The organism is Rheinheimera marina (genome assembly GCF_042654345.1).
Lineage (GTDB): Bacteria > Pseudomonadota > Gammaproteobacteria > Enterobacterales > Alteromonadaceae > Pararheinheimera > Pararheinheimera marina.
Genome location: NZ_JBHSGB010000002.1, coordinates 170437 through 226614, shown reverse-complemented (window position 1 = coordinate 226614; position 56178 = coordinate 170437). Strand labels below are relative to the sequence as shown.

General features: G+C 53.8%; 53 protein-coding genes (2 of these 53 cut by a window edge). 34 read left to right on the top strand and 19 right to left on the bottom strand.

Annotation, left to right across the window (positions count from 1 at the left end; genetic code table 11):
• From ACFO3I_RS03045 to ACFO3I_RS03020, 6 genes are all read left to right on the top strand, one after another.
• A protein-coding gene (locus ACFO3I_RS03045) for a hypothetical protein (protein WP_377331641.1) crosses the window boundary here: on the top strand, positions 1-236 show its 3' portion. Its footprint begins 55 nt before the window's first position; only the last 236 of its 291 coding nucleotides appear in the window; its start codon lies off the left edge, out of view; it ends in the stop codon at positions 234-236.
• Between the two features lie 149 nt (positions 237-385).
• Complete coding sequence (locus ACFO3I_RS03040) at positions 386-1633, top strand: HlyD family secretion protein (RefSeq protein WP_377331640.1); 1248 nt, start codon at positions 386-388, stop codon at positions 1631-1633.
• Between the two features lie 19 nt (positions 1634-1652).
• The gene (locus ACFO3I_RS03035; RefSeq protein WP_377331639.1) at positions 1653-1868 is read left to right on the top strand and encodes a hypothetical protein; all 216 of its coding nucleotides are present in this window, start codon (positions 1653-1655) and stop codon (positions 1866-1868) included.
• A gap of 20 nt (positions 1869-1888) precedes the next feature.
• Positions 1889-2104: a hypothetical protein gene (locus tag ACFO3I_RS03030; RefSeq protein WP_377331637.1), complete on the top strand. Its 216-nt coding sequence runs from the start codon at positions 1889-1891 to the stop codon at positions 2102-2104.
• 55 nt (positions 2105-2159) lie between these two features.
• Positions 2160-2432 (top strand): hypothetical protein, encoded by a 273-nt coding sequence (locus ACFO3I_RS03025; RefSeq protein ID WP_377331636.1) that lies wholly within the window; start codon positions 2160-2162, stop codon positions 2430-2432.
• Between the two features lie 22 nt (positions 2433-2454).
• Entirely contained in the window at positions 2455-4545 is a 2091-nt protein-coding gene (locus ACFO3I_RS03020; RefSeq protein ID WP_377331635.1) for a peptidase domain-containing ABC transporter, read from the top strand.
• Position 4546: 1 nt separating this feature from the next.
• On the opposite strand, the gene ACFO3I_RS03015 is transcribed toward ACFO3I_RS03020, so the two are convergent.
• Complete coding sequence (locus ACFO3I_RS03015; protein WP_377331633.1) at positions 4547-4915, bottom strand: hypothetical protein; 369 nt, start codon at positions 4913-4915, stop codon at positions 4547-4549.
• Between the two features lie 289 nt (positions 4916-5204).
• Between ACFO3I_RS03015 and ccoG the strand changes: the two genes are divergently transcribed.
• The 5 genes from ccoG (at position 5205) to ACFO3I_RS02990 (ending at position 9632) form a co-directional block, all read left to right on the top strand.
• Positions 5205-6626, top strand: a complete 1422-nt coding sequence (gene ccoG, locus ACFO3I_RS03010; protein WP_377331632.1) for a cytochrome c oxidase accessory protein CcoG — start codon at positions 5205-5207, stop codon at positions 6624-6626.
• A gap of 116 nt (positions 6627-6742) precedes the next feature.
• A complete protein-coding gene (locus ACFO3I_RS03005) occupies positions 6743-7723 on the top strand; it encodes a serine/threonine protein kinase (protein ID WP_377331631.1) in 981 nt (326 codons plus the stop codon).
• Positions 7724-7768: 45 nt separating this feature from the next.
• Positions 7769-8404, top strand: coding sequence for a thiol:disulfide interchange protein DsbA/DsbL (locus ACFO3I_RS03000; RefSeq protein ID WP_377331630.1), 636 nt, complete (start codon positions 7769-7771; stop codon positions 8402-8404).
• Between the two features lie 11 nt (positions 8405-8415).
• Positions 8416-9048, top strand: coding sequence for a thiol:disulfide interchange protein DsbA/DsbL (locus tag ACFO3I_RS02995; protein WP_377331628.1), 633 nt, complete (start codon positions 8416-8418; stop codon positions 9046-9048).
• A gap of 140 nt (positions 9049-9188) precedes the next feature.
• Positions 9189-9632, top strand: a complete 444-nt coding sequence (locus ACFO3I_RS02990; protein ID WP_377331627.1) for a hypothetical protein — start codon at positions 9189-9191, stop codon at positions 9630-9632.
• Here the strand turns inward: ACFO3I_RS02990 and ACFO3I_RS02985 are convergent.
• Both ACFO3I_RS02985 and ACFO3I_RS02980 read right to left on the bottom strand, forming a co-directional pair.
• Positions 9621-10304 (bottom strand): hypothetical protein, encoded by a 684-nt coding sequence (locus tag ACFO3I_RS02985; protein WP_377331626.1) that lies wholly within the window; start codon positions 10302-10304, stop codon positions 9621-9623. The two genes, ACFO3I_RS02990 and ACFO3I_RS02985, sit on opposite strands and share 12 nt — an antisense overlap.
• A gap of 143 nt (positions 10305-10447) precedes the next feature.
• Positions 10448-11188, bottom strand: a complete 741-nt coding sequence (locus tag ACFO3I_RS02980; protein WP_377331624.1) for an SDR family oxidoreductase — start codon at positions 11186-11188, stop codon at positions 10448-10450.
• 100 nt (positions 11189-11288) lie between these two features.
• Between ACFO3I_RS02980 and ACFO3I_RS02975 the strand changes: the two genes are divergently transcribed.
• The 8 genes from ACFO3I_RS02975 to ACFO3I_RS02940 all read left to right on the top strand — a co-directional run bounded on the left by ACFO3I_RS02975 (position 11289) and on the right by ACFO3I_RS02940 (position 18684).
• A complete protein-coding gene (locus tag ACFO3I_RS02975; protein ID WP_377331622.1) occupies positions 11289-12194 on the top strand; it encodes a LysR family transcriptional regulator in 906 nt (301 codons plus the stop codon).
• Between the two features lie 93 nt (positions 12195-12287).
• The gene (locus tag ACFO3I_RS02970) at positions 12288-14351 is read left to right on the top strand and encodes a protein-disulfide reductase DsbD family protein (protein ID WP_377331620.1); all 2064 of its coding nucleotides are present in this window, start codon (positions 12288-12290) and stop codon (positions 14349-14351) included.
• On the top strand, positions 14348-14953 hold the full coding sequence (locus tag ACFO3I_RS02965) for a redoxin domain-containing protein (RefSeq protein WP_377331619.1): 606 nt from the start codon (positions 14348-14350) through the stop codon (positions 14951-14953). Before ACFO3I_RS02970 ends, ACFO3I_RS02965 begins: the two co-directional genes overlap by 4 nt.
• 15 nt (positions 14954-14968) lie before the next feature.
• Positions 14969-15541 carry a hydrolase gene (locus ACFO3I_RS02960; protein ID WP_377331618.1) on the top strand — a complete coding sequence of 191 codons (573 nt, stop codon included), beginning with the start codon at positions 14969-14971 and terminating at the stop codon, positions 15539-15541.
• 101 nt (positions 15542-15642) lie between these two features.
• Positions 15643-16596 (top strand): glycosyltransferase family 2 protein, encoded by a 954-nt coding sequence (locus tag ACFO3I_RS02955; protein ID WP_377331617.1) that lies wholly within the window; start codon positions 15643-15645, stop codon positions 16594-16596.
• Positions 16597-16626: 30 nt separating this feature from the next.
• On the top strand, positions 16627-17463 hold the full coding sequence (locus tag ACFO3I_RS02950; protein WP_377331615.1) for an SMP-30/gluconolactonase/LRE family protein: 837 nt from the start codon (positions 16627-16629) through the stop codon (positions 17461-17463).
• 64 nt (positions 17464-17527) lie between these two features.
• On the top strand, positions 17528-17911 hold the full coding sequence (locus ACFO3I_RS02945) for a YbaN family protein (protein WP_377331614.1): 384 nt from the start codon (positions 17528-17530) through the stop codon (positions 17909-17911).
• Positions 17912-18003: 92 nt separating this feature from the next.
• On the top strand, positions 18004-18684 hold the full coding sequence (locus ACFO3I_RS02940; protein ID WP_377331613.1) for an alpha/beta fold hydrolase: 681 nt from the start codon (positions 18004-18006) through the stop codon (positions 18682-18684).
• 95 nt (positions 18685-18779) lie between these two features.
• Here the strand turns inward: ACFO3I_RS02940 and ACFO3I_RS02935 are convergent, their stop codons facing one another.
• From ACFO3I_RS02935 to ACFO3I_RS02920, 4 genes are read right to left on the bottom strand one after another with little or no spacing between them, the layout of a single operon-like run.
• The gene (locus ACFO3I_RS02935) at positions 18780-19688 is read right to left on the bottom strand and encodes an alpha/beta hydrolase (protein WP_377331611.1); all 909 of its coding nucleotides are present in this window, start codon (positions 19686-19688) and stop codon (positions 18780-18782) included.
• Positions 19685-20812, bottom strand: coding sequence for a serine hydrolase domain-containing protein (locus tag ACFO3I_RS02930; protein WP_377331609.1), 1128 nt, complete (start codon positions 20810-20812; stop codon positions 19685-19687). The genes ACFO3I_RS02935 and ACFO3I_RS02930 overlap by 4 nt, the downstream gene beginning before the upstream one ends.
• Positions 20813-20830: 18 nt before the next feature.
• Positions 20831-22186: a peptidoglycan DD-metalloendopeptidase family protein gene (locus tag ACFO3I_RS02925; RefSeq protein WP_377331607.1), complete on the bottom strand. Its 1356-nt coding sequence runs from the start codon at positions 22184-22186 to the stop codon at positions 20831-20833.
• Complete coding sequence (locus ACFO3I_RS02920; RefSeq protein ID WP_377331605.1) at positions 22183-22566, bottom strand: BlaI/MecI/CopY family transcriptional regulator; 384 nt, start codon at positions 22564-22566, stop codon at positions 22183-22185. The genes ACFO3I_RS02925 and ACFO3I_RS02920 overlap by 4 nt, the downstream gene beginning before the upstream one ends.
• A 196-nt stretch (positions 22567-22762) precedes the next feature.
• Between ACFO3I_RS02920 and ACFO3I_RS02915 the strand changes: the two genes are divergently transcribed.
• From ACFO3I_RS02915 to ACFO3I_RS02895, 5 genes are all read left to right on the top strand, one after another.
• Positions 22763-24616: a PhoX family protein gene (locus ACFO3I_RS02915; protein WP_377331603.1), complete on the top strand. Its 1854-nt coding sequence runs from the start codon at positions 22763-22765 to the stop codon at positions 24614-24616.
• Between the two features lie 61 nt (positions 24617-24677).
• Complete coding sequence (locus tag ACFO3I_RS02910; RefSeq protein WP_377331601.1) at positions 24678-25694, top strand: CobW family GTP-binding protein; 1017 nt, start codon at positions 24678-24680, stop codon at positions 25692-25694.
• Positions 25695-25772: 78 nt separating this feature from the next.
• Positions 25773-29873, top strand: a complete 4101-nt coding sequence (locus ACFO3I_RS02905; protein WP_377331599.1) for a DEAD/DEAH box helicase — start codon at positions 25773-25775, stop codon at positions 29871-29873.
• Positions 29863-30375 (top strand): DUF1993 family protein, encoded by a 513-nt coding sequence (locus ACFO3I_RS02900; RefSeq protein ID WP_377331597.1) that lies wholly within the window; start codon positions 29863-29865, stop codon positions 30373-30375. The genes ACFO3I_RS02905 and ACFO3I_RS02900 overlap by 11 nt, the downstream gene beginning before the upstream one ends.
• A 93-nt stretch (positions 30376-30468) precedes the next feature.
• Positions 30469-31914 carry an amidohydrolase family protein gene (locus ACFO3I_RS02895; RefSeq protein WP_377331595.1) on the top strand — a complete coding sequence of 482 codons (1446 nt, stop codon included), beginning with the start codon at positions 30469-30471 and terminating at the stop codon, positions 31912-31914.
• Here the strand turns inward: ACFO3I_RS02895 and ACFO3I_RS02890 are convergent.
• The 3 genes from ACFO3I_RS02890 to ACFO3I_RS02880 are packed head-to-tail and all read right to left on the bottom strand — an operon-like array spanning position 31911 to position 34769.
• Entirely contained in the window at positions 31911-33293 is a 1383-nt protein-coding gene (locus ACFO3I_RS02890; protein ID WP_377331593.1) for a sensor histidine kinase, read from the bottom strand. The two genes, ACFO3I_RS02895 and ACFO3I_RS02890, sit on opposite strands and share 4 nt — an antisense overlap.
• Positions 33253-33948: a response regulator transcription factor gene (locus ACFO3I_RS02885; RefSeq protein WP_377331591.1), complete on the bottom strand. Its 696-nt coding sequence runs from the start codon at positions 33946-33948 to the stop codon at positions 33253-33255. Before ACFO3I_RS02885 ends, ACFO3I_RS02890 begins: the two co-directional genes overlap by 41 nt.
• Entirely contained in the window at positions 33948-34769 is an 822-nt protein-coding gene (locus ACFO3I_RS02880; protein WP_377331590.1) for a MipA/OmpV family protein, read from the bottom strand. The genes ACFO3I_RS02885 and ACFO3I_RS02880 overlap by 1 nt, the downstream gene beginning before the upstream one ends.
• Before the next feature lie 164 nt (positions 34770-34933).
• Between ACFO3I_RS02880 and ACFO3I_RS02875 the strand changes: the two genes are divergently transcribed.
• Genes ACFO3I_RS02875 through ACFO3I_RS02865 form a run of 3 tightly spaced genes read left to right on the top strand, consistent with a single transcriptional unit; the run spans position 34934 to position 40130 of the window.
• Complete coding sequence (locus ACFO3I_RS02875) at positions 34934-36064, top strand: efflux RND transporter periplasmic adaptor subunit (protein ID WP_377331588.1); 1131 nt, start codon at positions 34934-34936, stop codon at positions 36062-36064.
• Positions 36061-39129, top strand: coding sequence for an efflux RND transporter permease subunit (locus ACFO3I_RS02870; RefSeq protein WP_377331586.1), 3069 nt, complete (start codon positions 36061-36063; stop codon positions 39127-39129). Before ACFO3I_RS02875 ends, ACFO3I_RS02870 begins: the two co-directional genes overlap by 4 nt.
• Entirely contained in the window at positions 39126-40130 is a 1005-nt protein-coding gene (locus ACFO3I_RS02865) for an aspartyl/asparaginyl beta-hydroxylase domain-containing protein (protein WP_377331585.1), read from the top strand. The genes ACFO3I_RS02870 and ACFO3I_RS02865 overlap by 4 nt, the downstream gene beginning before the upstream one ends.
• 39 nt (positions 40131-40169) lie before the next feature.
• Here the strand turns inward: ACFO3I_RS02865 and ACFO3I_RS02860 are convergent, their stop codons facing one another.
• Both ACFO3I_RS02860 and ACFO3I_RS02855 read right to left on the bottom strand, forming a co-directional pair.
• Complete coding sequence (locus tag ACFO3I_RS02860; protein ID WP_377331583.1) at positions 40170-40418, bottom strand: YdcH family protein; 249 nt, start codon at positions 40416-40418, stop codon at positions 40170-40172.
• Positions 40419-40430: 12 nt separating this feature from the next.
• A complete protein-coding gene (locus ACFO3I_RS02855) occupies positions 40431-40736 on the bottom strand; it encodes a TraR/DksA C4-type zinc finger protein (RefSeq protein WP_337881174.1) in 306 nt (101 codons plus the stop codon).
• Between the two features lie 109 nt (positions 40737-40845).
• Here ACFO3I_RS02855 and ACFO3I_RS02850 point away from each other — a divergent pair, with 109 nt between their 5' ends.
• The 3 genes from ACFO3I_RS02850 (at position 40846) to ACFO3I_RS02840 (ending at position 43269) form a co-directional block, all read left to right on the top strand.
• Complete coding sequence (locus ACFO3I_RS02850; protein ID WP_377331582.1) at positions 40846-41373, top strand: DUF6942 family protein; 528 nt, start codon at positions 40846-40848, stop codon at positions 41371-41373.
• A gap of 43 nt (positions 41374-41416) precedes the next feature.
• Positions 41417-41935 (top strand): DUF1569 domain-containing protein, encoded by a 519-nt coding sequence (locus ACFO3I_RS02845; protein ID WP_377331580.1) that lies wholly within the window; start codon positions 41417-41419, stop codon positions 41933-41935.
• A 101-nt stretch (positions 41936-42036) separates the two neighbouring features.
• Positions 42037-43269: a Fic family protein gene (locus ACFO3I_RS02840; protein WP_377331578.1), complete on the top strand. Its 1233-nt coding sequence runs from the start codon at positions 42037-42039 to the stop codon at positions 43267-43269.
• Positions 43270-43314: 45 nt separating this feature from the next.
• Here the strand turns inward: ACFO3I_RS02840 and ACFO3I_RS02835 are convergent, their stop codons facing one another.
• The gene (locus tag ACFO3I_RS02835; protein ID WP_377331576.1) at positions 43315-43497 is read right to left on the bottom strand and encodes a hypothetical protein; all 183 of its coding nucleotides are present in this window, start codon (positions 43495-43497) and stop codon (positions 43315-43317) included.
• Positions 43498-43626: 129 nt separating this feature from the next.
• On the opposite strand from ACFO3I_RS02835, the gene ACFO3I_RS02830 reads away from it, so the two are divergent.
• The gene (locus tag ACFO3I_RS02830) at positions 43627-43860 is read left to right on the top strand and encodes a helix-turn-helix domain-containing protein (RefSeq protein ID WP_377331574.1); all 234 of its coding nucleotides are present in this window, start codon (positions 43627-43629) and stop codon (positions 43858-43860) included.
• Complete coding sequence (locus ACFO3I_RS02825) at positions 43857-45815, top strand: DUF2075 domain-containing protein (RefSeq protein ID WP_377331573.1); 1959 nt, start codon at positions 43857-43859, stop codon at positions 45813-45815. The genes ACFO3I_RS02830 and ACFO3I_RS02825 overlap by 4 nt, the downstream gene beginning before the upstream one ends.
• Before the next feature lie 17 nt (positions 45816-45832).
• On the opposite strand, the gene ACFO3I_RS02820 is transcribed toward ACFO3I_RS02825, so the two are convergent.
• From ACFO3I_RS02820 to ACFO3I_RS02800, 5 genes are all read right to left on the bottom strand, one after another.
• Positions 45833-46015, bottom strand: coding sequence for a ribosome alternative rescue factor ArfA (locus ACFO3I_RS02820; protein ID WP_377331571.1), 183 nt, complete (start codon positions 46013-46015; stop codon positions 45833-45835).
• 177 nt (positions 46016-46192) lie between these two features.
• Positions 46193-46492 carry a type II toxin-antitoxin system RelE/ParE family toxin gene (locus ACFO3I_RS02815; RefSeq protein ID WP_377331569.1) on the bottom strand — a complete coding sequence of 100 codons (300 nt, stop codon included), beginning with the start codon at positions 46490-46492 and terminating at the stop codon, positions 46193-46195.
• A gap of 5 nt (positions 46493-46497) precedes the next feature.
• A complete protein-coding gene (locus tag ACFO3I_RS02810; RefSeq protein WP_337842482.1) occupies positions 46498-46755 on the bottom strand; it encodes a type II toxin-antitoxin system ParD family antitoxin in 258 nt (85 codons plus the stop codon).
• A gap of 134 nt (positions 46756-46889) precedes the next feature.
• On the bottom strand, positions 46890-49718 hold the full coding sequence (gene uvrA / locus ACFO3I_RS02805; protein WP_377331568.1) for an excinuclease ABC subunit UvrA: 2829 nt from the start codon (positions 49716-49718) through the stop codon (positions 46890-46892).
• Between the two features lie 222 nt (positions 49719-49940).
• Positions 49941-53159, bottom strand: a complete 3219-nt coding sequence (locus ACFO3I_RS02800) for a TonB-dependent receptor (protein WP_377331567.1) — start codon at positions 53157-53159, stop codon at positions 49941-49943.
• Between the two features lie 372 nt (positions 53160-53531).
• Between ACFO3I_RS02800 and ACFO3I_RS02795 the strand changes: the two genes are divergently transcribed.
• Together ACFO3I_RS02795 and ssb are read left to right on the top strand one after the other, a co-directional pair.
• The gene (locus ACFO3I_RS02795) at positions 53532-54902 is read left to right on the top strand and encodes an MFS transporter (protein ID WP_377331565.1); all 1371 of its coding nucleotides are present in this window, start codon (positions 53532-53534) and stop codon (positions 54900-54902) included.
• Between the two features lie 12 nt (positions 54903-54914).
• Positions 54915-55562: a single-stranded DNA-binding protein gene (ssb, locus tag ACFO3I_RS02790; protein ID WP_377331564.1), complete on the top strand. Its 648-nt coding sequence runs from the start codon at positions 54915-54917 to the stop codon at positions 55560-55562.
• Positions 55563-55935: 373 nt separating this feature from the next.
• On the opposite strand, the gene ACFO3I_RS02785 is transcribed toward ssb, so the two are convergent.
• On the bottom strand, positions 55936-56178 hold the 3' end of the coding sequence (locus ACFO3I_RS02785; protein ID WP_377331562.1) for an MFS transporter. It continues 957 nt past the right edge of the window; the window shows 243 of its 1200 coding nt (coding positions 958-1200); the start codon falls outside the window, past its right edge — the gene reads right to left on this strand; it ends in the stop codon at positions 55936-55938.

Below are 56178 nucleotides of genomic sequence, written 5' to 3'. Positions count from 1 at the left end.
TGGTGTTGCTGATCCTTCATTCTGCTTACCGTCTGACGAACTATTCAGCTGAACAATCGGGATTTTATTCTTCTTTAGCCTTGTTGCTGGCCTTACTGTCGACGTTGTTCAGGCCGGAGGAACTTAATCTGAACCTGACGGTTTTTCTCAGGCAGCCTTGGTATTGGCACTCTTTTTCAGCTGTGCTGATTGGTGCTGCGCTTGGTTGCCTGGGGTTAGCGCTATATTTATCTTGAAGTATTAAATTCCTCACTAAATAAGCGCCTTAGGTTTTTTGCCTGCAAAATAGCCTCAGTTTTTTTGCAGAATGACGCTTTGTTGAGTAAATTTATTGTTAACTGAATGGGTGGTTGTTGGTCGTCGCCGTAAACTGAAGGCACGGACTATGACACAAGGATTGTTTCGCCCTCATGCAGTACAACACCAAAGTTCGCGGCTGGAAGGCTCGGTCGTGGTTTTACAGCCGGTCTCGGCCAGTCTTCTTACTCTATTACTTGTCGCAGCTGTCAGTCTGGCTTTGTTGTTTTTAAGTCAGGCATCTTTCGACCGGCGTGAAACTGTGGCGGGTTATCTGAAGCCCATCTCTGGCCAGTCGCACATCAGTGCTCCACGCTCTGGCGTGATCAGTCAGCTCTTGGTGCAGGACGGAACTGTAGTCATGCAAGGGCAGCCTCTACTGGCTCTGAGAGTGCAAGGGCAGTTGGAGGGCGGCCGCAGTCTGGCAGAAACTTTGTTGCAGGGCATTGTCCAGCAGCGCCAGTTGCTGCAACTCAGATATCAACAGCTAGTCCAGCAATACCAGCAACAACAGCAAGAACTTGAGGCCAGACTGGCAAGTGGACTGTTGTTGCTGGAACAGATCAGAAATCAGCAGCGTTTAACCGAGCAACGTATTCAGCTTCAGAGCGAGCGTCTGAATGACCTTAAAAAATTGCGGAATCAGGGAGCTGTCAGTCAGGACAGTATCAAAAACCAACAAGAACAGATTTTTAGCCTTCAACAACTGCTCAGCGAACACATCAGCAATGAGCAAAATCAACTGAATTACCAGCAGCAATTAACTGGCCAGTTAGCCCGGCTACCATCTGAACAAGCGCAGCAACAGGCCAGTTTGCAACAAGAGCTGGCACAGCTGCAGCAACAGAGTATTCAGCTCAAAGCGGATGAGGAACTGGTGTTAACTGCACCTGTGGCTGGCCGGGTCACCAGTTTATGGGCTGAGCTAGGCAGTCAGGTCCAGAACGGAGGTTCTCTGCTGACGTTGGTTCCGCTACATTCAGAGTTGACTGCTGTACTGTTGGTCCCAACCCGTGCTTATGGTTTTGTCCGGCCTGGGCAGGCGGCGCGTTTGCGCTTTGATGCTTTCCCCTACCAACGTTTCGGGACTTTTCAAGGCAAAGTGATAAAAACCGCCCAGGCCATAGTGTTACCTGGGGACATAGCCATGCCACTTTCTATTCAGGAACCAGTGTACAGAGTGGAGGTACAACTGGGATCCCAATCAATCCGCGCATACAACAATGAGGTGCCGTTGCAGTCTGGCATGTTGCTTAGCGCTGATGTGGTGCTCGAAAACCGTAGCCTGTTGGCTTGGGTATTTGAGCCATTGGTGAGCTTGCGAGGCAGGCTCTGAACTTTCAAGGAGAGAAGATATGAAAGAGTTACAACTGAATGAAGTACAAGAGGTGAGTGGTGGTGGTTTCTTACAAGGAGCAGGAGCTGCAGGGCTAGCCCTCGGTATCGGTAGTGCATCATTTGGCTCAGGCTGGGGTATGGTTGGTGCAGGATTGGCATTTGCTTCATCACCTCTGACTGTAACAGTCATGTTGGGGTTGGCCCTTTATGCCGGCTACCAGATGGCTAGTTAAAGAAGCAGGGAGGTTAGGCCATGATAGAGTTAACTCAACGGCAGGTTGCTGAAGTGCAAGGTGCAGGGTTTGGTGAAGGTAGTGCCGCGATAGGGGTAGCTTTGGGTATAGGCTCATCCACGTTTGGCGGCTCACTGGGATCAATTGGTGTATTTGCTGCGTTTGGTGCAGCGCCATTTGCAGCTGGAGCTATGGTAATACTGGCATTTTATGCCGGCTATCAGATGATGCAGTGAGAAAAACGGAGTGGGGATCTTCAATCATCCCCGCTCCTTGTCAGGAGCAAAAAATATGAGTGATTACTATTGGGTGTTTCTGATTTTGGCTTTTGCGTTTTTTATACACTGGATGGCATTGGAGTCAGAAAAAAAGGATTTGGCACATTTGTCAGACAGAAAGAAGCGCAAAGCGGATGACCCAGAAAATGTTCGTATTGAAGATATGCAACTGATGGATTTATATAAAGTTAGTAAATCCGAAGCTGTAAGGTATTACCGGAAGAAACATGGCACTGGGCTGAAGTTTACTGCACAACTGTTAGAAGATATCTCTCAGGAGTGTTGAGCTAGTTAGCAAGGAATGCTAAATGATTTATCAATCTGAAGCTGCGGAATGTGGGTTGGCTTGTCTTGCGATGATGGCAGGGCACTATGGGCTAAAGTTAGATTTGCCTGCGCTGCGCAGCCGCTATCCGGTATCGTTGAAAGGTGCCAACTTACAGCAATTGATGCAGCTGGCTGATCAACTACAGTTAGCTCCCCGGGCATTAAAGCTGGAGCTGGATGAGATTAAGCAGCTGCGAATGCCCTGCATATTGCATTGGAACATGAATCATTTTGTCGTGCTGCTCAGAGTGCGACGCCAGGGCGCTCTGATTTGTGATCCGGCCCAAGGTCAGCGACTGGTGCCGCTAAAGGAATTGGACCAGAGCTTCACCGGCATTGCGCTTGAACTGACGCCGACGGCCGAGTTTCAACCGAAAGATGAGCGTCAGTCTTTAGGATTAAATTCGTTCTGGCAGCAGAGCGCAGGGCTCGGGCCTGCACTGGCCAAATTACTGCTTTTATCACTGATTTTGCAGCTGTTTTTATTGGCTGCGCCTTATTACAGCCAGCTGGTGGTGGATGAAGTGCTGGTCAGTCATGATACCCCACTGCTGTTGGTATTGGCTCTTGGCTTTGGTTTATTGCTCCTATTACAAAACCTGACTTTTGCGCTGCGAAGTTGGGTGGTGTTGCATCTGTCGTCCAGCCTGAATCTTCAGATGGCTACCAATTTGTTCCGGCATCTGTTGCATTTACCAGTCAGCTTTTTTGAAAAACGCCATATGGGCGATATCGTTTCGCGTTTTGGCTCTTTGGACAGTATCCGTGAGCAGTTAAGTAGCAGCTTAGTGGAGGCTGTTGTCGACGGGGTGATGGCGTTATCGGTGTTGCTGATGATGTATTTGTATAGCCCAAAACTGGCGATGGTGGTGTGCGGTGCTGTGCTGCTTTATGCCTTGTTGCGGCTGGCTTTGTACAAACCTTTAAAGTACCGCACAGAAGCCAGTATTGTCAGTAAAGCCAAAGAGCAAAGCCACTTTATGGAAACCGTTCGGGGTATCCAAACCTTGCAGTTGTTTGGTCAGCAAAGTAACAGATTAAGCCAGTGGCAAAACTGCTATGCCGATGCGGTCAATCAACAGTACCGGCTCGGTTGCTGGCAGATCGGGTACAGCACCGCGCAACAACTACTGTTTGGTCTTGAGAATATTTTGGTGGTCTATCTGGCGGCTTGGGCTGTGCTCCAAACCCAAATGACGGTAGGGATGTTGTTGGCTTTTCTGGCTTACAAAAACCAGTTTAGTAGCCGCACAGCTGCTCTGATTGACCGCTTAATTGAGCTGCGCATGGTCAGTCTGCATTTGCAGCGGCTGGCGGATATTTCTTTGACCGCTAAGGAGCAAGACGGCGGCGACGCCAGCTTTCGTGCTATTTCCGGCCAATTGCAGCTACACAACCTGAGTTTCCGCTATGCAGCAACCGAACCTCTGTTGTTTCAAAATCTGCAGCTGCAGGTTGCCGCCGGTGAGCACATTGCTATTGTCGGACCATCCGGTTGCGGCAAAACCAGTTTGCTGAAACTGATGTTAGGTTTGGCAGTGGCCGACTCTGGTTCAGTGACTGCAGATTCCATTGATATCCGGCACCTGGGATTAAAACATTACCGGGCTCAGGTGGCGGCTGTTATGCAGGATGATCAGCTGCTGAATGGCAGTTTGGCCGACAACATTTGCGCCTTTGATTCCAGACCTGATTGGGACTTGTTGGTGCATTGCGCCGTGTTGGCAGGGATCCATCAGGACATTGTACAAATGCCGATGGGCTACAATGCGCTGGTTGGAGATATGGGTAGTAGCCTGTCTGGTGGACAAAAGCAGCGGGTGTTATTGGCCCGCGCTTTGTACAGAAAACCAAAAATTTTGTTTTTGGACGAAGCCAGCAGTCAGCTGGACAGTGCAATAGAGCAGCAGATTAACAAGGCCATCGGTGAGCTTCAGCTGACCCGTATCGTCATCGCTCACAGGCCACAAACTATTCTGAATGCAGACCGGGTATACCTGTTGGAGCGGGGCAAACTCAGCGACGTCACTGCCTGTGTCAGGCAGCAGCTGCAACACAATCGTAGTCACTGACTTAGAGTTTCAGCTTGGCTAAGCCAGGGTATTGCTTCAGGACTTTACAGGCCCGCTCCATGGCTTCACCAAACAGAGCCGGGTGGAAGTCGCCATTCTGGCAATAGTTGTGTTGGAACTGCAGTAAAGTATCCAGATCGGAGCTGGCTCTGGCCAACGCCTCTTGCTGGCCCGCCCCATAATCCTGACCTATGGCATAAAACGCCTTTTGCACTTTGCGGGTGATGACCGAACCGTTGTTTTGTGCCGGCAATGAAATATGTTCAGCCAGCCAGTCGAGCACAGGTTCTGAATAAGGTAGTACCCTGGGGTGATCATAAAAGGTCAGCAGCAGGGCCAGTAACAAACAGCACAGCAGAAATTTACGCATACCAGATTCTATCCGAAGCCTTGTATTGGTTATAACACAGTACACCGCCGCTGCCACTGTGAACCTCTGCGTCAATACTTAGGGGGCTTGTCAATGTTGTTGACAGCGACACCTCCACTTAACGTATTAAAACCCAATACAGATCATCGTGTTATATAATGGAGCCTTCTGGTTCAGTTTTTGCAGAGCTGATTGGGGTCAAAAAAACAATCAAGCTTTGTTTTGAGTCAACAAGGCGCAATGAATCGCCTGCTAGACTGATGCTTAGCTGGTGGTAAGAGGTATGGGCGTGGATAACAAAATAGATATCAAGAATATTCCGGTGGATGTCAAAGTGCATAAAACTGACACCGGAGTGAACAAATACAACCCGCGGGATCGCATATACGTGCGGGCAGTAAAAGGCCTTCATCAACGTCTGCGCCGTAACATGGGCTTTATCTTTATGGGGCTGTTCATGTTACTGCCCTGGCTGCAATTTCATGGTCAACAAGCCATTTTGCTCGACATTGTTGAACAGAAATTCAATATCTTTGGTATGACTCTCTGGCCACAGGATTTCACTATTTTGGCTTGGATCTTCGTGATCGGCGCCTTTGCGCTGTTTTTTGTGACCACCTTTTATGGTCGGGTCTGGTGCGGTTATCTGTGTCCGCAAACCGTCTGGACTTTTATTTTTATCTGGTTTGAAGAAAAAATTCAGGGCAGCCGCAATAACAGGATGAAACTGGACAAAGACCCCTGGACTGCAGGCAAGGTCTGGAAAAAAGCGCTCACACATTTCTGCTGGCTGGCGTTTTCCTTGTTAACAGCACTGATTTTTGTCGGCTACTTCACGCCTGTCACTCAGTTGTTTGTCGATTTCTTTAGCTTCGACGCCAGCTTCTGGGCTGTGGTGTCTGTGCTGTTTTTTATGTTTTGTACTTACGGTAATGCGGGTTGGATGCGCGAAATTATGTGCACCCATATTTGCCCTTATGCCCGCTTCCAGTCCGCTATGTTTGATAAAGATACCTTTACCGTCACCTACGACGCTAAACGCGGTGAGAACCGCGGGCCGCGTTCCCGCAAAGACGCGGACTACAAAACCAAGGGGCTGGGCGACTGTATTGACTGCAACCTCTGTGTGCATGTTTGCCCGACCGGCATTGATATCCGTAACGGCCTGCAGTACGAATGCATTAACTGTGGCGCCTGTATTGATGCCTGTGACGACACTATGGACAAAATGGGGTACGCCAAAGGGCTGATCAGTTACACCACTGAACACAGTCTGGAAGGCCGGACCACCAAAGTGGTGCGTGGCAAACTGGTTGGTTATTTCCTGGTGCTGTTGGCCGTTTGCGCCGCCTTTGGCTGGACCCTCGTGGTACGCAAGCCGGTGATGATGGATATTGTGCGGGACCGCGGTGCTTTGTACCGTGAAACCAACGAAGGCCTGATAGAAAACACCTACACACTGAAAATTATTAACAAATCTCAGGTTGAACAAACCTACCTGTTGTCCGTCAGTGGTATTGATGAATTGAACTGGATTGGTGATCAGGAGCTGACAGTGCAGGGCGGCGAAACGGCCAACTTGCCAATCAGTCTGGCGCTTGACCCTGTTCATGCCAATAAACCAGTGCTGGATATCGAGTTTGTGCTGCAAGACAAAGACGAGCCAGAGGTTACCTTAAGTCAGGGCAGTAAATTCTTCTCTGCACGTTAAGACAAAACAGAGCTGCAGGCCTTAAGGTTTGCAGCTCTGGATGCGGCCTTACAGGGCTTGGTCCTTGCGGTTAAACCCAGTATGATGCGACCACCTTTGCTCTGATGCCAACCTCTATGAGTCAGTTTCATTTCGATCACCTCACACCAGATTTTATGCTGGATGCACTTTGGCATTATGGCTTTGACGTGGCTTCAGGTCTGTTACCGCTGAACAGTTATGAAAACCGTGTTTATCAGTTTAAAGACCAGGATCGGAAAAACTGGGTGGTGAAGTTTTACCGGCCAGAGCGCTGGTCGTTGCCCCAGCTGCAGGAAGAGCATCAGTTTGTCGCCGAGTTGGTGGCTGCCGAAATTCCAGTAGCGCAAGCCGTGCAACGGGATGGTGAGTACGTGTTAGCTTATCAGAGCAGTTATCTGGCCATTTACCCCAGTTTAGGCGGGCGTCAGTTCGAGGCAGATCAGGACGAACAATTACTGCAAACCGGTGCTTTGCTTGGACGATTGCATCAGGTGGCTGGCAGTCGCAGTTTTGCCCACAGGCCAGCGTTCAGTGCCGAACAGATGCTAAAGCAAAGTGCGGATCTGCTGCTGTCGAGCGGTTTTGTGCCCAAGGCACTGGAACAGCATTTTGCCGCCGTGCTGCAACAATTGCAGCAAAAGGCCGGTCAGCTGTATCGGCCTGAATGCTCTATCCGCTTGCATGGCGACTGCCATCCGGGCAATTTGTTGTGGGTGAATGAGCAGGTCATGCTGCTTGATTTTGATGATTGCAGAATGGGTCCGGCGGTGCAGGATCTCTGGCTGTTGTTACATGGTGACAGGGTCGAACAACAAATGCAGTTGGGCTTATTGCTTGACGAATATGAACAATTTTGTGATTTTGCGGCCAAAGAGTTGGCATTGATTGAGCCGCTGCGGGCTATGCGTCAGGTGTCCTATATGGCCTGGTTGGCGCAGCGCTGGGGAGATCCGGCCTTTATCCGTCATTTCCCCTGGTTTAACAGCCCGGAATACTGGCAGCAACAACTGAAGGTGCTGGACGAACAGCTCAAACGCTGTGATGAGCCGCCGCTGAGCCTGATGCCGCAATGGTAAAGTTTTGATACAGTAGATTTTATTAAGAATACCAAGGAACTACGAATGATGAAGTTAGCAACATGGGTTTTAGGCGCCTTACTTCTGCCACTGTCGGCGTTGGCCGCACAGTTTGAAGAAGGCACACATTATGAAGTGATTGCGGAGCAAGCCACTGCCAAGCCAGAAGTGAAAGAGTTTTTCTCGTTTTATTGCCCGGCCTGTTTTGGCTTTGAAACCAAAGTGCAGGCGCTGGAGAAAAAATTACCTGAAGGGGTTGAGCTGAAAAAAGTGCATGTCGACTTCCTGCGCCACGCCAGCCCGGAAATTCAGAATACTGTTGTGCGTGCCTATCTGGTGGCGAAAAACCTGGGTAAAGGCGATGAAGCGGCCAACGCGCTGTTTAACCATATTCATGTCGACCGCAAAGCTTTTGCCTCGGACGATGACATTAAAGCGGTGATTGTGGGTCTGGGTATCGACGCTGCAACCTACGACAAAGCCATTAAAAGCTTCACTGTGGTGGGTGCGACTAAGCAGATGAAAAAAGACCAGGACAACATGACTAACCGCCGTGTGCTGACTGGCGTGCCGACCTTTGTAGTGAATGGCAAATACAAAATCCTGAACCAGGGTCTGAGCCGTGACAATCAGGAGAAAGAATTCAACGAGTTGGTCGCCTACCTGCTGACCCTGAAATAAGAGGCTGAATAATGTTAAGAACTTTAGTTGCTTCGCTGGTGCTGTTGCCATCGCTGGTCTTTGCAGCCCAGTTTGAAGCCGGCAAGCACTATGAGGTGCTGAGCACGCCGAAAACTGCCACGCCGGAAGTGGTGGAGTTTTTCTCCTTTTACTGCCCGCACTGCCGCGCTTTTGAGCCTTTTGCGCAAGAGCTGAATAAGAGTTTGCCGAAAGGGCAGAAACTGATCCGTAACCATGTGGATTTTCTGCGGGCGGCGCCACCTGAAGTGCAGGCTGAGCTGGGTAAAGCCTTTCTGGTCGCTGAAAGTGTGGGCCAGGGCGACCATATTGCCGACGCTATTTTTAATTACATTCATCAGCAACGGGCCAGCTTTAGCAATGCACACGACATTCGTAGCCTGATGCTGGTCAATGACGTACCGGCAATGGTGTATGACGCCGGACTGGTCAGCCCGAAAATTCAGGCGGAAGCGCAAGCTGTAAAAGACCGCCAGGACTTTTACACCAAAGCCGAAGTGCTGAAAGGCGTCCCAACGCTGATCGTGAATGGCAAATACCAGGTGAAGTTTGGTGAGCTGGACTCCGCGCACTTTCAGCAGCAGCTGAATGAACTGGTCGCCTATTTGCTGGCGAAAAAAGACTAACCTCTGTTTGGGTGGACGAAAGCCGGCTGAATGCCGGCTTTCTTTTTTGCACAAAACAGGACGAATCCCCACTGCAGGGCTGGTGAACTTTTGTCAGTTCAGGCAGACTAAATGCGAGTAATTCTCAAATGAGGTCTAAAATGGATTACTGGCAACAACAAATGCAGGCAGGAAATCAGGCGTTGGCGGCCCATCAACCGGCACAGGCAGAGCAGTGTTATAAACAAGCACTGAAAGATGTGTGGCCTATCTGGTTTCACAGCTGCTTTATCGAATGCCCGGCTGAGTTGGCGCAGGAGCAGGCCTGTTTACCAACCTTTTGTCTGGCGGCGACCGTTCGGAATCTGGCGGAATCTTACGCCAGACAAAAACGCTGGCGCCGCGGGCAGCGTATCTTGCGTCAGGCCTTGCATTGGTTTGAGCGGGGTGCTGAACAGATGGCGGCAGAGCATCCGGCGGCCCTGGCTGTGCTGACGCAAACTGCAGCACTGCGACAGGATTACCAGCAACTGAAGTGGCGCCAGCACTGCAGTGGCAAGCCAGTGGTATGGATAAACCCTGAGCCTACTGCGTTATTGCACTAAGCGCCATTGGCGGTTAGAGAACTCCAGCAAATGCTTTTGCTGCATTGGTTGCCCGGCCGAATCGTATAAACGGATGAACTGGACCTGGGTCGGGCTTTGCCAGTGCACGTCAATTGGGTTCCAGGGTTGCAGTCGGTTGTCATCTCCGCTTAGCGCTAATTCAGGCGTCAGTTTGCCGGTTTTTGTCAGTCGGTATATGGCCAGCAGTTTGGCATTGTCTTTTTCTGTGGTGGCTTCGGAATACACCAGCAGCCGTCGTTGGTCGGGTGAGACCAGCGGAAAGCCATTCACCTGAGTTTGTTCGCCGCTTTGCATCTGTACCAGATACACGCTGCGGCCTTTGTTTTCATAGACCCAGACCACGGCCAGCCGGACTGCTTTTAAATAAGCCACCACATAAGGTTCGGTGTATTCATCGGTACTGCGGGAAGGGACCACAGGAAAAGCCAGCGCCTGTTGTTGAGTTGGCAGGTGCAGCAGATTATTGCTGCGTTGCAGTTTTAACGGCCCGGTTAGCCGGGCTTCCAGTTTTTGCGCGCAATCTTGCTCCAGACTGGCAGAAAATTCACAAGCCATCAGGGGCTGAAATCCGAACCACAGCAATACCAGAGTTGTCAGGCTGAGCAACCGCATCCAGAAGCCAAAGTTAAAGCTGTTCGTGGCTGCAAGCATAGCTGGTGTTGGCAGCGATGTAAGTATTATCACATTGGAAATCCGACTGGCAGGGTTAAAAGCACCAGACATCAGAGCGACAGGAATAGCTGAAAACTCAAATAAAAAAGGCCACTTTGGGTGGCCTCTTTGCTGGTGCAGGCTTAGAAATCCTGCACGGTCGGGCGCAGCACCACTTCGCTGATATCAACATCGGCCGGTTGTTCAATGGCATAGGCGATAGCCCGGGCCACTGAACTGGCAGGGATGGCGTTATTTTTGTAGAAGTCTTCGACAAATTCTGCACTGGCGGCGTGTGCGCTGCCATGCTTCAGCTCAGAATCTACCGCGCCCGGAGAAATAATGGTGGTGCGGATAGCGCCGCCAACTTCATGGCGTAAGCCCTCACTGATGGCCCGTACGGCGAATTTGGTGCCGCTGTAGACTGTGCCGCCCGGGCTGAATACCTTGATGCCGGCCACAGAGGAAATATTAATTACATGGCCACTTTGTTGTTGCTGGAACACCGGCAAGGCCGCCGCAATACCATAGAGCACCCCTTTGATATTGATATCGATCATCCGGTCCCACTCGTCAGTACGGACTTCACTCATTGGCGCTATGGCCATCAGGCCCGCGTTGTTAATGATCACGTCCAAACGGCCGTAAGTGGCGACCGCCAGTTGCACTGCCCTCTGCAGCTCTTCGGCTTTGGTCACATCCACCAGCTGGTACACAGCGTCGCCACCGGCAGCGCGGATCCGGCTGACCAGTTGCTGCAGGCGGTCTTCGCGACGGGCGATCAGCACCAGTTTTGCGCCTTTGGCCGCCAAGTGTTCAGCGGTGCTTTCACCCAGGCCCGAACTGGCGCCAGTAATCAATACAACTTTGTTTACAATCGTCATGCTAAGTCTCCTCTGTTGAATTGCTAAGCAGTATAAAAAGCTCGACTACAACAAAAAATGGAAATATCTTGATTTCATAATTCCAAAACAAGGAATAAACGTGGCAAACAATCTGGAGCTGTTGCGGCTGTTTGCTGCGGCCGCCGAAGCCGACAGTTTCAAAGCCGCCGCGCACCGGCTGGCGGTGTCGCCACAGGCGGTTACCCGTGCTGTGCAGCAACTGGAACAGCAGTTAGGCGAGCTGCTGTTTCATCGCAGTACCCGCCATGTGCGGTTAACCCGTTTTGGCGAAGAGTTTGCGCTGCAGGCCCGGCAGCAGTTGCAACAGCTGGATGCCTTGTTAAACCGGCGTCAGCAGCAGCCGAAAGAGGCGGAAGGCCTGGTCAGGCTGACGGCACCGCGTTCGATGCGCCAGGTGCTGATGCCGGTGCTCAACAATTTTATGCTGGACCATCCGGCTATTCAGCTGGATATCCGGCTGACCGATCAGCTCAGTGACGTGGTGGATGATCAGATTGATATCGGAGTCCGGGCCGGCGTGATCCGCGACAACAGGTTTATTGCCCGCACTGTGGGAGCTGTCAGTATGTGGGTGGTGGCCAGCCCGACTTTGCTGCAACAGCGCGCTGAGCCGCAGCACCCTGCCGAGCTGGCCGACTGGCCGCTGACCGGCATGATGGACGTCAACACAGGCCGGCCCTGGCTTTGGTATTTCCGGCAGGGGCAACACTGGCAACCCCGACAGTTCCGTTTACTGGTGACGGAAGCCGAAGCTGAGCTGGATGCGGTGCTCTGCGGCGTCGGCATTGGGCAGCTGGCCAACTTTACCGCTCACCAGGCGGTGCGTGACGGCCGCCTGATCCGGCTGCTGGCCGACTACCAGCCAGACCCCTGGCCATTGTCGGTGTACCGCCCGCAGCGGGGGCCTGTGCCGGAGCGGATCCGCTTGCTTTATGACCACTTGGTGCGGCAGCTTAGCTTGTTAGACTGGTCAGATCCAGGCTGAGGCAAACGGCTGCTCTGCTGCGGTTGGTGACTGATCGGTAAAGGAAAAACCCCGTAGACTGTAAAGAACCTTTTATTGCACCAGAGCCGGGTTGTGAGAATTTCTGTTTTTATTTTGTGGTTGAGTCTGCTGCTCCCTGCCGCCTGGGCACAAAGTTCCGGTTGGGTTCAGGCGACTGAGCTGAAAGCTGAATTGGTCAGTGACTACCAGCAAGTCCGCCCAGGCCAGCAGCTGACACTGGCGCTGCATTTTATTCCGACTGAACACTGGCACACCTACTGGCTGAACCCAGGCGATTCGGGTCTGGCGACCAGTATTGAGTGGTCATTGCCAGATGGAGTCAGCGCCGGCCCCATCCAATGGCCATCTCCGCAAGCCATCAAGGTGCCGCCGCTGGTGAATTACGGCTTTGAAGGCCCCACTATTTTGCTGACAGAGTTGCAGCTAAGCCCGGACTTTCAGGGCGAATGGCTGCCGCTGTCTGCCAAAGTGGACTGGCTGGTTTGTGCCGAAATCTGTATTCCGTCTGAAGCGGTGCTGCAGCTGAAGCTGCCGGTCAGTACCGTTGCTGAGCTGAGTAAAGATCACAGTGCTTTATTTGAACTGGCGCGCCAGCGGCTGCCAAAACCATTGCCACAACAAGGCCGGTTTGAAGTGCAAAACGGCACCTTTTCTGCGGTACTGCCGCTGCCGGAAGATCTGAACGTCAGCGCATTTTTTGTCGGTGGTACCGAGTTGGTGGACCATGCGGCGGCGCAAAAAATTGACTGGGTTGATGGCCAGCTGCTGCTGCGACAGCCACAAAATACTTACTTCAGTGTGGCCCCCGCACAGATCCCGCTGGTGCTGCACACCGCCGCCGGGCCTGTCAGCACCATACTGACATTTAATCGCCAGCTCAGCACTCCAGCACCAACCCAGGCGACGGACTGGTTAGAGTGGAGTTGGATGTTAGTGCTGGCCGCTGCCGGTGGTCTGGTACTGAACCTGATGCCTTGTGTGTTTCCTGTACTGAGCTTTAAAGCCATCAGTCTGGCGCAGCAGAATGCCGGAGCACAGGCCGCCCAACGGGAAGCTCTCTGGTACTGTGCCGGTGTGGTGCTGAGTTTTATGGCGTTGGCCGCACTGATGCTAAGCCTGCGATCGGCAGGTGAGCTGATTGGCTGGGGTTTTCAGCTCCAAAATGACTGGGTGGTACTGGGGCTGGCGTATTTGCTGCTGGTGCTGGGGTTGAGTTTGTCTGGTGTGCTGCAACTGGGCGCTGGATTGATGAATGCAGGTCAGTCATTGACCGGGCGGTCCGGGGCGCACGGTGCTTTCTTCACTGGCATGCTGGCGGTGGTGGTGGCCAGCCCCTGCACGGCTCCTTTTATGGGCACCGCTTTGGGTTATGCCGCCACTCAACCGGCCTGGTCTGCTGTTGCCATTTTTGCTGCCTTAGGACTGGGCATGGCGCTGCCTTTTGTTGCCTTGGCGTTCTGGCCCGCTTTGGGGCGCCGGTTGCCGAAGCCTGGCGCCTGGATGGAAAGGTTAAAACAATGGCTGGCCTATCCTTTGTATTTGAGTGTGGTCTGGCTGCTCTGGGTCTATGGCCGGCAGCAGGGGCTGGATGCGATGGCGCTGGCTCTGGTGGGGGTGGTGGCACTGGTTGCAGCCTGTTGGATTGTCGGGCTGGTGCAGCTTGGCCAGCAGAAGAAAAACCGCCTGGCTGCTGCTGTGTTGCTGGGGGTTGCTGCACTGCTGTTACCTCAGCTGGCGGCGCCTTCAGCCTCCGAAGCTGGTATGGAGCATAGTCAGCCTTGGTCTGAACCACGCATGCAGCAATTGCTGGAGCAAGGAAAGCCAGTGTTAGTGAATATGACCGCCGACTGGTGCATCACCTGCCTGGTCAATGAGCGGGTTGCCCTCAATACCGACAGCACCAGAGCTGCGATGAAGCTCTACGACGTACAGTACCTCAAAGGCGACTGGACGCGGAAAGACCCGGCCATTACCAGCTATTTGCGGCAATTTCAGCGGGATGGCGTACCTTTGTATGTGTTGTATTGGCCCGGTCAGCCACCTGAACTATTGCCGCAGATCCTAACGCCGGACTCGGTGCGTCAGGCGTTGGAACAACTTAGCAGCAAGACATCAACTCAAGGGGATACACCATGAAACTAAAAATTTTCGCTGTTCTGCCTGCCTTGTTATGTGCCGCTTTGGTGTCGGCTATGCCGCAGATAGGTCAAACAGCGCCAGACTTCACCTTGGTCGACAGCAAAGGGCAGAGCCACAGCCTGAAGGATTTTGCCGGCAAAACCGTGGTACTGGAATGGACCAATCACGACTGCCCTTTTGTAAAAAAGCACTATCAGGGCAATATGCAGGCGTTGCAGCGTGAGTTTACCGGACAGGCCGATACGGTCTGGTTGTCGGTGATTTCGTCTGCGCCGGGGAAGCAAGGCCATGTCAGTCCGGCGCAGGCCGAGCAACTGACGCAAAGCCGCAATGCGGCACCAACAGCCGTGGTGTTTGACGAAAGCGGTGCTGTGGGCAAAGCCTTTGATGCCAAGACCACACCTCATATGTACGTGATTGATGCCAAAGGTGTGCTGCAGTATATGGGCGGTATCGACAGCATTCCGTCTGCCAAAGTTGAAGATATCGTCAAAGCCACCCCTTATTTTTCCAATGCAGCCACAGCGGTACTGGCGGGGGAAGCTGCCAAACCTGCGGTCAGCCGGCCTTATGGCTGCAGTATTAAGTATGCCGACTAACAAGGATGGTCAGTCATGAGCAATCCATGGACACCAAGTGCTGCGCTGCTGAACGCCGGGGAAAGTCTGGTGTTGTTGGTGGATATCCAGCAAAAGCTGGCGCCGGCCATTGCAGATGGGAAAGCTGTGGAGCAAGCAGCGGCCTGGGTGTTACAGGTCGCCTTGCAGCTGGGCGTGCCGTTGTTCGCCACCGAACAATACCCGGCCGGGCTGGGGCCAACAGCGGCGACGCTGGCTGAGTTGGTGCCAGAGCCTGCGGTGCTGGAAAAAATTCATTTCAGCGCCTTTAAAGAACCCTATATCCGTCAACGGCTGGCGGAAACCGGTCGTCGCCAGTTAGTGGTACTCGGCACCGAAACTCATGTCTGTGTGCTGCAAACTGCACTAGACGCGCTGGCCGCTGGATATCAGGTGTTCGTGGTGGTCGAGGCGGTAGGGTCGCGTACTGAGCAGAACAAAGGTTTGGCCTTGCAGCGTATGCAGCAGGCTGGAGTGGTGCTGATCAGCAAAGAGATGCTGGCATTTGAATGGTTGCAGCGGGCGGGCACCGATACCTTCCGCCAGATCAGCAAAGGCTGGATCCGCTAACGTACTGGTAAAAAACTGCAGCTTTTGGTGTGAAGTTGTTAAGAGCAGGCTTGGGTTCAGCTGCGGCTTGCTAGACTGCAGTTTTTTGCAAGGAGCCGTGGATGCCTCCGCCGCTGTTATCTCTGGTCGTTCCTTTTTTTAACGCCGAAACCTGGTTATTGCCACTGCTGCAAAGCATCGACCAGCAACTAACCCCTGAAGTCCAGCTGGTGCTGGTGGCTGACGGTCCCACCGATGGCAGTGTGGCGCTGGTGCAGGGCTTTATGGAGCACAGCGGGCACCGGCCTTGTTATCTGCTGTTGCAGCAAGCCAATGCCGGCGTCAGCGTGGCCCGTAATCAGGGGATCCGGCATGCCGCTGGCTCCTACATTGGTTTTGTCGATGCTGACGATCTACTTTTGCCCGGTTATATCGACCAGGTGCTGCAAGCGATCCGCTCTGAACAACCTGATCTGATTGAACTGGGGTATCGGCGCTTTCATCAGCCAGAGCAACTGCAAAGCAGCAAAGCGCGCTATTTACACCGCTGGGCCGGTGAACTGCCGGCCGGACAGGCGCTGCTGGATGTTGCCAGCAGAAACCAATGGTTTCCCTGGTTACGAATTTACCGGCGTCAGGTGATGCCTGATTTTCAGTTCCCGCCCGCTGTTGGCTATTGCGAAGATATGATGGCGTTACCGGCGCTCTACCTGGCCTGCCAGCGGGTTTATCACCTGCGGCTGCCGCTTTATGGCTACCGCGTGCATCCGGCCAGTCTGTCCTTTCAGGTTAACCAGCGGCACAAGTTGCAGCTGGCGCATTTCTTTAGTCAGTTGCAGGCTGGCCTCTACCCTGATCTTCCTGAGCGGGCGCGCCGGCTAATGTTATTGCACCTGGCGTATTGGTTGTATCGCTGGCAACTGCAGCAACCTGCGCCTGACGCACAGACGGCAGCCATGGCCAGCCAGCTGCAGCAGTTGGCCAGGCGTTTTTGCTGGGGCAGGGGTTTTTCCTGGCGAAAAAAATGGCAGTTGTGGCACTCTGTTGCAGTGATTCAACGGCGTTTTCAGCGTTAAAGCGCCAGACATCCAACAACAGGGAGCTTTATGAAATTTACATTGTTAGCAGCTGCATTGTTCGTGGTAACACCATGGTCTGCCTTGGGAATGGCCGCGCCCAATTTAAAGCCGGTCGCTGAAACTGCAAACTTACGGGTGCCTGAATCTGCTCTGGTATGGCAGCACGGAGCTGAAACCCGGCTGCTGGTTTCCGAAATTGACGGCGCTGGCACGGCAATGGACGGAGTGGGAGGCGTTGCGTTGCTGGGGAGCGACGGCGCCATGATTAAACAGGATTGGCTGCGTGGGCTCAATGCACCTAAAGGCATGGCGATCCGCGGCAATTCGTTGTTTGTTGCCGACCTGACCGAGCTGGTGGAAGTGGATTTGACGACCGCGGCCATTATTCAGCGCTACCCGGCTAAAGATTCGGTGTTCTTAAATGATGTGACGGTCGATGCTGCTGGTTTGGTCTATGTGTCGGATACCAGAACAAATCGTATCTACAGGTTACAGCACGGCAAACTGGCACTATGGCAGCAGGACATCTCATCGGCTAATGGCCTGAAAGCCACAGCTCAGGGTCTGGTGGTGGGTTCGGGTCAGCAATTGCTGTTGCTGCAACAAGACGGCAAACGCACCCTGCTGGCCGAAGGTTTTGCCGCCAATATTGATGGCGTCGAACCGCTGCAAGAAGGCGGCTTTCTCATCAGTTGTTGGGTGGGGTTTGTGTATCACCTCAGTGCAGATGGCGTGCTCACTCTGTTGCTGGACAGCAAACAACAATTTAATACCGCCGACATTGGCTATGACGCGGCAACCTCGTTGCTTTATGTGCCGACCTTTAACGCCAACTCGCTGAAAATCTACCGGTTGAGCCATTAAAGCTGCTGGCCGCAGTGGCGGATAAACGGCATACTGCGGCCACCGGATTTACTGATTTTTCTGCATGTGGCAATTAAGTAAAACATTGTTTTGGCGGGTGTTAGCGCTTTGCAGTCTGGCGCTTGGCTTGCTGGGCATTCCGTTGCCGGGTTTACCTACAGTACCTTTTTTATTGCTGTCGGCCTGGGCGGCCGGTAAAGGCTGGCCCGCCTTTGAGCTGTGGCTGTTGCAGCACCCCAAATTTGGCCCGCCGGTGCGGCGTTGGCGAGAGCATGGGGCAGTACCGCGCAAAGCCAAATGGCTGGCGTCAGTGATGATGCTGCTAAGTGTGGCGCTGTTGTGGTTGTCCACAGCGCCATTTGGGCTGAAAACTGCGGTGCCTTTACTATTGCTGGCGGTTGGCTGTTGGTTATGGTGCCGACCGGAAGTCAGCGACGGGCAGCACTAAAGTCCTATCTGCACCAAAGTGTTATGTCGGGCGGGCTCAGGCCTGACTATGGTTGTGGCGGGCAAATCGCCCGGACAACCAAGGACATAACAATGAAAAAAATCCTGATCGCACTGTTGTTATTGGGCTGCCACAGCCTGAGTGCTGCATGCCTGGACGCTGTGGTTTTAGTGCACGGCAACTCCGCCAGTCCATCCAGCTGGAATAACACCTACAACTTACTGCTTAGCAAAGGCTACAGCAGTACTGACATTTACCGGCCCGCCTGGGGTAGCAGTTGCGCCGCCTGTAACGATCACAATGGCAGCGAAGAAACGCCGGTGCGAACCGCTGTTCAAAATGCACTGGCCAGTTCCTGCACCGGAAAAATTGACGTGATAGGTCATTCGATGGGCGCGACTTTGGCTGCGCAGCAAATTACCAAACTCGGTGTGCAGAGTCAGGTGGATGCCTTTGTCGGTGTTGCTGGTGCTTTTCGCGGTTTATACAGCTGCGGTATTTACCCTTACAACGTGCTGACCAGTACCTGTGGCTCCTACGGGTTGTCGGTTAGCAGCCCATTTCTGGATAGCCTGTACGGTGTGCGTTTTGGCAACCGGGTCTATTCGATCAAAAGTTACAGCGACCAAATCGTCTGTTCTACCGGCACTTGCCTGGTGTATGGCGCCCACAGCAGCAGTATCTGGGGCGAGAATGGATCCAGTACTTTTGTGCTGGGCCATTTTGCACTGCAAACCGACACGGCCAGCACGCAATACCAATTCATCAAATAAGATGTCACTTATACTGCACTTCATACTGTCTGTTCGGGAGTGGTGCAGTATCTGAGTTTGCTTCTTGCGCTGGTCTCCATTCGGTGGCGGCGTGCTTAACCCGGTGTGTAAGGCCCTGTGCCTGGTAATAACTGCAGCAGCGCGTCGCTGATCATGCGTGGGAATACCGACAAATGGTCCTCGTCTGCGATCACCTGCTGTCTGAGCTGTAACGATGGGTACTGATGGCTTTGCAGCAAGGCAGCGAATTTCTGCATATCCGCCACCATATTCAATGTGTTGGTTTTGTAATGCCGGGCTGTAGGGCCCTGTTGTTCATAAGCACCGGCGTACAACAGCACGGTAGCGGGCAGGTCCTGATGGCTCTGCGCATAGCGTTTTTCCTGTTGCCAGACCCAATGCTGATCAAACCATAACGACGGACTGCTCAGCACATAATGACTGAACAGTTGCGGCTCAGTCAGCAGAATTTGACTGCCCAACAAGGCTCCGAAAGAGTGACCGACAAAAATCAGCCGCTTGGGATCCACCCGGTAATGCTGGCTGAGGTAAGGCAGCACCTGAGTTTTCAGGTACTGCTGGTAGGCTGGAGCACCACCATAGGCCTTAGCACCATAGCGGGATTCGGGTTTGGCTTTGGCCCGCACATTGGTAGGTGTGTAGTCGAGGCTACGGCTGTCGGTGGCATTGTCTTGTTTAGCGTAGGACAGCCCCACCAGAATAAAGTCTTCAATATTCTGGCCGCCAGCACCCAGCCGGTTATTAATGCTGCGCACCAGTGGAAAGGCGTAATTGGCGTCAGTCAACACCAGCACCGCAAAGCGTTTGTCTTTGTCCTGCTGGTAAGAGGCTGGTAAATCCAGCCAGAGTTGATACTGGCGGCCACTGCTGGGGTCTGGTAGTTCAATAACCTGAGTGTCTGGCAATGGAACCTCGGCAAACGCAGGTTGTTCAGCCTGAGCCTGCAGGCCCAAAACCAGCAGCATGGCGCACCAAAGCTTCATAGCACTTCTCCCCAAAACCATTTGGCGACTTTGCCGGTCACATCGGCTTCGGCATTGGTCAGCAGCACCAGGCCTATGTCCTTTTCCGGTGAGTAGGCAATGTAAGGCCGGTATCCGTCCACTACGCCACCGTGATAAAACAGCCGGTGGTTGTCGTATTGCACCATGCGCCAGCCGCGGCCGTACCAGGTCGACACCTTTTTGTATTGCTCCCACACTGGCCAGCGCGGTTTGTTGGCCACTTTCACTGCCGGGCTGCGTAACTCGTCCAGCGCTTGCGGGCTGAATACTTTCGGCTGGTGGCCCAGCATCGCCAGCAGGTATTTAGCCAGGTCGGTGGCACTGGCATTAATACCTGCCGCTGGACTCACCCAATAAAAATTCGGTTTCACCTGTTCAGGCCGCCAGCCTTTGCCTGCCCTGTGATGTGGCATGGCTTTGTTCTGGGTGGCCAGAAAACCGGCATAGCCCACCGAGGCGGTCTGCATTTTCAGCGGACCCAGAATGCGCTGCTGCAGCAAATCCGGGTACGGCAGGCCTGTGCTGTGTTGCAGTGCCTGTTCCAGCAGCCCAAACAAAATGTTCTGATAACTGTAACAGCGGCCCGGTGTGCAGCTGGTTTTCAGCAGCTTAAAACGCGGCAAAATTTGCTCTGGTGTCTGGTTATCTTCCAGTAAGTTCTCAAAGGCATGGGGCATCACGCCGCTGGCCTGACTGACCACGTGGTCCACCGTCAGGGCTTTAGTGTCGCGTTCGCTACCGAGCTGAAAACCCGGTACATAGTGCGCCAGCGGGGCATTCAGTTTTAACCGCCCTTGTTGCGATGCCAGCACGGTCAGGCCGCCGGTAAAGGTTTTCGACACCGACGCCAGCCGGAATACCGTATCGGCGTCTACTTTGTCCGGTTTGCCTACTTCCCGCACGCCATAAGCGCCGGTAAACACAATGCGGCCATTCTGCACCACGGCATAAGCGCCGCCGGGCACTTTGGCTTTGTTTAAAGCCAGCCTGAACTCCTGGTCCAGGCCTTGTAATAAGTCGGTTTGGCTAAGCTGCGCCAGTGCTGGAGTGGCCAGCAGGCTCAGCAGTCCAATCACACCAGCACGAAATCTGCGTTTCGTCATGCTGTACTCCTCAGTGATCTAATTGGGTTTGGTCAGCAACAGCGCCGGATTTTGAGTCTGGCCCTGATGCAATACTTCAAAATGTAAATGGGCGCCGGTGACCCGCCCCGTGGCTCCTACTTTGCCCAGCAGTTGGCCGGCCTGTAGCTGCTGGCCGGGCGTGACGTCGGCTTGCTGCAGGTGCGCGTACAGGGTTTGGTAGCCGTCGCCATGGTCCAGCAATACCGCAATGCCGTAGTTGCTGTTCAGGCTCCGGTCGTCTGCGATCAGCACGGTGCCGCGAGCGCTGGCATAAACAGGATCGCCGGCGTCAGCGGCAAAATCCATGCCCTGATGTGGCCGGTTCTGCCGGAACGGATGCTGTTCGCCATAAAAGGAGCTGACCCGCACGTCAGCTGAAACCGGGCGTAACCAGTGTGCCGGGCTTTGGCTGAAGCGCAGCTGAGCACAAGCAACAATCAGCAGCACTGTCAGCAGGGCTAAAAACACACCACCTTGTGTGCGTTGCAGTGCAGATAACTCAGGCAGTGGCTGAAACAGCGCGGTCAGGCGCTGCTGATACAAAGAAAGCGCGCTGCTGCGGTTAAACGCCAGACCATTGGGTTGCTGTTGCTGGTCCAGCTTCAGGCATTGCAGCAAAGTGCTGGCATAAAGCGTTGGGTTGGTGGTCTGGCACACCTGCAAGTCTACCCGCAGTTCGGCCGCTTGCTGCCAGGCGTGGTACCAGAACCTTAAAAACGGATTGAACCAGCAAAGCGCCAGCAGCAGACGCCAGCCTAATAAAACCTGCGGGTCGAGTCGCTGCAAATGCAGCAGTTCATGGCGCAGCAGCAAGTGGCGCTGCGCAGTGGGTAACTGCACCAAATAAGCCGGTATCATCACCAGCGGCTGGCGAATACCAGTGGCAAAGGCGGAGCTTTGGCCGTCAAACAGCCGCAATTGCACAGAATCGGGCCAATCCGGCAGCCAGCTTTGGCCTTGCAACAGAGTAGCGTTGGTAATCAATCGTTTTAGTTTCAGTTGTTGGCAGGTCAGTCTGATCAGACCAAATACAGCGACAACAGCCAGCAGCAGGAGCAGGTAATTGGCTCTGTGCCATTGCTGAGTGACGCGTAAAGAAGGATGCTCAGGCACAGCCTGTAGCTGCTGCCATTGCCAGCTGGTTTCCTGCAGCAGTGCCAAAGGCACTGGCCAGCTGTGGTCGAATTGGGGCAAAGGTAGCCAGGCGGTCAGCGACAGCAACGCCAGCAGCAGGTAAAAGCCAGGTTGGGCCTGCAGTGCCGGCCAGCGCTTTTGTAAGCTCAGCTGCAGCAGCCATAACAAGCCACTCAAGCAAACAAAGGCCAGCAGATGGACCAACAGAGCGCCGCTCATGGCTGTGGCTCCTGCTGCACTGACAACAGGGCCAGTTGTTGCTCCAGTTCGCTTAGTTCGCTGCGGCTGAGCAACCGGCTGTCGGCAAACATACTGACCGGCAAAGGCCCGTTCAGCCCCAGCACACGGCTGGCAAAGTCGCTAGCCAGCGCGGCCAGTGTGGGCAGTTTTTCCAGCAAAGCAACGTAGGCGTTTTTATTGCCCTGAGTTTCAAAGCGGACAAAACCTTTTTCGCCCATGCGCTCCAGCGTTTTGCGGGTGGAGGAATAGCCCCAGCCCAGCACGGCCTCCAGCTGATCATGCAGCTCGCGCGCAGTCTGAGGCTGCTGTTGCCACAGCAGTTTTAGTATTTCCAGCTCAGCAGCAGTAGGTTGCAGCATGCTCATTCCGGCTTGGTGAATCGACTGCAGCTAGAGTGCGACAAATGTCGCACAAAGGCAAGTGTTAAATGCGACATATGTCGCAGTTGCGTTATCCTGTTGGCGCAGCAAGCCAGCTGACTGTCACAGAACTGTCACGCCCCGGTTGTATAACCCAAGACAATGACAGCAGCAGGTTGATAAAGCGGAGATACAAATGGCTCGTTCTTTTGCGCAAGTGGTGGACGCGCGCTTGTCGCGGCGGGATTTTTTAAAAGCGGGCACCGCACTGGCTGTGGCGGCGGCGCTACCGGGTTGCGCCAGCTCAGCTGTTGTTAGCAGTAGTGCCAGCGGCAAATCGGCGCTCACCTTTATGGAGCAAAACGCAGAGATGACTACCCAACTGGAAGTGCCCGCCGGTTATCAGGCTCAGGTGTTGCTGAAGTGGGGGGAGCCATTATGGGCCAATGGCCCGGCCTTTGATCCGACGCAGCAGACTGCGGAAAAACAGCAACAACAGTTTGGTTTTAATAACGACTTTATTGGCTTTTTACCTTTGCCGCTTGGCAGTCAGAACTCAGAGCATGGGCTGCTGGTGGTGAACCATGAATACAGCATCAGCGCCAGCATGTGGCCAGGCTCGCCAGCAGATACCGCGCTGGATAAAGCGCAGACCGATACCGACATTGTGGCCCATGGCCTGTCAGTGGTGGAGATCCAGTTCCAAAACGGCCAATGGCAGCAATTAAAAGATTCTGCCTATACCCGCCGTATTACCCCACTGACGCCGATGCAACTAAGCGGCCCTGCGGCCGGCAGCCCGCGCCTGAAAACGGCGATTTCGGCCGATGGCGTGCATACGCTGGGCACCTACGGCAATTGCGCCGGTGGTGTCACGCCTTGGGGCACAGTGCTGACCGGAGAAGAGAATATCGATGCGATGTTTGCCGGTGATTACAGCCAAAGCGCTGAAAGGGAAACCCTGCAGCGCTTTGGTATGCAGGCAAAAGCACAAAAAAGCTGGGCGCAACATTACCCTCGCTGGGATTTAAGCCAGCAACCGAACGAAGCTTTGCATGTCGGCTGGATAGTGGAAATTGACCCTTACAACCCGCAATCCACGCCCAAAAAGCGCACCTTGCTTGGCCGCTTTAAACACGAAGGCGCCAATGTGTTTATCAACGCCGACGGCCGGGTGGTGGCCTATATGGGCGATGACCAGAAGTTTGAATACCTGTACAAGTTTGTCTCCAGCGGTCGGTATCAGCCGGACCACCGGGCGGCTAACCTCGACTTGCTCGACAGCGGCACCCTGCATTGCGCCCGTTTTGATGCCGACGGCACTGTGGACTGGTTGCCGCTGCAATTCGGTCAGGGACCTTTGACTGCCGCCAATGGCTTCCACAGCCAGGCTGACGTGCTGATCGATTGCCGCAAAGCGGCCGATTTATTGGGCGCTACCCCAATGGACAGGCCAGAAGACGTGGAAGTGAACCCGGCCAATGGTGCTGTCTATGTGATGCTGACCAAAAACGCCGACCGCACCGAGGCTCAGCGCCACCCGGTGAACCCGCGCGCTAATAATACTGCCGGCCAAATTGTCGAGCTGGTGCCACCCAAAGGGGACCATAGCCAGCCAAGTTTTGCCTGGGATCTGTTTTTACTGGCTGGCCGACGCGACGACCCCAGCAGCAGTTACCATCCGGCAACCGGCGCCGACAGCTGGATAGCCTGCCCGGATAACTGTGCTTTTGACAGCAAAGGCCATATTTGGGTAACGTCCGACGGCGCCGAAGACTTTGGCATTGCCGAAGGGGTCTGGGCTAGTGCAGTCAGCGGGCCAGACCGGGCTCTGATGCGGCGGTTTTTACGCTCGCCGGTTGGTTCTGAAGTCTGCGGGCCTTTCTTTACGCCGGACGACAAACATTTCTTTTGTTCCATTCAGCATCCGGGCGATGGCAGCAGTTTTGAGCAGCCGTCTACCCGCTGGCCCGACTTTGATGCTACATTGCCTCCCCGCCCCGCAGTGGTGGTGATCAACAGACCTGATGGCAAGGTGGTTGGCAGTTAGCAGGTTCTGAGTTCAGGGCCGCTGCTGAGCGATCAGCCCGGCCCGGAATGAGTAAAACGCAATGCAGCCACGTATCCCTTTGTATCTGTTAACTGGTTTTTTAGGCAGCGGCAAAACCACCTTATTGAACCAATTAGTAAAAACCAGCGAATTTGCCAATAGCCTGGTGATCATCAACGAGCTCGGCTCCACTTCGCTGGACCATTTGCTGATGACGCACAGCCAGGAAGAGCAAGTGGTGGAGCTGGCCAGCGGTTGCATTTGCTGCACTATCCGTAGCGATTTAAGCAAAACGCTGCGGGATATTGTCTGGCGTTTTTCCCGCCAAGGCCGCAAGCAGTTCGACCGTGTATTGATAGAAACCACAGGACTGGCCGACCCGGCGCCCGTGTTGCATACCCTGATGGCTGACCCAAAAATTGCTGACCAGTACCGGCTGCATGGCGTGGTGACTTGTGTCGACAGTGTCAATGGCTTATCGACCTTGCGCGAACATTTTGAGGCGCGCCAACAAGCAGCGGTGGCCGATTTAATTCTGCTGACCAAGCAGGATTTGCCTGAGGCGATGCCCGTGGCTGATTTAACTTCAGCGCTGCGGCCACTGAACCCCTTGGCGCAGATAGCGCTGGCTGAACAAGGGCAGGCCGACTGGCAACTGATTGGGCAACTGGACCATGCCGAACCTGTGCAGTCCGACACCCCGCTGCAGAGCTGGCTGCGTTTTACCCCGCTTGCCGACGAGCCGCAACTGACGCCAGAGCTGCAACTCAACGCGCATGGCGACGCCATTCAGGCTTATAGCTTTGAGTTAGCTGAGCCTATTCCTATGCCTAAATTTGAGCTGTGGTTGAATGAACTGCTGGCCCTCAAAGGCCCGGACTTACTGCGGATGAAAGCCATTTTGCATATTCAGGGGTTTCCCGGCCCTATGGTGATCCATGGCGTACAGCATCTGTTCCATCCGGCAGCTTTTTTAACCCAATGGCCAAACGCCGACCGGCAGAGCAAACTGGTGTTTATTACCCGCAATATCCCGCGTGAGCTGCTGGCGCAAAGTGTGCAGATGCTCAGGCCCTGATTTACCTTGAATTAGCGGGCTACGGCTGAAACAATAACGGCAACGACTCCAGCTATTTGCGATTAGAAATGAGCCGACATGCCCACTATCAAAGACCCGCTAGCCCAACTCTCTGCCGCTGAAACCGCCATACTGACCGCCTTGGCGGTGCTGCAACAATGTTGCAATCAGGCGCAGTTGTTAAAGCTGATGCAGGTGCTGGCCATTAGAGCCGACGACGGTAAGGCCTTTGCGCAGCCCAAGCTGAAAACTGTTTTGCAGCGGTTGCAACAATTGGAGCTTGTTATTCAGCAACCAGGCGCAGGCTATGAGCTCAATGACAGGCCCTACAGTTTTGGCATTCAGGCTCGGCTGATGTGGCAATTACAGCAGCAAGGCGAGTTGGTGAAATGGTTGGTGGCTACCAGGGCTTCGGAAAAATTGTCGGACAAACACGACTACTGGCGCAGGTACGAACGACCCGAATGCCGCCGCGAGATGTGGCTGGCTGCGTTGTTAAACGATCGCCAAAGCTTTCTGCAATGGCGTCAGCGTTATCTGGAAGCACCCTCTCAGTTGTGGACTTTAACGGCTGAGCCATTGTTCTGGCACCCTGACGGTGTGTTGTTTATGCAAGGTTTGGATCTGCAGATCCAACAGTACCTGCTGCAGGAAATCTTGTTGGAACACAGCTGGGCGCTGGGGGACTGCCGTGAAGCTTATCAATACAGCAAGCAGTTGTTTGAGCAGTATGGTGATCAACTCACAGTGTTATTGCCAACCCTGGGTGTGCAGGCGTTACTGCGGGCGGATTTTATCACTCAGGCGGCAGTGGCCTCTTATCTTCCTGCACAATCGGCCAGCTTTCGTTTTATCCAGGCAGTACAACAAGGCCACTACCCACAAGCCTACCAACAAGCCACAGATTTTATTAAGTACATTGCGAAACAGCAGGGAAAACGTAAGGTCCAGCTGCATTATGTGCCCGGTGCTCTGTATATCGCCAGTGCGTTGGCTGCCGGCAGCACTGACTCGCTGAAAAAAGGCTTGGAGCAACTGCTGGGACACCGCAGCAGCCACAGCCCGCAGTTCCACAGTCTGTTGTATCCGTTATTTACTCACCTGCAAAGCGGTGAGCCGCTGCGGCCTGCCAGACTGCATTTCGCAGACTTGCGCTGGTATGACATGGATATGTGGATGACTGCGCTGGCGGCGTTCTGGTTGGGAGCCGACATTGAGCATGATGTGTTTGCAGAGCTTGAGGAGTTACGGGAGTTCACCGCTGCTGTCGGTTACGACTGGGTGACCGCTGAGCTGGATGAATTACTGGCTTTGGTTGCAGAATGTCCGCGCGTGTTGCCAGAGCATTGGCATCAATTACATCAGCTCAAACCGCTGACGGCCTTGTATCAACCCAAAGCGCAGTGGCAAATGGCGTTAAGGGCCTTGTCAGAACTGGGTGGAAAACCGAAAGCAGAGCAGAAAACCAGCCGTCTGGCCTGGTTTCTCCAGGATCAGGGCGCTTGGCTGGATCTGGATGTCAAAGAACAAAAACGCACAGTGTCTGGCTGGACTAAAGGCAAAGCGGTTGCGCTACGGCGCTTATCTGTCGAGCAAGAAACGCTGGATTGCCTGAGCCCGGCTGACAAAGCGGTTGCTGCCTGTATTCGTGCTGTGCGCAATTATTATGGCGGTACTCAGTATGAGTTTGACCGGGAAGCAGCACTCAAAGCCTTGATTGGGCACCCGCATGTGTTTTGGCTGGATGCGCCGGATACGCCGCTGGAGCTGACTGAAGGTAAAGTGAGTCTTCAGCTTAAACGCCAAGGGACCGATTACAAACTGGCACTGGAGCCGCCAGTGCTGGCGGAGCAAAGCCTGGTCTGGCGCAAAACCAGTCCTACACGGCTGACTCTATACCCGGTAACGCCGGATATTGAAAAAGCAGGCGCAATCGTTGGAAAAGGTTTAAAAGTTCCAGCTTCCGCCAAAACTGAACTGATGGTCGCTATTGAATGCATAGCGCCAGTGCTGCAGGTGCAAAGTGACTTACCCGAGCTGACAGCGCAACTGCCACAGGTTGACGCGGATGCTCAGCTGTATCTGCATTTGTTGCCGCTGCGCCAGGGCTTGCGCGTACAGGTATTGGTCAAGCCTTTGGCCGAAGGCCCCTGGCTTACCCCAGCCAAAGGCAGCGCTGTTTTAGTGGGGGAGCAACAAGGCAAAACAGTGCAGACACAGCGGGATTTAGTGCTGGAAAAGCGTCAGCTAAAAAGCTTGCTGCAAAGTTGCGCTGTGTTGGAACAACAAGTCATACAAGATGGCCAGTGGCAACTGGACGAGCCTGAGCTTTGTCTGGAGTTGCTGGAGCAACTGGCGGAACGGCCAGATTTTTGCCAGTTGATCTGGCCAGAAGGTCAGCCATTCAAGCTAAAAGCTAAACGCGACAGCAAAGATTTCAGCCTGAGTTTAAAGCAACAGGGCGATTGGTTTATTGCCGACGGCCAGTTAAAGCTGGATGACGAGACGGTGTTATCGCTGAAAGAACTGCTCGGTCTGATGCAACAAAACCCAGGCCGCTTTATCAAACTAAATGAACAGGATTACCTGGCGTTAAGTGATAATTTCCGTCGCCAACTGCAGCAACTGGCGGCATACAGTGAAAGCAGTGGACAGCACCAAAAATTCAGCAACTTAGCCATTCCGGCGTTAAGTGGCCTGATGGAAGACGTCGGAGAGCTGAAGGCAGATAACGCCTGGAAACAGCAGGTGCAGCGGTTGAATGAGCTGGCGCAATTTCAACCCAAACTACCTTCAACCCTGCAGGCTGAATTGAGAGATTACCAGCAACAGGGTTACCACTGGTTGTCTCAGTTGGCCCATTGGGGGGTGGGGGCCTGTTTAGCTGACGATATGGGTTTAGGTAAAACCATTCAGACGCTGGCGTTATTGCTGCAACGGGCACCGCACGGCTCTGCCTTGGTGGTAGCGCCCACCTCGGTTGCGATGAACTGGTTAGCTGAGGCGGCCCGGTTTGCGCCAACGCTAAAACTGCGCTGGTATCAGCAGCAGCGCGGTTTGGAGGATCTACAGCCCTTTGAGCTGGTGGTCGCCAGTTATGGTTTACTGCAATCCGACAGCGAAGCTTTTGCACAGGTGAAGTGGCATACGTTGGTACTGGATGAGGCTCAAGCCATTAAAAACGAGCAGACTAAACGTAGCCAGGCAGTGATGGCGCTGCAGGCTGACTTTAAAATGATTGCGACAGGCACTCCGGTGGAAAATCATCTGGGTGAGCTGTGGAACCTGTTTCGTTTTATCAACCCAGGGCTGCTGGGGTCTAAACAACGGTTTCAGCAACGTTTTGCTGGGCCTATTGAAAACGGAGATGTGAACAGCAGACAGCTGCTGAAAAAACTGATTCAGCCGTTTATTTTACGCCGCAATAAAACTCAGGTACTGACTGAATTACCGGCCCGTACAGAAGTGCCATTGCTGGTGGAGCTCAGCAAAGACGAACAACATTGGTATGAGGCGCTGCGGCAACAAGCGGTGCAGCAACTGGCGATGCAGGATGGCAATCAGCAGGCCATTCAGGTACTGGCTGAAATTACCAAACTACGGCGTTTTTGTTGTCACCCGCAGCTGGTGCTACCGGACACCGCACTGAGTGGCAGCAAACTGGCGGTGTTTGCAGAAACTCTGCGCGAAATTCTGGAAAACCAGCATAAGGTGCTGGTGTTCAGCCAGTTTGTCGATCATCTGGCCATAGTCAAAACCTACCTTGAGCAGCAGAATATCAGATTCCAGTATCTGGATGGTTCGACTGCAGCCAAAGAACGGAAGAAACGGGTGGATGCCTTTCAATCTGGCGAAGGTGATGTGTTTCTGATCAGCTTAAAGGCCGGGGGTACAGGCTTAAACCTGACTGCTGCAGATTATGTGATTCATCTGGACCCCTGGTGGAATCCTGCGGTAGAAGACCAAGCCTCAGACAGGGCTCACCGCATGGGGCAGCAACGTCCAGTGACCATTTACCGGCTGGTCACTAAAGGGACTATTGAAGAAAAAATTATCGCCTTGCATCAACAAAAGCGCGATTTAGCGGACAGCTTACTGGAAGGGGGAGAAATGGCTGCCCGTCTCAATGCCACCGAATTGCTGAAATTGCTGCAGCAGAGCGTCAATGATGTCGGTTAATCCTGCTCTGAGTTTTCTGCACCCGTTACAGCAGCTGGAAAAACTGTTGCTGCGTATAGCAGCAGAGCGGCCAGCCTTGTGGGCCGCCCAACTGGCACCGGATATGCTGCCCTTGTGGCAACAGGGCCGCACCGCCGCAGGTTTTAGTTTGCGGGCCTGTTATCCACTGGCGCAGCTGGACATTCCGCCGATCGCTTTAGTCAGCGACGACTGGGGCGGATTAATTCAGTTTGTGCAGCAATGCCGGCAGCAGTTGCAGGCGCTGGCACCTGCTGGTTTTGCTGGCTGGCAACAGCGGCCCATTGAATTTGAAGCTGGCTTTGCCCGCCAACAGTTAACAGGCCAGGATTACCTGCAGTTATATGCGCTGCCCAATTTCTATTTTCATTTCAGCATGCTGTACGCCATAGCCCGCCAACACGGTCTGGCCATCGGCAAAGCCGACTTCGACGGCTGGCACCAGTACCCAGCGGGGTTTAGCTGGGTTGGCCCTGCCAGCTAACCGACCAAGCGCCGGTTTTCCCGGCTTAGTGAGCTGGTATCTGGCCTCTGATTACGGCACTCTGAGCCGGTATTTTTCTGTGATGGAGTGGCTATGCCTTTGGTTCGTCTGAGTTTGCTGATAGTAGCGGTGGGGTCCTTGTTGAGTTGTCAGTCGGCACCTCAGGCACCTGAGCATGCGGGTCTGCTGGTACTGCACAATCTGAATCTGGTGGATGTGGAGCAGGGTAAGCTGCAGGCCAATCAACTGGTGGTGGTGCAGCAAGACCGTATTGTCGCCATTGCGCCTGAGCAGGACTTAGCAAAGTACCCCGACGCAACCCAAATTGATGCGGGCGGCCAGTACCTGATCCCGGGCTTATGGGATATGCATGTGCATTTTGAAGGCCGTGATCTGGTGGAAGACAATGCCTTGTTGTTGCCTGTCTACCTGGCGTACGGCATTACCGGCGTGCGTGAAGCCGCCAGTAATTTAGCGCCTGTGGTGCTGAGCTGGCGTCAGCAGGTGGAGCAAGGCCGTTTATTGGGCCCCAAAATTTTCACCGCTGGCCAGATGTTTGAAGGCATAGATTCGTTATGGGATGGTGACCTGGAAGTTGGCACCGAACAGCAAATGCGTGACGGCATGGACAAGCTGCAGCATATGCAGGTCGATTTTATTAAGATCACCGAAAACACCCTGCAACCAGATCTGTATTTAGCCACTATCCGTGAAGCGCGCCGTCGCGGCTTTTTGGTGTCCAGCCACGTACCTTATGGCACCAGCATTGGTGAGCTGAGCGACGCTGGTTTATCCAGCATTGAACACGCCTCTTACCTGTTACGCCTGGGTTTTGCCGACGAAGGGCAAACCGCAGCCGCGGTGCGGGCTGGCCAACTGACCATTCAACAAGCCGCAGACCATTACAAAACGGGTTTTGATCAGCAGCTTGCCATCAAAGGCTATCAGCAACTTGCTGCGCAACATGTGGCGGTCACCCCAACCCTGATTGGTGGTCGTCAACTGGCCCATTTGCATGACACCGACCACAGCCACGATCAGTTTTTGCAGTACCTGACCAAAGACTTTACCGCCAGCTATCAGTGGCGCATTGACCGGATGAAAGGCGAAACGGCTGAGCAGCAACAGCAGCGCAAAGACAAAGAACAGCTGATTGCCGCCCAGCTGCCTTACCTGTGGCAGGCGGGCGTGACACTGTTGGCCGGTAGTGATTCTGCCGCACTGAATACCTATGTGTATCCGGCGCAGGCGCTGCATGACGAACTGGAGCTGTTCCAGCAAGCCGGTCTGACCCCGGCGCAAATTCTGCAAACCGCCACCATCAACGGTGCCCGCTTTATGCGGCAGGACCAGGACTACGGCAGCATTGCTGTGGGCAAAAAGGCCGAGCTGGTGTTACTGCACGACAACCCGCTGCAAAACATCAGTGCCACCCGCCAGGTACAGGCTTTGCTGTACCAAGGCCAGTGGTATGACAAATCCCAGCTGGAGCAACTGTTACAGAAAGCGGCCGCCCGTAAGCAGCAACTGGAGCATTAATCGCTCAACTGCAGGTGAAATCTGAGCCCTGGCGCCGCATTGCTGGCGGTCAGGGTCCAGTTGTGCGCCAGCGCTATTTCCTGACAGATGGCCAAGCCAAGGCCTGCACCATGGTCGCGCCGGTGCGGGCCACGCCAGAAGCGAACAAAGAGCTTGGCCCACTGCTCTTCACTGACGCCGGGACCATAATCCCGTAAGGTCAGCCCCTGAGGTTCGATCCGGATCTCCACGGCTGAGTTGCTGGGGGCATGTTGCAGCGCATTTTCTAACAGGTTTTTCAACAAGGTAAAGAGAGCGGCTTTGTCTGCTTGCCAAATGACCTGACCTGACGGGGTCTGCTGGACCTGCACCTCAGTCGCATCAGCCATAGGTAACAGGTACTGGTGCACTTCCTGCACAACAGCAGCGGCATCCACCTGGCTAAACTGGTAATTCTGCGGTTCGCTGACTTCGGCCAGCAGCAGTAATTGCTGCACCTGTCGGGTCATATGGCTGACGTCATTGAGCAACATATCCCGTTCCGCACCAGGGGCTTTCATTTCAATTTGTGCCCGGATTAAAGCTAAAGGCGTTTTCAGTTCATGGGCGGCAGTGGCCAAAAATTCCTGCTGCACCTGAAAGCCATGCTGCAGCCTGTCCAGTACCTGGTTAAAGTTGCTGACCAGCGGGGCAATTTCGGCAGGTACTTTGTCCAGCGGCAAGCGGGTATGCAAAGAACGCGGCGAAATGGCCGCGGCCGATTCGGATAGTTTGCGCAGGGGCGCCAGCGTGTAGCCCAGCGTAATAAAAGCACAGAGACTGAACACCAGCAGTAATACCAGTCCAAAGACGCTGACGCCCTGAGCCATAAAAGGCACCGCTATATGTTTATCCACCAAATTCAGAAAGCGGCTGCTAATTGCCAACTGAACAATCCACAGCTGACCGTTGTGCTCCCGGGTTGCGCTGGCGCCCTGCACATGCAACCCGTGCTTCGTGAATTCAAAATGCGCGTTACTGATTTGTTTAAGCTCTGGATCTGCAGGCCAGAAATCCTCTCCGGCCTTTGAGCTCAGGGCAATTTCTCCTGTGGGGGTGATCACCCGGAAGGCTGCGTCTTCACTCATGCTGTCAAAGAAAAACCAGTTTTGCTCGCCTTCTTCATCATCGATTACGGCAACCGGCCAATTCTGGCTGTTAAACACCAGTTCGTCAGCTGCACCTTCGACGGTGTCCATCAGATTGGTAGACAGCAGCAGCTTGCTGTTTTGGGCCGACAGCAATGCGATCATCAGGCCGATACAAATCAGGCTCAGCACGACCCCGATAAAGTAGGCCAACAAGACCTTCAGGCTGATGCTATTGCGTGGCAGACGCAGGATCTTTCTGACGAAGTGCATATCCCAGGTTTCTCATATTCATAATTTGTTGGCTGGAGCCAATGGCTTGCAACTTGCGGCGTAGCCGGTGAATGGCTACGTCCAGTGCATTGGGAGTGACGCTGTCGCTAAAGCCCCAGGCGGCGGCTTCCAGCGCACTGTGCCGGACGACGTCACCCGCTTTGCGGATCAGCAGCAGGGCAATTTGTAATTCGGCCGGGGCTAAAGTGACGGACTCAGCCCCACAACACAGCAGCCCTTGCACCGGTTTGAGCTGCAGGTCGGCATAACAAGGGTCGGATTCGACACTTTGCACCGGGCGGCGCAATAAAGCCCGCACCCTGGCCACCAGCTCATCCATTGCAAAGGGTTTGGTCAGGTAATCGTCCGCACCTGTTTCCAAGCCTTCAATCCGGTCGTGCAAGGCATCGCGGGCTGTCAGCACCAGACAGGGAATGCCGGAGCCAGACTGGCGCAGCCGTTTAATCAGGCTGATGCCGTCACCATCCGGCAAGCCTCTGTCCAGCACCAGCGCCTGGTACGGCATTTGTTGCAATGCCGACCAGGCCGCATCCAGCTGGCCAAAGACATCCACGGCAATACCTGCACTGGCCAGTTGTTTGCAGATCAACTCCGCCAGGCGCTCATGGTCTTCGACCAACAGGATCCGGCTCATCAGAAGCGGTAAATGTATGCAAACAGCGCACGCTGTTCGGTGGAGCTGTCGACCAGCGGGCTGTCTTTAATTTCAGAACCCAGGCTGGTCACACTGAGATCCAACAGCAACGAATGACTTTGGTTGAACAGATACATTCCCCGCACTCCGTATTCGATATTCATGGTTGAGCTGGCTGTATAAGCAGGGCGGTCAAGCCTGGCCTCATGCTGTTGTACACCGTAAAGATAATTTACTTCTTTGTCATCCAGCCAGCTGGCGCTGATTTTAGGGGTCAGGATCAGATGGTCGCCAAAAAACCAGTTGCGTTCAATGCCGAGGCTCAGTCGGCGGCCTTTGCTGTGGCCTGAAGCGTCAGACAACCATTGCAGGCTCAGGTCGGCCCAGGGGCTGCTCCATTTGGCCGTAATCCCTGCCCAGAGTCCGCCTTTGCGTTCATCCATTCCGGCCAGAATAGGGGTGTCGCGAATATCGTCGTCGTCATACCCACCAAAATCGTATTGGGCTGTCAGGGCGAAATCGAGTTGCTGCGAATCCCCCAAATCAAGTCCGGGTAACTTGATGTCCAGGTTGGGACCCATCCAGCTCAGGTATTGGTTTTCATAGGTCAGAAAGGGCAGCACTTTGGTATCTCTGTCCATGTCAGTAAAGGCCTTTTGCGAACTGAGTGCTGCGACGCCCAGGCCCCAGGACGATTCTGGCTCTGTCTGCTCTGCGGGTTCTTGTTGGGCAGAAGCCAGCATGGGCAGGCTGAGCAGTGCAGCCAGGCCAGCACAGTAGAAACGAGGTTTGCTAAAAGCAGCGAAGAACTGAGTATGCATTGATTTCTCCAATGGGTTGAATACAGCCTCAGCATCCATGCGCCAGCCTTACCAGTTCCTTACCGGATTTTGTTTTTTTCGGTAAGGGACCAGCAAGTTTTCCCCCCCGATAGTAACACCAGTGTTCAACCCAGCCGCCGCAGCGGCAGTGACGGAAACCTTTTATGAATAAAACCTTTTATACCTGGTTAGGTGGACTGGCTCTGGCCGGCTTGTTGCTTTGGCAGCTCAGCTCCGAACCACCAGCCCCTGCAGTGGAACCGACTAAATCAGCTGTATTGGCGGTCACCTCGGTGCAGCCGGAGTGGCAACAATGGGTACAACGTCTGACTGCCAGTGGCACTGTTCAGGCCTGGCAGGAGGCGGTGGTCGGCGCCGAGGTCAATGCACTGCGGCTTGCTCAGCTGTATGTTGACGTGGGCGACAAGGTGCATAAGGGCCAGCTGCTGGCGGTGTTTGCCGCTGACAGCATTCAGGCTGAGCTGCAGCAAAGCCGGGCTCAGCTGGCTGAAGCAAAAGCCAGGCTGGCGGATGCGAAGGCCGATGCAGAACGGGCCCGCTCCTTATTTAAGGGCGCAGTGGCGCTGTCCAAACAGCAAGTGCAGCGTTATCTCAATGCTGAACAACTGGCGATAGCTCAGCTGGAGGCTGCCGAGGCCCTGGTGCAGTTGCAGCAGGTGAGGCTGGCGCAAACAAAAGTACTGGCGCCTGACCATGGGGTGATTTCAGCCCGAACCGCCACTGTGGGCGCTGTGGTGACGGCCGGCGAGCAATTGTTCCGGCTGGTGCGGCAGAACCGTCTGCAATGGCAGGCCGAAGTGGCCGCTGCCGATCTGGCTGGCTTAAGCCCAGGCCAGCAGGTCTGCGTGTTTCCGGCCGGTTTGCCGCCAGTGCAGGGACGGCTGCGCACCTTGTCACCTGTGGTGGATGTTTTAAGCCGGAACGCTCTGATCTATGTCGACTTGCCGCAGGACTCCGGCTTGTCCGCCGGCATCTTTGTGCGCGGCGAATTTGCCCTTGGAACCGCACAGGTGCTGACTTTGCCGCAGCAGGCCCTGCTGCAACGGGATGGCTTTAGTTATGTGTTTTTGCTGAATCCGGATTCCACAGTGGCTTTGCATAAAGTGGAGGCAGGCCAGCGCCAGGGCGCCAGGGTGGAAATTCGTGCCGGGCTGCAGCCTGAAAGCCGGGTTGTGGCCAGTGGCGGCGCTTTTTTAACAGACGGTGATGCGGTGCAGTTGGTCGACCCGGCGATGGCGGCCGATCTGCAGGCCAGCAGTGGAGGGCAGCCATGAGCCTGAATCTGTCTGCCTGGTCTATTCGTAACCCTATTCCTGCCATTTTGCTGTTTCTGTTATTGACGCTGGCCGGCCTGGTCGGCTTCAGCCGGATGCAAGTGCAGAATTTTCCGGATGTTGAAATGCCGACTATTTGGGTCACCGCCGAGCTGCCAGGCGCGTCTGCTGTGCAGCTGGAAAATGAAGTGGCACGTCCGCTGGAAAATGCCATTTCGTCTATTCAGGGCGTATGGCATATCCAAAGCCAGCTGTCGGATGGGCAAGCCACTTTACAGGTGGAATTCCGGCTGGAAAAGCCGCTGCAGGAGGCGCTGGATCAAGTGCGGGACGCTGTTGCGCGGCAGCGTACCGATTTACCGGCTGAACTACTCGATCCTGTGGTACGCAAAGAGCAGTTTTCCGGTAGCGCCATTTTAACCTACGCCGTGCAGGCGCAGCATATGGATCAGGAACAGCTGTCCTGGTTTGTCGACCAGCAGCTGATCCGGCCGCTGCAGGCGTTAGCCGGGGTGGGGGCCGTCAACCGGCTGGGCGGCTCCGAGCGCGAGTTGCGTGTCGAGCTGCTGCCCGAACAGTTGCTGGCTTTTAATTTCAGTGCCGCTGAATTGTCGGCTCAGCTGAAGCTGGTATTGCAGGACAGTTCCGGCGGGCAGACCGATATTGGCGGCGCCCAACAAAGTGTCCGTACCTTTGCCACAGTGCAGTCGGCAAAGGAACTGGCGCAACTGGAGCTGAATTTACCGGCAGGGCAGCGGGTGCGGCTCAGTCAGATTGCCACAGTGTCGGACACAGTGCGCGAAGCCCAAAGCCAGGCATTGCTGGGTGATCAGCAGGTGGTGGGTTTTGAAATAGTGCGGGCGCTGGGGGCAGGTGAGCTGGAGGTGGCCAGTCTGGTGCAGGCCAGAGTGCAGCGTTTGCAGGCAGAGCATCCGGCGGTACAGATCCGCCAGGTGGCCGACTTAACCCAGCCTGTAGCTGAGAATTACCAAGGTTCGCTGACGTTGCTCTATGAAGGCGCGGTGCTGGCCGTGCTGGTGGTCTGGTTGTTTTTACGCAGTGGCCGGGCAACCCTGGTGGCCGCAACCGCCTTGCCGTTATCGGTGATCCCCACCTTTGCGCTGATGTATTGGCTGGGCTACAGCCTGAATACCGTCACGCTGCTGTCATTATCGCTGGTGGTTGGTGTGCTGGTTGATGACGCCATAGTTGAAATTGAAAACATTATGCGGCACCTGCGGCAGGGCAAAACCCCGTATCAGGCCGCGATGGAGGCTGCGGACGAAATTGGGCTGGCTGTGGTCGCCACCACTTTTGCGCTGGTTGCGGTCTTTCTTCCCACCGCCTTTATGGGCGGCGTGGTCGGGCGGTTTTTTGTCCAGTTTGGCTGGACGGCCGCGTTCGCCGTGCTGTTTTCCTTGCTGGTGGCGCGGCTGTTAACACCTATGCTGGCGGCTTATTGGCTGCAACCGCCGCGGGACCTCGAACGCCAGGCTGGTTGGCAACGGCGTTATCAGCAGTGGTTACTGCGCTGCCTGCATCACCGTGCTCGTACCTTGCTGGCCGCCGCCGCTTGTTTTGTCAGTAGCCTGGCCCTGCTGCCCTGGTTACCGACCGGCTTTATGCCGGCCGACGATTTGCCGCAAATTCAGGTCTCAGTCACCTTGCCGCCAGGCAGCAGCTTAGAGCAAACCTTGCAGGTCAGTGCTCAGCTGCGGGAGCTGGCCATGCAAAACCCTGAAGTTCAACAGGTATTTACGCTGGCTGGCACCTCGGTTGGCATGGATGAGGACTCAGGTATCGCCGGGCCTTTGCAGTTAAACAAAGCCAGCCTCAGCCTGCAGTTGCTGCCATCGCAGCAAAGGTCAGTGAGCAGGTTGCAGCTGGAAAGTCAGTTGCGAACGTTATTTGCGGCTGTACCCGGGGTGCGGGTCCGGGTGGGGGATGGCGAGTCGGATACCTACCAGCTGGTGCTGCAAGGTGAAGACAGTCAGCTGCTCAGCCATTTTGCCAATCAGCTGGCACAACAGCTGCGCACCCTTGATGGTATTGGCGCTGTAACGTCCAGCGCCAGCCTGACCCGGCCTGAGCTGGTGGTGCGGCCCGATTTTAGCCGGGCCGCCAGTGCTGGTGTGGTTCCTGCGGATATCGCGGCTAGCCTGAGGGTAGCGACCAGCGGCGACTATGGCCAGGAACTGGCGCGTATCTATCTGAATGAGCGCAAGGTGCCGGTTCGGGTCCGGCTAAGTGCGGCGGATCGGGCCGATCTGGGCTTGTTAAAACGCCTGCCGGTGCCCGGTTTACACGGCGCTGTGCCACTGGAAACTGTCGCATCGCTTGAGCTTGGCAGTGGCCCCGCCGACCTGACCCGCTATGACCGTCAACGCAATATCAGTCTGGATATCGAACTGAACGGCCAGTCTTTAGGCCAGGTGGAACAAGCCATTCTGGCGTTACCACTGTTACAGCAGTTGCCTGCAGGAATTCAGCTGGCCGCTGAAGGGGATGCGGAACAGATGGCGGAGCTGTTCAGCAGCTTTGGTTTGGCGATGGCCACTGGGGTGCTTTGTATCTACATAGTGCTGGTGCTGCTGTTTAAAGATTTTGTTCAGCCGGTCACTATTCTTGCCGCTCTGGTGTTGTCTGTTCCCGGCGCGGTGGCGGCGCTTTTTGTCACTCAGTCTGCCCTTTCGATGCCGTCGATGATAGGTCTCATCATGCTGATCGGTATTGCCTCGAAGAACTCCATTCTGCTGGTGGATTACATCATCCTGGCCCGTCGCAACCTGCAGTTGTCACGGCTGGACGCGTTGGTGGATGCCTGCCAGAAACGCGGACGGCCCATTGTGATGACTAGTCTGGCGATGGGCGCAGGCATGTTGCCTATCGCGCTGGGACTGGGCGCGGACGCCAGCTTTCGGGCCCCGATGGCCATAGTGGTGATTGGCGGCTTATTCACGTCGACAGTTCTGAGCCTGCTGGTGGTGCCGGTGGTGTTCACCTATGTCGATGACTTGGTGTTGTGGTTGCGCACCTGCTTTAAAACTCCGGGGAGTCCGCTATGACGTTGCTCAGTAAAACCCTGTTGGTGCTGATGTTCTGTTATGTGCTGGCGTCGGTGCTTTATGTTTACCGCTGGCGTGGTTCTGTGCGTTATGCCAGTTTCAGTCAGTATCTGCGCAAAGCCTGGCCGGTTTTTGCGCCGCTGAATTGCTTGTTGTACCTGACCACCAAAGCGCAGGCGCGCCAGCCTGTTGTGACCAGCGACGCCTTTGCCGGCACTGAATTGCTGCGCCAGCATTGGCCATTGATCCGGGAGGAAGCGCAGGCCTTGATGGATGCCGGTTTATTTGACGTCATCCGCACGCCGGGATCGGCCGGTTACTACGATTTAGGCTTTCGTACTTTCTATAAGCGGGGCTGGAGCAAATTTTACCTGAGTTGGTACGGCACCACGCATAAGTCAGCGCTGCGGTTGTGCCCAAAAACAGTGGCTTTGCTGCAACAGGTGCCCGCTGTAAGGGGCGCGATGTTTTCTCTGCTGCCACCCGGTGCCGAGCTTAGCCTGCACTCAGACCCGCTGGCCTGTTCGCTGCGTTACCATCTGGGCCTTGTCACGCCTAATTCGGCGCAGTGTCGTATTGTGGTGGATGGCCACAGCTGTAGCTGGCAAGACGGCGAAGACTTTGTGTTTGACGAAACCTATCCGCATTACGCGGTGAACAACAGCGAGCAGTACCGGCTGATCCTGATGTGCGATGTCGACAGGCCGTTGAACTGGCTGGGAAGGCAGTTCAACCGCTGCTACCTTGCCATGGCACGGCACTCGTTGGTGCCGAACCTGCCGGAAGACCAACAAGGTGCGGTCAGTGCTTTATTTGCAGCGCTCAGCCCCTGGCAACAACGGGCCCTGCAGCTGAAAGCCCGCCATCGTCGCGCCTATAAGTTGCTGAAGTGGCTGTTAAATACAACGCTGATTTTACTGCTGCTGTCGGGGCTGGTGCTGGCTTTTAAACTGCTGGATGCCTTTGTCTGGCACGGCGGCCTGGTGCTGTTGCATCAATAAACTAAAAAAGGCAGCCAATTGGCTGCCTTGGTTTTTTACTCAGGCCACTTCGGCGCGGGCCTGCAGCATCTGGAACAGCTCGTCTTTCAGAAACAGCCGTTGTTTTTTCTGATGGTCCAGGTAGTCGTCGCTGGTGGTTTCAACGCCTTGTTCAATGCGGTGAATTTCGTGATCCAGTTCGTGATAACGCTGAAACAGCACGGCAAAATGGTTGTCGGACAACTTCAGTTGGTGGATCTGATCGCGAAACTCTGGGAATTCATGCACTAAATCGTGTTTTTCTGACATAGACTGGCTCCTTTAAGCGCAATGCTGGCAGTACAAAGTAAGGGGTAAAGCTTGCAGCCGGGGTGCGGCGATCGACTGACCGCAGCGGCTGCACAGGCCATAACGACCGGCGTCAAACCGGTCCAACGCCGCTTCGGCGGCATAAAGTTCGGCTGCCAGCTGAGTTTCCAGTTGTTGCAGCACTTCATCATTTTCCCGCTCAGCAGCCTGATCGGGGCCGTCTTTGCTGTGGCTTTGACGGAAATCCTGCTGCAGCTTGTGCAAACGTTGTTGTAACTCTTGCTGCAACAGTTGCAATTGCTCACGTTGAATCAGCATCACACTCTCCTCGGCTTGATACTGTTATCCTAGTCGCCGGGGCCAGGCGACAGCTTGATCCAAAACAACAAAAGAGTGCTGTCTGCAGGCAGCATTCAGAAGGACTGCAATGATTGGTTTAGGCGATCTGAATGCCCGCTTTCGGGTTTATGTGCAAAACCGGCCGCCGCTGCCGCAGTATCAGCAGTTATGGCAACTGCAAGCACTGCAAGCGGGTGAGATCGATCAGATTTACCGCGACTGCGGCAATGGCTGGCGCAAGCTGTTTAATGTGTATGCCAAGCTACTGTTTGAGCTGGGGCCCGCCTTTGGTTTTGCGCAACAAGCGCCAAGCTGGCAGCAGTACCGTGACCAGCGGTTGCTGCAACAAGGTTCGGGCACCGCGCTGCTATTTAGCCCGCCTGATCTGGCCGCCACTGATTGCATTCATCTGATTGCCGGGCGTAGCTGCGCCAAAGACTGGTTGGCGCAGGGCATGCTGGACAGTCAGTTGCATTGGCTGAATGAGGAGTTTGCGATTGACCCGGCCAACCGGCTGCTGGTGACACCTTATTTTGATTACCGCCAACTGAGCAATGAGAAAATTACCCGGGCTGTTGCGTTGCTGCAGCAGTTGCAGCCTCGCTTGTCTGTCTGACATTGCTGCTCTAAGCTGGCAGCTGGTTTTAAGGAGTATGCTGATGAATCGCAGAGGTTTTTTAATTGGTTTGGCCGCAGTGCCGGTGATTACTGGCGCTGGCGTCAGTGTGGCGGCCAGCCGTTATACACCAGACTACGAACCTTTGCTGGCCAGGTTGCTGGCGCTGCAGGGCAAAACCCTGCAAAGCAGTGGCAGCTGGAACCCAAGCCAGATTTTTCAGCATTTAGCCCAAAGTGTGCAGGGTTCGCTAGAAGGCTTTCCTGAACATAAAGCAGCCTGGTTCAGCCACACAGTTGGCCCTTTAGCGCTGCAGGTGTTTAAAGCCGCGGGAGCCATGCAGCACCCGCTGGATCAGCCAATCCCAGGCATGGCCGCACTGGACCCGGCACTCTCTGTCGATTACGCGCTGGGCCACTTGGTGGCTACGCTGCAAAACTTTAACGAAGCCACCGGGTTACAGCCGCATTTTGCCTACGGCAACCTGTCCAAAGCCGACTACTTAGCCGCCCACCAGCTGCATATTGAACAGCATTTAAGCCAGATTTCAGTCGTTGCTTAAGCCTTTTGCACTTAATTGCCTCACTAAATGAGGCAATTAAGTTTGCTATTTGCCTCATTTAGTGAGTAGATTAGAGGGTCTATTTGCCTCAGGGAGCCATTATGTGGGTATGGCAACAGCCCGACTGGCCGGGGAACCAGCCTGATACAGCACAGCCTTTTCGTTACAACAGCCTTGAATTAGCACCGCTGTTGCGTGAATTGCATTTTTTGCAGGGCCTGTTGCTGGGCAAAACCGGCGCGACTGAAAACCCGCAGCTGGCCCTCGACACCTTATTGGCCAATATCCTCACCTCCAGCGCTATTGAAGGTGAGCGGCTGAACCATAGTTTGGTACGCTCTTCGTTGGCCCGAAAACTCGGCATCGCAGAACCTGAAAATGCACCGACAACCCTTTCCAGCGCTATTGAAGGTGAGCGGCTGAACCATAGTTTGGTACGCTCTTCGTTGGCCCGAAAACTCGGCATCGCAGAACCTGAAAATGCACCGACAACCCTTCAATCCGAAGGTCTGGCGGCCATGTTGTATGACGCCATTGGTAACTGGGCGGACCCTTTGTCGTTGGAACGACTGCTGCAATGGCATGCCTGGTTGTTTCCTCCCGTGGAGTCACTCACCAATAAGGTGGTGGGTGGGCAATTGCGCGGTGGCGAGCCGATGCAGGTGGTTTCCGGCCGGATCGAAAAACCTAAGGTGCATTTTGAAGCGCCGCCACGCTCTGTTCTGGAAGCTCAGTTGCAGCAATTTATCGGCTGGTTTAACCAATCGGCCGGCCAGACAGAGCTGGACCCATTACTTCGGGCCGGCATTGCCCATTTCTGGTTTATCACCCTGCACCCGATGGAAGATGGCAACGGCCGTTTAGCCCGGCTGCTGACCGATCTTGCCTTGGCACAGGCTGAGCACCAGTCCATCCGCTGTTACGCCATGTCGGTCGCCATATTGCAAAAACGCAGCAGTTATTACGACATTCTGGAGCAAAGCCAAAAGGGCGACACCGACATTACAGCCTGGTTGCTTTGGTTCCTCGAAACCCTGAAAAGTAGCCTGCAACAGGCATTGGCCGACATAGACCTGACGCTGCAAAAAACCAGATTCTGGCAGCGTGCCGACCAGTCCCAACTAAGCAAAGAACAAGTGAAAGTACTGAATCGCCTGCTGGACGGTGATTTTGCCGACGGCATAAGCAGCAGCCAGTACGAAAAAGTCGCCAAAGTAAGCCGCGCCACCGCCACCCGTCATCTCGCCCAGCTGGTCACGCTGGGGTATATGGTAAAGACGGATGCAGGGGGGAGGAGTACGAGATATAAGGTTGCCGCAGAGGCGAAAACATAAATAGCCTTCGACTCCGTTTAAGGTTCTTTAGCTATAAACAATTGGTCACTCCAGTTCTGTTAAACCATATTCTTCGGCATAAAATTCCACGGCCTCGTTTGCTGGGCGGTCACCAAAGCGCAGTTGCCATTCTGCACAGCTGAGTCCAGTATCTAAAACTGAAATCGAATATGTGGCGAGTAATAACTCATTTACTTCCTGCATATAAATGATGTCGTAATCACTCATGCTTACTCCTCTGGCGAACTGACATTATTAATAAATACAGGCACTTTAAAATTTATGTGACTTATAGTCCATAGAATTATAAGTCACATCGGTTGACCATGATCCAATAGTTGCGCCAGAGAATGGATCATGAGTCAGGACGCCTTTTTGCAATTTGGAGCACGAGTTCGGGAGCTAAGACTTGCGCGAGAACTGAGCCAAGATCGTTTGGCCGAGCTCACAGAATTAGACCGCACCTACATTAGTGGTATTGAACGTGGCAAACGTAATCCCAGCCTGAAAAACATCCTAAAAATTGCTCACGCCTTACAGGTTGAACCAAGTTCACTTTTCCTGACGCCTGTGGTTCAGGGGGCTGCATGAGAGCGATGTATCAAGCTTCCTTTCGTGATTTTTTGCTTGGTAATGAGGGGGATGTTTTTGGTCAGTTACTGCCAGCTCATACACAAGATGTCACTCACAGCCAAACGGAAGCTTGGCGGTATGAAATAAGCTTGATGCGCCGAGTTGTCAGCCAACTACCAGAACAAGGTTTACTCTGTTTTGAGTTCGTTATCCCTCGTATGGGAAAACGGGCGGACTGTGTTTTAGTAGTAGCTGGACTGGTGTTTGTCATTGAATTTAAAGTCGGCGCGGATAAATTTGCTTATGCCGATCGCGTTCAAGCATCGGGCTATGCCTTTGATCTCAAACACTTCCATGCAGGAAGTCACGACAAAAAGATCGTGCCTATATTAGTTTGTTCAAAAGCTACTCATGTTGAAGCTGACGCAGAATTTAATGCTGAAGGCGTTTCGGCTCTGATTTGTACTAATGGTGATTTCCTACTGCAGGTGATCCAAACACAGATCTCCCATTCTGGAGGCTTGCATTTTGATCCGGTGCGTTGGATTCACTCCCCTTATAAGCCGACACCGACCATTATTGAGGCAGCTCAAGCGCTATACGCAAACCACAATGTTGAGGCTATTGCTCGTTCTGAAGCTAGTGGCGACAATATCGCAGTAACTAGTGTACGTCTGCTTGAAATTATCCATACGGCTAAAACGGAACAGCAAAAGGTTATTTGTTTTGTAACAGGTGTGCCGGGAGCAGGGAAAACGTTAGTTGGGCTAAATATTGCGACTCAACACTCAAAAAAAGAAGATGAGGAGTATTCTGTTTTTTTGAGTGGAAACGGGCCTTTGGTTGCTGTTTTACAGGAGGCGCTTGCGCGTGATTTAAGCTCAGATCCATTATCAACATGCACTAAACAAGAGGCTCGTCAAACAACGCAGGCGTTCATTCAAAATATTCATCGATTTCGGGATGAAAGCCTGCAAAATACAATGCCACCAGCCGAACACGTCGCCATTTTTGATGAAGCCCAAAGAGCTTGGGATTTAGTGCAGACAGCAAACTTTATGCAAAGAAAGCGCGGGATTCAGGACTTTAAGCAGTCTGAGCCTGAGTTTCTGATGTCGGTAATGGATAGACATCAAGACTGGGCAGTGATTATTGCACTAATTGGCGGTGGACAAGAAATCAATACCGGTGAAGCTGGGCTTGCTGGTTGGTTTGATGCTGTTAAGCGCTCGTATTCAGATTGGCAGGTTTACTGTTCTCCAAATTTATTTCATGGGCAGTACCTTCGTGGAGATATTGCTCGATTCCAAGTTGAGCGTTATTTAAAAGAACCCTCGTTGCATTTGGCAACTTCGATGCGCTCTTTCAGGGCAGAAAACTTAGCTGATTTTATTCATTTTTTGATAGCTGGGGACTGCCGAGCTGCTCATGCTATTTACCAAAAGTTTCAGCATGTTTTTCCAATCAAGTTCACTCGTGCACTTTCAGTCGCAAAACGCTGGGTTAAAGAAAAAACAGTAGCCAATCGTCGATGTGGTTTATTGGCATCTTCGAATGCATTGCGTTTGAAGGCGGACGGCATCTTTGTAAAAAATACCATTGAGCCTGAGCATTGGTTTTTAGCCAATGGTGACGACATACGTTCCAGCAATTACCTTGAAGATGTTGCAACAGAGTTTGACGTTCAGGGCTTAGAGCTGGACTGGGCGGTAGTTGCGTGGGATGCGGATTTTCGTTGGGTGGGAAATCGATTTGATCATTGGCGATTTACTGGCTCCAGCTGGCAACGTAGACGGAAATCGGAACAGCAACAATATCTAGAAAATGCTTATCGGGTACTTTTGACGCGAGCTCGGGAAGGAATGGTGATTTACGTTCCGCTTGGAGCGGAAGACGACCACACTCGTCATCCTGATTTTTATCAGAAAACTGCGGATTACTTAAAAGACTGTGGAATTGAAGAGATCGTCTGAAATAAGTTGTTGAAGCCTCAAACAAAAAGGCCGTAATCTTTCGAGTTACGGCCTTTTCTTGAGTAGGACCCTTTGCCCTTTTTCGCTTTTACCACCCGGGTGGTAAAGAGTTTACTGGTGACGACTGCTTTAAGGGCGTTGTCGGTGATGGTGCCGCGTTCGTGCTGGTGTGGCTGCAGCGGCTGTTGCTGTTTGGCCATAATGCCTCCTTGGTTGAAACTGCGCGCAGTGTAAAGGTTGTTGGTTTTTTCGGCAACTTAGGTTTTGTAAGCAAATAAAAGTGTCATTGTTCCGTTGATTGGCCCGTTTGCGCCCAAAGGCGGGTTAAAGTGCAGGCGCAGGCAGCAGTGAGAGGGCCGCCGGATTTTTGTGTTCAGTTACTTTAAATGACGCCTCGGATCCTGGCGGCGGTGTAATACGCGAATAATCTCAATACGGTTGAACGCAATGCGATAAAACAAGGTGTGGCTTTCGACAGGCAAACTGCGAATGTTAGCTAAAAGTTCTGTGCGTTCCCTGCCAATCAAAGGCTGGAGAGTGATGGTCCAGAGCTGATTTTTGATCTGTTGCAGGTAACTTTCGGATTGCTTCTGTCCCCATTGGCGTAAGCCATACGGGTAAATTTCTTTCAGGTCGGCTTTGGCTGCTGGCGCAAGAACCAGCTGGTACGCAGCCATTAGGGTCAGGCCTGTATATCGTCAAACAGTGCATCCAGTGCAGCTTTTGACTCAAGCACTATGCCTTCGCCTCTATCTAATTGGTCTATTCCCGATTTTAACTGCTCTCTTAGCCGGGCCAGTTTGATTTCGTGGATCCAGTCTTCATGGGTATCCATAAAACGCAGCGCTTCACGAATGACTTCGCTGGCATTGTTGTATAAGCCACTTTCTACCTTGGCTTTTACCCGGGATTCAAGTTCAGGGGTTAATGAAATATGCATACTGGCCTCCAAAGCTGCCTGTCTTAAGGCTAGAATTTGATACAAAGATTGTCAATGATTGTATTGGTTGGGCTGGAGAGCAGCGAAAATGTGGGTGGGGTAAACCCCACCCCTACGGGTAGATCAGCAGCAGGTTAAGCCAGCAATGGCTTTAAGTATTTGCCGGTGTAAGATTGTTCGCAGGCGGCCACTTGTTCTGGCGTGCCGGTGATCAGAATTTCACCGCCACCGCTGCCGCCTTCCGGGCCTAAATCGATAATCCAGTCTGCGGTTTTAATCACATCCAGGTTATGTTCGATCACCACAATGGTGTTGCCGTGGTCACGCAGCTTATGCAGCACGTTCAGCAGCTGCTGAATGTCGTAGAAATGCAGGCCTGTGGTCGGTTCGTCCAGAATGTACAGCGTCTGGCCTGTGTCGCGTTTACTCAGCTCTTTCGCCAGTTTCACCCGCTGCGCTTCACCGCCCGACAAGGTGGTGGCTGACTGGCCGAGTTTGATGTAGCTCAGGCCCACGTCCATCAGGGTTTGCAGTTTGCGTGACACCGCCGGAATGCTGTCGAAAAATTCGCGGGCGTCTTCCACCGTCATTTCCAGCACTTCGTGAATGCTCTTGTGTTTGTACTTCACGTCCAGCGTTTCGCGGTTGTAGCGTTTGCCTTTACAGACGTCGCAAGGTACGTACACATCGGGCAGGAAGTGCATTTCTACCTTGATCACGCCGTCGCCCTGACAGGCTTCACAACGGCCGCCTTTGACGTTAAAGCTGAAACGGCCTGGCTGGTAACCACGGGACCGGGCTTCCTGAGTACCGGCAAATAAATCGCGAATGGCAGTGAAGATGCCGGTGTAAGTGGCCGGGTTGGAGCGTGGCGTGCGGCCAATGGGGCTTTGGTCGATGTCGACGCATTTATCGAAATGCTCAAAACCTTCTACGGCTTTGTGTGGCGCTGGTTCGTCACCGGCTTCGCCGCCGTTCAGCACTTTGTGTGCCACCCGGAATAAAGTGTCGTTGATCAGAGTCGATTTGCCTGAACCGGACACCCCTGTCACGCAGGTCAGCACGCCAAAGGGAATTTCTACCGTCACGTTTTTCAGGTTATTGCCGCTCGCGCCAACAATTTTCAGGCCTTTACCGGCTTTGCCCTGGTGGCGGGTGGCTGGCACTTCAATTTTACGTACGCCCGAAAGGTACTGGCCGGTCAGCGAATCTTTGCTGGCCATAATGTCTTTGAGTGTGCCCTGGGCAACAATTTCGCCGCCATGCACACCGGCACCCGGGCCTATGTCGATAATATGGTCGGCCGCGCGCACGGCGTCTTCGTCATGCTCCACCACTATCACTGTGTTGCCCAAATCACGCAGGTGGTTCAGGGTGGCCAGCAGCCGGTCGTTGTCGCGCTGGTGCAAACCAATAGACGGCTCGTCCAGTACATACATCACGCCGACTAAACCGGCACCGATTTGGCTGGCTAAACGAATACGCTGGGCTTCACCGCCCGACAGGGTTTCGGCGCTGCGCGACAGGTTCAGGTAATTCAGCCCCACGTTGACTAAAAACATCAGCCGGTCCTGAATTTCTTTCAGCACTTTTTCCGCAATTTTGGCGCGTTGGCCGGTCAGTTGCAGCTGTTTAAAGAAGTTCAGGCAGTCGCCAATCGACAGCTCGACTACAGTGGGCAAATTGGTTTGGCCAATAAACACATGGCGGGCTTCTTCGCGCAGCCGCGAGCCATGGCAGCTTGGGCAGGCTTGCGACGCTAAATACTTGGATAATTCTTCCCGCACCGCCATCGATTCGGTTTCGTGATAACGCCGTTCCATGTTGGGCAAAATGCCTTCGAACGGGTGTTTGCGTTTAATAATGTCGCCGCGGTCGTTCAGGTAATTAAATTCAATTTCGGTTTTGCCGGTGCCGTTTAAAATCACCAACTGGTGGTCTTTTTTCAGACTGCTGAAGGGGACGTCCAGCTTAAAACCGTAATGATCAGCCAGCGATTTCAGCATTTGGTAGTAATAGAAGTTGCGCTTGTCCCAGCCACGAATAGCGCCGCCTTCCAGGCTCAGCTCGTCGCTGACAATGACTTTACCGGCTTCAAAATACTGCTTCACGCCCAGGCCGTCACAGCTTTGACAAGCACCAGCCGGGTTGTTAAAGGAGAACAGCCGTGGCTCCAGCTCGGCCATTGAATAACCGCACGTAGGGCAGGCGAAGTTGGCAGAGAACACCAGCTCTTCAGCGTTTGGGTCGTCCATCGACGCCACTTTGGCAATACCACCCGACAGCTCCAGTGCGGTTTCGAAACTTTCGGCCAGCCGCTGCTTAATGTCGTCGCGCACTTTAATCCGGTCGACCACCACTTCAATGGTGTGCTTTTTATGCAGCTCCAATTTTGGCGGGTCCGACAAATCACAAATTTCGCCATTAATGCGGGCGCGAATGTAGCCCTGAGCCGCTAAGGTCTCCAGGGTCTTGACGTGTTCGCCTTTGCGTTCCTGCACCACGGGGGCCAGCACCATCAGCTTGGTACCTTCCGGGAAGGACACTACCTTGTCGACCATTTCGGTAATGGTCTGGGCCGCCAGCGGTAAGTCGTGCGTTGGGCAGCGCGGTTCACCCACCCGGGCAAACAGCAAACGCAGGTAGTCGTAAATCTCGGTAATGGTGCCTACCGTAGAACGCGGGTTATGCGAGGTGGATTTTTGTTCAATAGAAATAGCCGGGGACAAGCCTTCAATATGGTCGACGTCAGGTTTTTCCATCAGGCTGAGGAACTGACGGGCATAGGCCGACAGCGATTCCACGTAACGGCGTTGCCCCTCGGCGTAAAGGGTATCAAAAGCCAGAGACGACTTGCCCGAGCCGGACAGGCCGGTGATCACCACCAGTTTGTCGCGCGGAATTTGCAGCGAGATATTTTTCAGGTTGTGGGTGCGGGCACCGCGGATATCAATTTTATCCATCGCTAGTCTCTTGGCTGAGGTGAAGTACAGAAACTGATGCACAGTATGGCTGCGTGGCCTGACTGGATCAGTCTGGTCAGAAAAAAAGCCTGAATACTGTATATAAATACAATTGTTTCAGCAAGCTGGTCGGGCTGGATTTGTGCCTGTGCAGGATAAAAAGAAAACCGCGCAGCCGGGGCTACGCGGTTTTGTTGCTGGAGCAATTCCAGTGGTTAGTGCTTAGAACACACCGCGTACGCTCAGGGCATAACGGCGGTCTGTGGTGAAGCTCAGTGCCTGAGTACGGTCACCTTGCTGGTTCATCTGGTACTGGGTTTTGGTTTCGGTGTTCAGCAGGTTGCTGCCTTCAATACCCACTTTCCAGTTGTCGCTGATGCTGTAGTAGAAGCTGGCGTCCATCATGCCAGAGGCTTCAGCATAAGCCGGTACATACTCTTCCGACTCCCGCAGCGTTAGCAGGTACTCAGAGCGCCAGGTGTACGCCAGACGGAATGACACTTTGTCGTACTCGTACATACCAACAATGTTCATGTTCTGGTCGGAATAACCTTGCAGCGGCAGACCACTGAAGACCCGGAAGGTATTGCGGTTGTCCGATAAACGGTTGCCGTTTTCGTCGAAGCCCAAAGTGCCGCGTGATACTTCGTTCGGATCTTCCAAGCCGCTTTGGTCGATGTAGGTGTAGTTAAACTGCAAACCTAAACCGCGCCATAAGCCCGGCAGCATGTCGTAGAACTGCGAGTAGGAAAACTCGGCGCCGCGCAGGGTGCCTGAACCTGTATTGGCCGGGCCATAGGCAGACACGTCGTAGGTTTCACCGTCGTAGGTGACGTCCATATCAAAAGCGCGGTTGCGGATAATGTTGTCCAGCTTTTTATGGAACAGGCCCACAGTAATAAAACCAGCTGGGGCAAAGTACCATTCAGTGGTCAGGTCGGCGTTGATCGACTCTTCCGGCTCCAGGTAGGGGTTACCGGCCAGCGCGGAAATTTCGATGTCATCCAGCCCCACCACAGGGTTGTTGGTTTCGTCCTGGTCCATCCCCGGCGTTTGTAAAATGCGGGTGTAGTCTAAATCCAGCAGGCTGATATTACGGGCGTCCACCAGGCTTGGGTAATACAGTCCTTTGGACGCGCCAAAACGCAGTACCACGTCTTCCGACATTTCGAAGCTCAGGTTCAGGCTGGGCAGCACTGTGCTGTAGTCGGTGCCGTCTACTGTGCTGAGCTGAGATTCGCCGTTGGCCAGGTCGTAATAGCGTTTGTATTGCGGCTGCTGCATCACAGTATTTAATGAGGTGCCCGGTTCACCACGTTTAGTGGTTAGTGGCTGCACAAAGGCGCCGGTCGACTGCAGTTGGTAATTCACATAACGCAGGCCGACGTTACCCACCAGCGGGAACTGCTGGTTAGGCAGCTCAAAGTCGCCACGTAGGTAGACTTCGGTGCGTTTTTCGTTGGACGAGCTGATGTTATGTGCCGCAAATGGCCCTTCCACCCGGTTTGGTTTGTCGGTGTATGGCACATAAGTTCCGGTACAAACGCCGCCATTGGCCGCACTTAAAGTGGCATTATGCCAGCCGTCGGCACAACCCTGACGTAAAGAGTCCGCGTAGTTGCGCACTAAATCCATGCGCGGGAACAGGAAGTTATTCACGTTGCCCTGCAGCACTTTGCCATTATAGAAGTTAGCGAAGTCCACCCGTTCGAACAGCTCAGGCCGGTTGACGGCAGCTGCTGCATTGCGGTCATTCATGTCCCATGGCGTACCAATGGCAGACCAGCCTTCATAGGCGGTGTCGCGCACTGTCAGGTCTTTGTCTGAGTAATAAATACCGGATCTGACGCTGGAAAACACACCATCCAACTGGTAACTGACATCAAACTTAAAGCTGTCGGCTTTGGCGGTGTTGTGTTCTTCCTGCTCCATACCACTGCCCAGGAACAGGTTAGGCACAGGGCCGTTCCAGTCGTTATTGGGTGACCAGCCTGGGGTCAGAATGTTGTCGCTTAAGAACTCAATGGTCGGGCGTTCGCCACGCATATCCAGGTAATAAGGCGACACGGCATGCACATGGTTACCGCGAGTCTGGCCAGACATGCTGTAGTTATGCACGGTTTTTTCCGAGTCGATATGCTGGTAATCGAATTCCAGTTTTAAGCGGTCGCTGGCTTTAATCGCCAGGTTAAAGGAGCTGTCTTCCACCGTATTTTCGTTGTAGTTCCAGCGGCTGCGGTAGAAAAATGGTGTTTCCGGGCTGACGCCCAAAGCGACACCAGAAGTGACATAGCCGTTTTCTACCGTCAGTGGGCGGCCGGTGGCGGAATCGTCACGCCAGTTTTGTGACGAGCCCATAAAACCTTTAAAGCCCTGGGCTGCCTGACCAATCTGGCGTTCGTTCCATTCCAGCGACGCGTTCGACCGGATGTGCTCCAGTGTCGCGACTACGGTATCGTCTTTATTGGCCCATTGCAGGGCTCCGGTAATACCGTTACGTTTGCGGTCATTGTCGGCGGTGCTCATATGGATAGCCACCGGCACATGCCAGACAGTCCCGGCCGGTTGACCTGGCAGCGCCGGGCCATCGACTGGTGAATCCGGGTCTACCCCGGTAATACCACCCCATTGGTCCAGCGTGGGAACAAAGGAGTCGCCGCGGGAATGGAAGTTCCCTAAGCCCACCCCGTCACCGCGGGTGCGGTATTCAGAACGGGAACCGGCCAGTAACAGCCCAAAGCGGCCTGAGTTCACTTCCCATTGGTCCGAATACAGCGCGTTAAAAGACGGCGTGGTGTCTTCGCGGAAATCGCCATAGTTGGCTTTGGCGCCAAAGGCAATTAAGCGTTTTTCTGAGTCAAAGGGTTTGCGGGTGATCAGGTTAACGGTGCCGGCAATACCGCCCGAGGTCAGGTCGGCAGTCTGGTTTTTCACCACTTCCACCGCGCCTAATAATTCAGCCGGGAAATCTTCGTAGCTCAGGCCACCCCAAGGGTTGGCGCTAAAGGCGTCGCGGCCGTTCACTTCAGAACGCACCCGGTCCAGGCCGCGCACCAGCACGCCAGTACCTTCGTCAGCGTAGTGTTTCGGGTCGTCAGACGAAGCGAAACGTTCGATGGTGACGCCCGGCACCCGTTGCAGAGCTTCGGTAACTGACTTATCCGGCAGCGCCCCAATGTCAGTGGCGGTGATCACGTCTTTGACGGTGTCGGCATAACGCTTCAGATCCTGCGCCGACATAATGCTGCCGCGAATGCCTTTTACTTCAATAACTTCCATCTGTTCACCTTTTTCTTTGTTGGTGACAGCGTTGTCATTTTCAGGCAAATTTTGTGCGCCGGCAAACAGTGGGCACAGCCCCAATAAAGAGGCGGAAATAGCCAGGCTGAGCCTGGTTTTTTGCATACGGTGTTTGTTGCTATAGCTGAGTAATTCAGACATGGTTTTTAGTCTCGTTTCTTGTTGTGTCCCATTCTGCTTTGCCGGCAGCGCAACTACAGACAAAGCGGATTCATGTTGCTGTTGTTTATCCTGGTGAAACCCGACATCACTACCAAATAAGTCAAGCTCTGATGTTACTTTGTACCATGATGGCGAATATGTAAACATTATTTGGTGAAAAAACAGCTCTTTATAATTAATTGTTATATTTGGTGACTTTTTTATTTCACATGATTAATGTTACCCAGTAACACATGGCATTCGGCGCTGTGGCTGCCCGCGCAGCTGTGCTAGAATCGCCGCCTCGTTGGTGGGCCTGAAACTCCGAGTTCAGGCCCTGAAATCCCGTCTGTCCTTTGAGATTTTGTGCTGATGCAACATTTAACCGCTGTCGAGCGGCGTGCCGCGATTTCGCTGGCGCTGGTTTTTGCCTTCAGGATGTTAGGTTTATTTATGCTGATCCCGGTGTTTGCCATTTTTGGCCAAGACCTGATTGGCTTTTCACCTTTATGGATAGGGTTAGCTATTGGTGCTTATGGCCTGACCCAGGCTGTACTGCAAATTCCTATGGGCTGGGCGTCTGACCGCTTTGGCCGTAAGCCGGTGATGTTCACTGGTTTAGCCCTGTTTGTGCTGGGCTCAGTGGTCGCGGCTCTGTCCGACTCGGTGTACGGCGTGACAGCTGGCCGGGTGTTGCAGGGCATGGGCGCTATTTCCGGTGCTGTGCTGGCACTGGCATCAGATGTCACCCGCGAAGAACAAAGACCAAAAGTGATGGCGGTGATCGGCATGACCATAGGCCTGTCGTTTGCGGTGGCCATGGTGGCGGGCCCGGCCATTGCGGCGGCCGCAGGCTTAAGTGGTATTTTCTGGTTTACCGCTGGTATAGCCCTGTGCGGAATTCTGCTGGTGTGGAAAGTGGTGCCGGAAGCTGCCCATAAAGTCGCTGGTGCTGAAACCCTGGCCACACCGGGTAAAATTGCTGCGCTGTTCAGCCACCCACAATTGCTGCGGCTGAACTTTGGTGTGTTGGTGCTACATATGCTGCTGACCGCCATCTTTGTGGTGTTGCCGCCGTTGTTGGAACAGCAGCAGTTTTTGTCAGCCTCGCACTGGCAGCTTTATTTACCGGTGATCCTGTTGGCCTTTGTGGCTATGGTGCCGCTAATGATCGTCGCCAGCCGCAAACAGCAGGAAAAAAGCTTCCTTTTACTGGCGGTCAGTCTGCTTATTGTTAGTTTTGTGTTAATTTTAAGCAATCAGCAGTTGTGGTGCATCGCGCTGGCGCTGTTGTTGTTTTTTACCGGCTTCAACTACCTGGAAGCCAGTATGCCAGCCTTGTTGTCGCGTATTGCGCCTGCCGGTTTAAAAGGCACGGCCATGGGCACTTATGCCAGTGCGCAATTTTTTGGTGCCTTTTTAGGCGGTCTTTTCGGTGGCTGGATTTCCGGTGAGCTGGGTAGTGAAAGCCTGTTTGTTTTCCTCGCGCTGATTGGTTTAATATGGCTGGTCTGTGCCAGTAGCATGACAGTGCCAGAGCGTTCGCAACGCTTATCCCTGCCCGTGAATGTGGCCAATCAGGCCGCTGCCGATGCGTTGGCGGCGCGCTTATGTCACCTGCCTGGAGTGCAGGAAGCCACCGTGCTGGTGGCAGAACAACGCTGTTATCTGAAAGTGGGTCAGCAGAATTTTAATCTGGCCGAGGCACAGTCTTTGGTTGCCGGCGGCAGCCGCGAAAGTTGAGGAGAAAGTCGCATGGCTCGTGGAATTAATAAAGTAATCCTGATTGGTAACCTGGGTACTGATCCGGAAGTCCGTTATATGCCAACAGGTGGCGCAGTCGCCAATTTAACTGTTGCAACGTCAGAAAGCTGGACGGACAAAGCAACGAATGAACGCAAAGAACAAACTGAATGGCACCGCGTGGTGATTTATCAGCGTCTGGCAGAAATTGCCGGTGAATATCTGCGTAAAGGCAGTAAGGTTTACCTGGAAGGTCGGCTGAAAACGCGTAAATGGCAGGATAAAGACGGTGTCGAGCGTTACACCACAGAAATTATTGCCAGCGATTTGCAGATGTTAGATGGCCGTGGTGAAGGCCAGGGTGCCAGCATGGGCGGCGGCCAGATGGGTGGCGCTAACCAGGGGGGTGGTCAGGGCGGTTTCCAACAAAACCAGGCACCACAACAGCGCATGCCACAGCAACAGGCTCCGGCTCAAAGTGGTTTCCAGCCACAGCAGCAACCACAAAACCAGGGTTACCAGCAGCGTCCGGCACAAAACAACTTTAACCAGCAGAGCAACAACTTTGGTGGTCAGCAAGGCGGTTTTAACCAGAATGCACCGCAGCAACGTGCGCCGATGGAACCACCAATCGACTTTGATGACGATATTCCGTTCTGACCCGGAATTTTATAATTATATAACGTAAGAGCATAATATTTAACAAGGGTAAGTAGACAAATCAGTTACTTACCCTTTGTTTTTTCCTGTCAAAAATATAACGGATCAATTCGTTAACAACTGCCGTTCACACACCTTTTATTTTATAACGTATAAATCTTGTGGAGCTCATTCCGTAAAAACCATCAAAATACGCCGCAGTATAATAAAAGTGATGAAGCGCATATGAGCGAATGCCCTCAGGTATTTTTTCGTGGCGCCGAGCCGTTCATTTCGACGTGATGATGAAAGTTGAGATCCGTTTTCAAACCAAAATCTCGCTGTCCGTATTGAGTGTCGTATTTGAAAACGGATGTGGCGGGCAGGGCAAAAACTAGATTGCTTTCGTTTCTTGCTGATTTACATTTAGTCGGTGTGACCGCAATACGAGCAATGTAATACCTGCCAGTACGCCACCTGCAGCCATTGCCGTAACGACACCAAGATTGTCCACCAACAGGCCACCCCCCAATGCGCCGATACCAATCGACACTTGAGCGCTGCAAACAAAGACTGCGCCCATAGTCTCAGGCTGCGTTGGAGCAAGAGAAAATAGCCAACTTTGCATCACCATCGG

What these genes read in the sequence shown, in the direction of transcription:
- ACFO3I_RS03040 (WP_377331640.1), top strand. Translation starts at nt 386, where the DNA reads ATGACACAAGGATTGTTTCGCCCTCATGCAGTACAACACCAAAGTTCG.
- ACFO3I_RS03035 (WP_377331639.1), top strand. Translation starts at nt 1,653, where the DNA reads ATGAAAGAGTTACAACTGAATGAAGTACAAGAGGTGAGTGGTGGTGGT.
- ACFO3I_RS03030 (WP_377331637.1), top strand. Translation starts at nt 1,889, where the DNA reads ATGATAGAGTTAACTCAACGGCAGGTTGCTGAAGTGCAAGGTGCAGGG.
- ACFO3I_RS03025 (WP_377331636.1), top strand. Translation starts at nt 2,160, where the DNA reads ATGAGTGATTACTATTGGGTGTTTCTGATTTTGGCTTTTGCGTTTTTT.
- ACFO3I_RS03020 (WP_377331635.1), top strand. Translation starts at nt 2,455, where the DNA reads ATGATTTATCAATCTGAAGCTGCGGAATGTGGGTTGGCTTGTCTTGCG.
- ACFO3I_RS03015 (WP_377331633.1), bottom strand. Translation starts at nt 4,915, where the DNA reads ATGCGTAAATTTCTGCTGTGCTGTTTGTTACTGGCCCTGCTGCTGACC.
- ACFO3I_RS03005 (WP_377331631.1), top strand. Translation starts at nt 6,743, where the DNA reads ATGAGTCAGTTTCATTTCGATCACCTCACACCAGATTTTATGCTGGAT.
- ACFO3I_RS03000 (WP_377331630.1), top strand. Translation starts at nt 7,769, where the DNA reads ATGATGAAGTTAGCAACATGGGTTTTAGGCGCCTTACTTCTGCCACTG.
- ACFO3I_RS02995 (WP_377331628.1), top strand. Translation starts at nt 8,416, where the DNA reads ATGTTAAGAACTTTAGTTGCTTCGCTGGTGCTGTTGCCATCGCTGGTC.
- ACFO3I_RS02990 (WP_377331627.1), top strand. Translation starts at nt 9,189, where the DNA reads ATGGATTACTGGCAACAACAAATGCAGGCAGGAAATCAGGCGTTGGCG.
- ACFO3I_RS02985 (WP_377331626.1), bottom strand. Translation starts at nt 10,304, where the DNA reads ATGCTTGCAGCCACGAACAGCTTTAACTTTGGCTTCTGGATGCGGTTG.
- ACFO3I_RS02980 (WP_377331624.1), bottom strand. Translation starts at nt 11,188, where the DNA reads ATGACGATTGTAAACAAAGTTGTATTGATTACTGGCGCCAGTTCGGGC.
- ACFO3I_RS02965 (WP_377331619.1), top strand. Translation starts at nt 14,348, where the DNA reads ATGAAACTAAAAATTTTCGCTGTTCTGCCTGCCTTGTTATGTGCCGCT.
- ACFO3I_RS02960 (WP_377331618.1), top strand. Translation starts at nt 14,969, where the DNA reads ATGAGCAATCCATGGACACCAAGTGCTGCGCTGCTGAACGCCGGGGAA.
- ACFO3I_RS02955 (WP_377331617.1), top strand. Translation starts at nt 15,643, where the DNA reads ATGCCTCCGCCGCTGTTATCTCTGGTCGTTCCTTTTTTTAACGCCGAA.
- ACFO3I_RS02950 (WP_377331615.1), top strand. Translation starts at nt 16,627, where the DNA reads ATGAAATTTACATTGTTAGCAGCTGCATTGTTCGTGGTAACACCATGG.
- ACFO3I_RS02945 (WP_377331614.1), top strand. Translation starts at nt 17,528, where the DNA reads ATGTGGCAATTAAGTAAAACATTGTTTTGGCGGGTGTTAGCGCTTTGC.
- ACFO3I_RS02940 (WP_377331613.1), top strand. Translation starts at nt 18,004, where the DNA reads ATGAAAAAAATCCTGATCGCACTGTTGTTATTGGGCTGCCACAGCCTG.
- ACFO3I_RS02935 (WP_377331611.1), bottom strand. Translation starts at nt 19,688, where the DNA reads ATGAAGCTTTGGTGCGCCATGCTGCTGGTTTTGGGCCTGCAGGCTCAG.
- ACFO3I_RS02930 (WP_377331609.1), bottom strand. Translation starts at nt 20,812, where the DNA reads ATGACGAAACGCAGATTTCGTGCTGGTGTGATTGGACTGCTGAGCCTG.
- ACFO3I_RS02925 (WP_377331607.1), bottom strand. Translation starts at nt 22,186, where the DNA reads ATGAGCGGCGCTCTGTTGGTCCATCTGCTGGCCTTTGTTTGCTTGAGT.
- ACFO3I_RS02920 (WP_377331605.1), bottom strand. Translation starts at nt 22,566, where the DNA reads ATGCTGCAACCTACTGCTGCTGAGCTGGAAATACTAAAACTGCTGTGG.
- ACFO3I_RS02915 (WP_377331603.1), top strand. Translation starts at nt 22,763, where the DNA reads ATGGCTCGTTCTTTTGCGCAAGTGGTGGACGCGCGCTTGTCGCGGCGG.
- ACFO3I_RS02910 (WP_377331601.1), top strand. Translation starts at nt 24,678, where the DNA reads ATGCAGCCACGTATCCCTTTGTATCTGTTAACTGGTTTTTTAGGCAGC.
- ACFO3I_RS02905 (WP_377331599.1), top strand. Translation starts at nt 25,773, where the DNA reads ATGCCCACTATCAAAGACCCGCTAGCCCAACTCTCTGCCGCTGAAACC.
- ACFO3I_RS02900 (WP_377331597.1), top strand. Translation starts at nt 29,863, where the DNA reads ATGTCGGTTAATCCTGCTCTGAGTTTTCTGCACCCGTTACAGCAGCTG.
- ACFO3I_RS02895 (WP_377331595.1), top strand. Translation starts at nt 30,469, where the DNA reads ATGCCTTTGGTTCGTCTGAGTTTGCTGATAGTAGCGGTGGGGTCCTTG.
- ACFO3I_RS02890 (WP_377331593.1), bottom strand. Translation starts at nt 33,293, where the DNA reads ATGCACTTCGTCAGAAAGATCCTGCGTCTGCCACGCAATAGCATCAGC.
- ACFO3I_RS02885 (WP_377331591.1), bottom strand. Translation starts at nt 33,948, where the DNA reads ATGAGCCGGATCCTGTTGGTCGAAGACCATGAGCGCCTGGCGGAGTTG.
- ACFO3I_RS02880 (WP_377331590.1), bottom strand. Translation starts at nt 34,769, where the DNA reads ATGCATACTCAGTTCTTCGCTGCTTTTAGCAAACCTCGTTTCTACTGT.
- ACFO3I_RS02875 (WP_377331588.1), top strand. Translation starts at nt 34,934, where the DNA reads ATGAATAAAACCTTTTATACCTGGTTAGGTGGACTGGCTCTGGCCGGC.
- ACFO3I_RS02870 (WP_377331586.1), top strand. Translation starts at nt 36,061, where the DNA reads ATGAGCCTGAATCTGTCTGCCTGGTCTATTCGTAACCCTATTCCTGCC.
- ACFO3I_RS02865 (WP_377331585.1), top strand. Translation starts at nt 39,126, where the DNA reads ATGACGTTGCTCAGTAAAACCCTGTTGGTGCTGATGTTCTGTTATGTG.
- ACFO3I_RS02860 (WP_377331583.1), bottom strand. Translation starts at nt 40,418, where the DNA reads ATGTCAGAAAAACACGATTTAGTGCATGAATTCCCAGAGTTTCGCGAT.
- ACFO3I_RS02855 (WP_337881174.1), bottom strand. Translation starts at nt 40,736, where the DNA reads ATGCTGATTCAACGTGAGCAATTGCAACTGTTGCAGCAAGAGTTACAA.
- ACFO3I_RS02850 (WP_377331582.1), top strand. Translation starts at nt 40,846, where the DNA reads ATGATTGGTTTAGGCGATCTGAATGCCCGCTTTCGGGTTTATGTGCAA.
- ACFO3I_RS02845 (WP_377331580.1), top strand. Translation starts at nt 41,417, where the DNA reads ATGAATCGCAGAGGTTTTTTAATTGGTTTGGCCGCAGTGCCGGTGATT.
- ACFO3I_RS02840 (WP_377331578.1), top strand. Translation starts at nt 42,037, where the DNA reads ATGTGGGTATGGCAACAGCCCGACTGGCCGGGGAACCAGCCTGATACA.
- ACFO3I_RS02835 (WP_377331576.1), bottom strand. Translation starts at nt 43,497, where the DNA reads ATGAGTGATTACGACATCATTTATATGCAGGAAGTAAATGAGTTATTA.
- ACFO3I_RS02830 (WP_377331574.1), top strand. Translation starts at nt 43,627, where the DNA reads ATGAGTCAGGACGCCTTTTTGCAATTTGGAGCACGAGTTCGGGAGCTA.
- ACFO3I_RS02825 (WP_377331573.1), top strand. Translation starts at nt 43,857, where the DNA reads ATGAGAGCGATGTATCAAGCTTCCTTTCGTGATTTTTTGCTTGGTAAT.
- ACFO3I_RS02820 (WP_377331571.1), bottom strand. Translation starts at nt 46,015, where the DNA reads ATGGCCAAACAGCAACAGCCGCTGCAGCCACACCAGCACGAACGCGGC.
- ACFO3I_RS02815 (WP_377331569.1), bottom strand. Translation starts at nt 46,492, where the DNA reads ATGGCTGCGTACCAGCTGGTTCTTGCGCCAGCAGCCAAAGCCGACCTG.
- ACFO3I_RS02810 (WP_337842482.1), bottom strand. Translation starts at nt 46,755, where the DNA reads ATGCATATTTCATTAACCCCTGAACTTGAATCCCGGGTAAAAGCCAAG.
- uvrA (WP_377331568.1), bottom strand. Translation starts at nt 49,718, where the DNA reads ATGGATAAAATTGATATCCGCGGTGCCCGCACCCACAACCTGAAAAAT.
- ACFO3I_RS02800 (WP_377331567.1), bottom strand. Translation starts at nt 53,159, where the DNA reads ATGTCTGAATTACTCAGCTATAGCAACAAACACCGTATGCAAAAAACC.
- ACFO3I_RS02795 (WP_377331565.1), top strand. Translation starts at nt 53,532, where the DNA reads ATGCAACATTTAACCGCTGTCGAGCGGCGTGCCGCGATTTCGCTGGCG.
- ssb (WP_377331564.1), top strand. Translation starts at nt 54,915, where the DNA reads ATGGCTCGTGGAATTAATAAAGTAATCCTGATTGGTAACCTGGGTACT.